At 63.0% G+C, this 57,136-nt stretch carries 50 protein-coding genes and 3 pseudogenes (1 of these 53 running past the window's edge); 32 read left to right on the forward strand and 21 right to left on the reverse strand.

Annotated elements, in window-relative coordinates:
* Positions 1-553: pseudogene (locus tag GSQ92_RS15065) on the forward strand (hypothetical protein); the annotation flags it as partial.
* Between the two features lie 156 nt (positions 554-709).
* Here GSQ92_RS15065 and GSQ92_RS15070 read toward each other — a convergent pair.
* Both GSQ92_RS15070 and GSQ92_RS15075 read right to left on the reverse strand, forming a co-directional pair.
* Positions 710-1,815 (reverse strand): annotated as a pseudogene (locus GSQ92_RS15070) (IS630 family transposase); the annotation flags it as partial.
* A 480-nt stretch (positions 1,816-2,295) separates the two neighbouring features.
* Positions 2,296-5,187, reverse strand: a complete 2,892-nt coding sequence (locus GSQ92_RS15075; RefSeq protein ID WP_158802760.1) for a hypothetical protein — start codon at positions 5,185-5,187, stop codon at positions 2,296-2,298.
* Between the two features lie 446 nt (positions 5,188-5,633).
* Between GSQ92_RS15075 and GSQ92_RS30970 the strand changes: the two are divergent.
* Positions 5,634-5,822, forward strand: a pseudogene (locus tag GSQ92_RS30970) (IS481 family transposase); the annotation flags it as partial.
* A gap of 327 nt (positions 5,823-6,149) precedes the next feature.
* Here the strand turns inward: GSQ92_RS30970 and GSQ92_RS31725 are convergent.
* Entirely contained in the window at positions 6,150-6,341 is a 192-nt protein-coding gene (locus tag GSQ92_RS31725; RefSeq protein WP_158802790.1) for a 5-methylcytosine restriction system specificity protein McrC, read from the reverse strand.
* 759 nt (positions 6,342-7,100) lie between these two features.
* Between GSQ92_RS31725 and GSQ92_RS15085 the strand changes: the two genes are divergently transcribed.
* Positions 7,101-7,673: a type 1 glutamine amidotransferase domain-containing protein gene (locus GSQ92_RS15085; RefSeq protein ID WP_254065601.1), complete on the forward strand. Its 573-nt coding sequence runs from the start codon at positions 7,101-7,103 to the stop codon at positions 7,671-7,673.
* A 230-nt stretch (positions 7,674-7,903) separates the two neighbouring features.
* On the opposite strand, the gene GSQ92_RS15090 is transcribed toward GSQ92_RS15085, so the two are convergent.
* Complete coding sequence (locus GSQ92_RS15090) at positions 7,904-9,184, reverse strand: CinA family nicotinamide mononucleotide deamidase-related protein (protein ID WP_158802759.1); 1,281 nt, start codon at positions 9,182-9,184, stop codon at positions 7,904-7,906.
* 197 nt (positions 9,185-9,381) lie between these two features.
* Here GSQ92_RS15090 and GSQ92_RS15095 point away from each other — a divergent pair, with 197 nt between their 5' ends.
* Complete coding sequence (locus GSQ92_RS15095) at positions 9,382-10,632, forward strand: MFS transporter (RefSeq protein ID WP_159013652.1); 1,251 nt, start codon at positions 9,382-9,384, stop codon at positions 10,630-10,632.
* Positions 10,633-10,816: 184 nt separating this feature from the next.
* On the opposite strand, the gene GSQ92_RS15100 is transcribed toward GSQ92_RS15095, so the two are convergent.
* Together GSQ92_RS15100 and GSQ92_RS15105 are read right to left on the reverse strand one after the other, a co-directional pair.
* Positions 10,817-11,047: a hypothetical protein gene (locus tag GSQ92_RS15100; RefSeq protein ID WP_159013653.1), complete on the reverse strand. Its 231-nt coding sequence runs from the start codon at positions 11,045-11,047 to the stop codon at positions 10,817-10,819.
* Positions 11,048-11,065: 18 nt separating this feature from the next.
* Positions 11,066-11,305, reverse strand: a complete 240-nt coding sequence (locus GSQ92_RS15105) for a hypothetical protein (RefSeq protein WP_158802756.1) — start codon at positions 11,303-11,305, stop codon at positions 11,066-11,068.
* 164 nt (positions 11,306-11,469) lie between these two features.
* On the opposite strand from GSQ92_RS15105, the gene GSQ92_RS15110 reads away from it, so the two are divergent.
* From GSQ92_RS15110 to GSQ92_RS15120, 3 genes are all read left to right on the forward strand, one after another.
* On the forward strand, positions 11,470-12,237 hold the full coding sequence (locus GSQ92_RS15110) for a class I SAM-dependent methyltransferase (protein WP_254065600.1): 768 nt from the start codon (positions 11,470-11,472) through the stop codon (positions 12,235-12,237).
* 41 nt (positions 12,238-12,278) lie between these two features.
* Positions 12,279-12,605 (forward strand): TfoX/Sxy family protein, encoded by a 327-nt coding sequence (locus GSQ92_RS15115; protein WP_158802755.1) that lies wholly within the window; start codon positions 12,279-12,281, stop codon positions 12,603-12,605.
* 152 nt (positions 12,606-12,757) lie between these two features.
* Positions 12,758-13,813: a sugar phosphate isomerase/epimerase gene (locus GSQ92_RS15120; protein ID WP_158802754.1), complete on the forward strand. Its 1,056-nt coding sequence runs from the start codon at positions 12,758-12,760 to the stop codon at positions 13,811-13,813.
* Positions 13,814-13,989: 176 nt separating this feature from the next.
* Here GSQ92_RS15120 and GSQ92_RS15125 read toward each other — a convergent pair whose 3' ends face one another.
* Entirely contained in the window at positions 13,990-14,712 is a 723-nt protein-coding gene (locus GSQ92_RS15125; protein WP_158802753.1) for a pyridoxamine 5'-phosphate oxidase family protein, read from the reverse strand.
* A 204-nt stretch (positions 14,713-14,916) separates the two neighbouring features.
* Here GSQ92_RS15125 and GSQ92_RS15130 point away from each other — a divergent pair, with 204 nt between their 5' ends.
* A complete protein-coding gene (locus GSQ92_RS15130; protein WP_254065599.1) occupies positions 14,917-15,762 on the forward strand; it encodes a dienelactone hydrolase family protein in 846 nt (281 codons plus the stop codon).
* Between the two features lie 19 nt (positions 15,763-15,781).
* Here GSQ92_RS15130 and GSQ92_RS15135 read toward each other — a convergent pair whose 3' ends face one another.
* A complete protein-coding gene (locus GSQ92_RS15135; protein ID WP_371417987.1) occupies positions 15,782-16,114 on the reverse strand; it encodes a MarR family winged helix-turn-helix transcriptional regulator in 333 nt (110 codons plus the stop codon).
* 180 nt (positions 16,115-16,294) lie between these two features.
* On the opposite strand from GSQ92_RS15135, the gene GSQ92_RS15140 reads away from it, so the two are divergent.
* The 7 genes from GSQ92_RS15140 to GSQ92_RS15170 all read left to right on the forward strand — a co-directional run bounded on the left by GSQ92_RS15140 (position 16,295) and on the right by GSQ92_RS15170 (position 22,903).
* The gene (locus GSQ92_RS15140; protein ID WP_158802752.1) at positions 16,295-17,059 is read left to right on the forward strand and encodes a VOC family protein; all 765 of its coding nucleotides are present in this window, start codon (positions 16,295-16,297) and stop codon (positions 17,057-17,059) included.
* 14 nt (positions 17,060-17,073) lie between these two features.
* Positions 17,074-17,832: a DUF899 family protein gene (locus GSQ92_RS15145; protein ID WP_254065598.1), complete on the forward strand. Its 759-nt coding sequence runs from the start codon at positions 17,074-17,076 to the stop codon at positions 17,830-17,832.
* Between the two features lie 215 nt (positions 17,833-18,047).
* Positions 18,048-18,833 (forward strand): DUF4239 domain-containing protein, encoded by a 786-nt coding sequence (locus tag GSQ92_RS15150; RefSeq protein ID WP_159013654.1) that lies wholly within the window; start codon positions 18,048-18,050, stop codon positions 18,831-18,833.
* Positions 18,834-18,923: 90 nt separating this feature from the next.
* Positions 18,924-19,934 carry a phosphatidylserine/phosphatidylglycerophosphate/cardiolipin synthase family protein gene (locus GSQ92_RS15155; protein ID WP_158802749.1) on the forward strand — a complete coding sequence of 337 codons (1,011 nt, stop codon included), beginning with the start codon at positions 18,924-18,926 and terminating at the stop codon, positions 19,932-19,934.
* Positions 19,935-20,123: 189 nt separating this feature from the next.
* Positions 20,124-20,669: a hypothetical protein gene (locus tag GSQ92_RS15160; protein WP_158802747.1), complete on the forward strand. Its 546-nt coding sequence runs from the start codon at positions 20,124-20,126 to the stop codon at positions 20,667-20,669.
* A 404-nt stretch (positions 20,670-21,073) separates the two neighbouring features.
* Entirely contained in the window at positions 21,074-22,210 is a 1,137-nt protein-coding gene (locus tag GSQ92_RS15165; RefSeq protein WP_159013655.1) for an alpha-D-ribose 1-methylphosphonate 5-triphosphate diphosphatase, read from the forward strand.
* A gap of 3 nt (positions 22,211-22,213) precedes the next feature.
* Positions 22,214-22,903, forward strand: a complete 690-nt coding sequence (locus GSQ92_RS15170; protein ID WP_158802744.1) for a DUF1045 domain-containing protein — start codon at positions 22,214-22,216, stop codon at positions 22,901-22,903.
* Positions 22,904-22,924: 21 nt separating this feature from the next.
* Here GSQ92_RS15170 and GSQ92_RS15175 read toward each other — a convergent pair whose 3' ends face one another.
* A complete protein-coding gene (locus GSQ92_RS15175; protein WP_158802743.1) occupies positions 22,925-23,725 on the reverse strand; it encodes a DsbA family protein in 801 nt (266 codons plus the stop codon).
* Between the two features lie 143 nt (positions 23,726-23,868).
* Between GSQ92_RS15175 and GSQ92_RS15180 the strand changes: the two genes are divergently transcribed.
* Positions 23,869-25,359: a gamma-glutamyltransferase gene (locus GSQ92_RS15180; RefSeq protein WP_254066626.1), complete on the forward strand. Its 1,491-nt coding sequence runs from the start codon at positions 23,869-23,871 to the stop codon at positions 25,357-25,359.
* A gap of 244 nt (positions 25,360-25,603) precedes the next feature.
* On the opposite strand, the gene GSQ92_RS15185 is transcribed toward GSQ92_RS15180, so the two are convergent.
* The 3 genes from GSQ92_RS15185 to GSQ92_RS15195 all read right to left on the reverse strand — a co-directional run bounded on the left by GSQ92_RS15185 (position 25,604) and on the right by GSQ92_RS15195 (position 28,205).
* On the reverse strand, positions 25,604-25,858 hold the full coding sequence (locus tag GSQ92_RS15185; protein WP_158802742.1) for a hypothetical protein: 255 nt from the start codon (positions 25,856-25,858) through the stop codon (positions 25,604-25,606).
* A 254-nt stretch (positions 25,859-26,112) separates the two neighbouring features.
* Positions 26,113-27,141: a histone deacetylase family protein gene (locus GSQ92_RS15190; RefSeq protein WP_158802740.1), complete on the reverse strand. Its 1,029-nt coding sequence runs from the start codon at positions 27,139-27,141 to the stop codon at positions 26,113-26,115.
* Between the two features lie 14 nt (positions 27,142-27,155).
* Complete coding sequence (locus tag GSQ92_RS15195; RefSeq protein WP_159013656.1) at positions 27,156-28,205, reverse strand: extracellular solute-binding protein; 1,050 nt, start codon at positions 28,203-28,205, stop codon at positions 27,156-27,158.
* A gap of 74 nt (positions 28,206-28,279) precedes the next feature.
* Between GSQ92_RS15195 and GSQ92_RS15200 the strand changes: the two genes are divergently transcribed.
* Positions 28,280-29,953, forward strand: coding sequence for an amidohydrolase (locus tag GSQ92_RS15200; protein ID WP_216856828.1), 1,674 nt, complete (start codon positions 28,280-28,282; stop codon positions 29,951-29,953).
* A gap of 197 nt (positions 29,954-30,150) precedes the next feature.
* On the opposite strand, the gene GSQ92_RS15205 is transcribed toward GSQ92_RS15200, so the two are convergent.
* The 5 genes from GSQ92_RS15205 to purD all read right to left on the reverse strand — a co-directional run bounded on the left by GSQ92_RS15205 (position 30,151) and on the right by purD (position 35,621).
* Entirely contained in the window at positions 30,151-31,203 is a 1,053-nt protein-coding gene (locus tag GSQ92_RS15205) for an extracellular solute-binding protein (protein ID WP_159013658.1), read from the reverse strand.
* A 24-nt stretch (positions 31,204-31,227) separates the two neighbouring features.
* Complete coding sequence (locus GSQ92_RS15210; RefSeq protein WP_158802734.1) at positions 31,228-32,130, reverse strand: ABC transporter permease; 903 nt, start codon at positions 32,128-32,130, stop codon at positions 31,228-31,230.
* Positions 32,127-33,002 (reverse strand): ABC transporter permease, encoded by an 876-nt coding sequence (locus GSQ92_RS15215; RefSeq protein WP_158802732.1) that lies wholly within the window; start codon positions 33,000-33,002, stop codon positions 32,127-32,129. Before GSQ92_RS15215 ends, GSQ92_RS15210 begins: the two co-directional genes overlap by 4 nt.
* Positions 33,003-33,016: 14 nt before the next feature.
* Complete coding sequence (locus GSQ92_RS15220) at positions 33,017-34,099, reverse strand: ABC transporter ATP-binding protein (RefSeq protein WP_254065596.1); 1,083 nt, start codon at positions 34,097-34,099, stop codon at positions 33,017-33,019.
* 247 nt (positions 34,100-34,346) lie between these two features.
* The gene (gene purD / locus GSQ92_RS15225; RefSeq protein WP_158802731.1) at positions 34,347-35,621 is read right to left on the reverse strand and encodes a phosphoribosylamine--glycine ligase; all 1,275 of its coding nucleotides are present in this window, start codon (positions 35,619-35,621) and stop codon (positions 34,347-34,349) included.
* A 61-nt stretch (positions 35,622-35,682) separates the two neighbouring features.
* Here purD and xseA point away from each other — a divergent pair, with 61 nt between their 5' ends.
* The 3 genes from xseA to GSQ92_RS15240 all read left to right on the forward strand — a co-directional run bounded on the left by xseA (position 35,683) and on the right by GSQ92_RS15240 (position 38,582).
* Entirely contained in the window at positions 35,683-37,233 is a 1,551-nt protein-coding gene (xseA, locus tag GSQ92_RS15230; RefSeq protein WP_158802730.1) for an exodeoxyribonuclease VII large subunit, read from the forward strand.
* A 66-nt stretch (positions 37,234-37,299) separates the two neighbouring features.
* Positions 37,300-37,848 (forward strand): hypothetical protein, encoded by a 549-nt coding sequence (locus tag GSQ92_RS15235; protein WP_158802729.1) that lies wholly within the window; start codon positions 37,300-37,302, stop codon positions 37,846-37,848.
* A 146-nt stretch (positions 37,849-37,994) separates the two neighbouring features.
* Positions 37,995-38,582 carry a hypothetical protein gene (locus GSQ92_RS15240; protein WP_158802727.1) on the forward strand — a complete coding sequence of 196 codons (588 nt, stop codon included), beginning with the start codon at positions 37,995-37,997 and terminating at the stop codon, positions 38,580-38,582.
* Positions 38,583-38,647: 65 nt separating this feature from the next.
* Here GSQ92_RS15240 and GSQ92_RS15245 read toward each other — a convergent pair whose 3' ends face one another.
* A complete protein-coding gene (locus GSQ92_RS15245; RefSeq protein WP_158802726.1) occupies positions 38,648-39,160 on the reverse strand; it encodes a phosphoribosyl-ATP diphosphatase in 513 nt (170 codons plus the stop codon).
* Between the two features lie 20 nt (positions 39,161-39,180).
* A complete protein-coding gene (hisF, locus tag GSQ92_RS15250) occupies positions 39,181-39,942 on the reverse strand; it encodes an imidazole glycerol phosphate synthase subunit HisF (RefSeq protein ID WP_158802725.1) in 762 nt (253 codons plus the stop codon).
* A 93-nt stretch (positions 39,943-40,035) separates the two neighbouring features.
* Here hisF and GSQ92_RS15255 point away from each other — a divergent pair, with 93 nt between their 5' ends.
* From GSQ92_RS15255 to GSQ92_RS15275, 5 genes are all read left to right on the forward strand, one after another.
* Positions 40,036-41,073, forward strand: coding sequence for a cation diffusion facilitator family transporter (locus GSQ92_RS15255; RefSeq protein ID WP_158802723.1), 1,038 nt, complete (start codon positions 40,036-40,038; stop codon positions 41,071-41,073).
* An 88-nt stretch (positions 41,074-41,161) separates the two neighbouring features.
* A complete protein-coding gene (locus GSQ92_RS15260) occupies positions 41,162-41,797 on the forward strand; it encodes a GbsR/MarR family transcriptional regulator (RefSeq protein WP_158802722.1) in 636 nt (211 codons plus the stop codon).
* Positions 41,794-43,251: a cytochrome ubiquinol oxidase subunit I gene (locus GSQ92_RS15265; protein WP_158802720.1), complete on the forward strand. Its 1,458-nt coding sequence runs from the start codon at positions 41,794-41,796 to the stop codon at positions 43,249-43,251. The genes GSQ92_RS15260 and GSQ92_RS15265 overlap by 4 nt, the downstream gene beginning before the upstream one ends.
* Positions 43,248-44,285: a cytochrome d ubiquinol oxidase subunit II gene (gene cydB / locus GSQ92_RS15270; protein ID WP_158802719.1), complete on the forward strand. Its 1,038-nt coding sequence runs from the start codon at positions 43,248-43,250 to the stop codon at positions 44,283-44,285. Before GSQ92_RS15265 ends, cydB begins: the two co-directional genes overlap by 4 nt.
* On the forward strand, positions 44,269-44,472 hold the full coding sequence (locus GSQ92_RS15275) for a hypothetical protein (RefSeq protein WP_158802718.1): 204 nt from the start codon (positions 44,269-44,271) through the stop codon (positions 44,470-44,472). The genes cydB and GSQ92_RS15275 overlap by 17 nt, the downstream gene beginning before the upstream one ends.
* 38 nt (positions 44,473-44,510) lie before the next feature.
* Here the strand turns inward: GSQ92_RS15275 and GSQ92_RS15280 are convergent, their stop codons facing one another.
* Positions 44,511-44,741, reverse strand: coding sequence for a DUF2171 domain-containing protein (locus tag GSQ92_RS15280; RefSeq protein WP_158802717.1), 231 nt, complete (start codon positions 44,739-44,741; stop codon positions 44,511-44,513).
* Between the two features lie 288 nt (positions 44,742-45,029).
* On the opposite strand from GSQ92_RS15280, the gene GSQ92_RS15285 reads away from it, so the two are divergent.
* The 3 genes from GSQ92_RS15285 to GSQ92_RS15295 are packed head-to-tail and all read left to right on the forward strand — an operon-like array spanning position 45,030 to position 50,227.
* On the forward strand, positions 45,030-46,262 hold the full coding sequence (locus GSQ92_RS15285; RefSeq protein ID WP_254065595.1) for an efflux RND transporter periplasmic adaptor subunit: 1,233 nt from the start codon (positions 45,030-45,032) through the stop codon (positions 46,260-46,262).
* Between the two features lie 6 nt (positions 46,263-46,268).
* On the forward strand, positions 46,269-49,439 hold the full coding sequence (locus GSQ92_RS15290) for an efflux RND transporter permease subunit (RefSeq protein WP_158802716.1): 3,171 nt from the start codon (positions 46,269-46,271) through the stop codon (positions 49,437-49,439).
* Positions 49,436-50,227 carry a DUF4239 domain-containing protein gene (locus tag GSQ92_RS15295; RefSeq protein WP_158802715.1) on the forward strand — a complete coding sequence of 264 codons (792 nt, stop codon included), beginning with the start codon at positions 49,436-49,438 and terminating at the stop codon, positions 50,225-50,227. The genes GSQ92_RS15290 and GSQ92_RS15295 overlap by 4 nt, the downstream gene beginning before the upstream one ends.
* Positions 50,228-50,272: 45 nt before the next feature.
* Here the strand turns inward: GSQ92_RS15295 and secA are convergent, their stop codons facing one another.
* Entirely contained in the window at positions 50,273-52,993 is a 2,721-nt protein-coding gene (secA, locus tag GSQ92_RS15300; RefSeq protein ID WP_158802714.1) for a preprotein translocase subunit SecA, read from the reverse strand.
* A gap of 238 nt (positions 52,994-53,231) precedes the next feature.
* Between secA and GSQ92_RS15305 the strand changes: the two genes are divergently transcribed.
* The 4 genes in view from GSQ92_RS15305 to GSQ92_RS15320 are tightly spaced (at most 34 nt apart) and all read left to right on the forward strand, a layout consistent with a single transcriptional unit that may run on beyond the window.
* Complete coding sequence (locus GSQ92_RS15305) at positions 53,232-54,251, forward strand: peptidylprolyl isomerase (RefSeq protein WP_254065594.1); 1,020 nt, start codon at positions 53,232-53,234, stop codon at positions 54,249-54,251.
* Between the two features lie 13 nt (positions 54,252-54,264).
* Entirely contained in the window at positions 54,265-55,500 is a 1,236-nt protein-coding gene (gene argJ, locus GSQ92_RS15310; RefSeq protein ID WP_159013659.1) for a bifunctional glutamate N-acetyltransferase/amino-acid acetyltransferase ArgJ, read from the forward strand.
* 13 nt (positions 55,501-55,513) lie between these two features.
* Positions 55,514-56,542: a bifunctional GNAT family N-acetyltransferase/(deoxy)nucleoside triphosphate pyrophosphohydrolase gene (locus GSQ92_RS15315; RefSeq protein WP_254065593.1), complete on the forward strand. Its 1,029-nt coding sequence runs from the start codon at positions 55,514-55,516 to the stop codon at positions 56,540-56,542.
* A gap of 34 nt (positions 56,543-56,576) precedes the next feature.
* Positions 56,577-57,136: the 5' portion of a molybdopterin-binding protein gene (locus GSQ92_RS15320; protein ID WP_158802711.1), read on the forward strand. Its footprint extends 193 nt past the window's final position; 560 of the gene's 753 nt are visible here — the first part of the coding sequence; its start codon is at positions 56,577-56,579; its stop codon lies beyond the right edge, outside the window.

A 57,136-nucleotide genomic window follows, 5' to 3' on the forward strand; every position in this document is an offset into this window, starting at 1 on the left:
AGCGGCTGAGAGCTGGCTCGATACGGGCAATCGGGGAATGTTCGCCAATGCTCCGGGCGCGGTCGATCTCCATGCGGATCTGGAGCCCGATCTCGCTTCCGAGGCGTGGCAGACGCAGGCTTGGGCGCCCCTGGTGGAAGGCGGCCCTAACCTCGCCGTCATTCGGGCGCGGCTGGAAGGCCGCGCGATCACCCTCGGTCACGGTGCGGCGGCCGCGTGGACTTTGTGGCTCGAAACCGAGGGTAAGCACTCCGCCGTGCTGCGGGCAGGCGGCGGTCTCCTCCGCCTGGCTTCGGTCGCCGCCAAGGCGCCCGGCGACCAGCGCCGATTGGGGGCGGTCGTCGCGGAGGTGACGCTCGACGGGGTGGCGCTGGATCTCGAGGATCATCGCCTGGCCTTGGGTTTCCACGCGATCGAGCGGCAGGGCGAGGCCTGCTGGCGCTGGACGGATGGGCAGGCGCTGCTCGACTTCGGACCGAGCGAGGTCGAGCGCGTGGTGACAGTAACGGTCACCGTCATCGCGGCTGCACAGGACTGGTGCGTCGCGGCTTGAGGCTTGGGGAGCGGCGATGCTCCTCACCTTGTTCGGACACCTCGAAAGAGGACAAGGGTGTCCAGCCGATCGAGCGCCATTTTGCGTCAGCGAATCTTAAATCTTATCACGCCTGAAGTGGAAATCCAGAAGTCTGATACCAAGGCTCGTTGATCGGAACCGCTGTGCCCAGTCGCGAGAACCGATTGAGATGATCGTCCAGGGCTGATCGGCGAGCCTATTCCAGACGTAGCAGCAATGGTCGACGATGTTCTCGTATGAGGAGAACACGCAATTGGATAGGCAATTGTCGCGCATGAATTGCCAAACGTTCTCCTGAGGGTTCAACTCAGGGCATTTCGGCGGCAGCGGCACGATCGTGGTGTTTTCCGGGACATGCAACCTGGGCGACATATGCCAACCGGCCTGATCAAGCAGAAGGGCGGCATGTCGACCGGGTGTGACGCGCCGAAATAACCTTCAAATGCAGGTCCATTGCTTCGGTATCGTACCAAGGTAGAACCAATGCCGCCGCAGTACCCTTCTTCGGACAAATGGCGCCGAAAATTTAGGTCCAGGCCGTCCGTTGGTCGTGCGGAGCGGAGGGTCGAGTGCCTCGTCTTCCCTCGTCTTGCCTTCCATCCGGCATAGCCGGATGGAACCTTGGGCAAGCCTCGCCCATCGCCTAGTGATCTTGTTCTTCTGCCCGATTCTAGCTTCATCAGCGAACCAAACCTCTACGTCGCTACGTTCAATTCCCTTTTCTCGCGCGATTTCGTCCAGACGGATTGGGAAACTTTTTTAAAAGCGTCAATCGCGCCCTCCGCCTGGGCATGGTGGCGTGGTCGCGCGGACAGCTTGCGGTATCCCATCTTGCGCAGTTCAAAGCTGAGCGTCTGCTTGGAGATGCTCACTTTGTGTTCCTCGAACAGCCACTGACATAGGTCGATGATACGCCAACGCACAACACCATGGATCGCTGGATTAGGGCCACCCTTGACCTGAGCAGCAAGGGCAGTGCGCTGTGCCGCTATGAGCCTGGCGGGCTGGCCAGGCGCCTTGCGATCGAGCAGGCCCATGGCGCCCTCCGCGTTAAACCTCAGCACCCAATCCCGCACGATCTGCAAGGTCACGCCGCCGATCTTGGCGGCGTCACTCCGCCTGCCGCTGTCGTAGATCGCCGCCAATGCCAGCAAACGGCGCGCCTGCGGGCCGTCCTTGGTCTTCTTGGCAGCAGCGCGCACCTGCGCCGCGGTGAAATCCGTTCGAAGCGGGATCGGCATGGCGAACTCCGAGGTTCGCCATCGTGAATCAGATCCAAGCCGATTCGGGATCCCCCGCGAGTCACCCTTCACGAGACTCGGTATCAGCCATCGGCCTTTCGCCGTGCTCCTTCCCGCCGACTTTTTGCAATACCGTCTTCCACCAACGCGACGGCAATGACTGACAGGTAGAGTCCTTTGCAGTTGCGGTCCATCCAGGCGGCTAGGTCAGGCACAACGACGACTTTCGTCGTGCACCAGTTGTGAGGACATTCGTATCGACCAGGTACACCGCCCAGAACTCAGTCTCCCGAAGCCCATCGTGGCGTGCTGGTAAGTCGCCCGCCTCGAAGGGCGATTCCCCCAGGAGACGGCCAAAGGATGGCACCTGGGACAGCCGCTCCCAATCTTCGAAGCGCCACGGCCCCGTCCGACAACTCCATTCCTACCGAACCGCTGCGCCAATCAGCGATTCGCCGAGTATTGGGCTGCGAACCAGTCCTAAACATTGTGCCACGTTCCAGCACCAGATTTATAAGTAACGGGGAATTCTTCGATCACGTAATCGAAATTCTCTTGGTCAAGAACCATGGCTGACGGCACTAAACCTGCGCCAGTGAAGGCGTTATAGTAAGCACGATTAAGCGCGCGGGCAAAGATTCCTGGGCCGGTCTTGAACGGAATGTAAAGGCCCGGGTGAAGGAAACAGTTTCGGTAAAGAGATAGGAGACAATCCGAGAGAATTTTTGAGCCTCTTACCGCGCCAAAAAAGTCGTTATGCACGACGTTGCCGGCCGTCAGCAGGAAAACATGCTCGACGTTCTTAGGTAGGAATTTTTCAAATCTATCTACAGAATGAAGACGAATATCGGCGTCGAGCCAGTAGCCCCCGTATTGATAAATGACATGTACACGGAGAATATCAGCCGCTTCCGCAGGATGTCGTGCGTTCAGAAATACAGCACGAGCCTCAAAGCCAAACGTCTCATACAGCCAGTGCTCGGCCGTTGCCTTGTTGAAAACTCTTATATTAAAGTAGTTTAGAGCTGAGTGATACTCGAAGTTTTGCTGAATCTCTACTGGAGGTGCCTGATCCCAGTAGAAGAACAGATTACGAGGAATGATATCGCTCTGCACCCCCGCGGATCGTCGATAATTTTCTATCCGCCTGCGGCTCGCAGAGAACACCTTGAGTATTCCTGCCACGTAGATCAAATCAGACTCTTCGCCTGTGTGGAATTCCTCGTAGCAATTCTCCATGAGAGCGATGGCACTATGAGGATTTGCGTCGTTCATGAGCAGTTGAGCGCCACAGACCAGCTTGTAAAATTGCGTATTGAGCATACGCAGACTAACCAGCTCGTTATCCTCTAGCGCCTGGCGGTCTTTAATCAAGCAGAGCAGGCGTGCGTAAAGCAGAGATTGGGCGAGCGGATAGATTCCGGGCGCCTTGGGATGCAAATCATAGGCTCGTTTGTATAGGGCTGAAGCTTGCGCAAAATGCCCATGTAAGTGAAGAATGTTGGCTAATTCAAAGCAAGAGGGAACGCTTTCCGCTCCCCTCTGCCGGAAGATTTCGATCACAGCTGGATCGATCGCCAGCGTGGCTTCGATGTCCTCTTCCTCTACCGGCAACGACTGTGTGTTAACCGGCTGTATGACACTGGAAGTAGACAGGCTTGCTGCCGGAAACTCTTTGATTATGGCGCTCGCAAGCCGCTGGTACACGATGCGATGAAAATGAGTTGGACCGGTAATTTCGGCACGATCATGAATGTGCGGGTCGATACTGACGGTCGTTATGTTCGGCCGCAGCCGTGTTGCCTCTATCATCCATTGATTGAACACCTTGTGCCGCACCAGCAGACCAGGAATCGTCTCGCAGGCTCGTTCACTAAGTAGCAATAGGACCACAGACGACGAATCCTGAAACCGAGAGACAATGAGCTCAAGATTACGCTTGAAGGTTGTCTCGTCAATCAACCCAATGCAGATTGCGTTAGCCTTCAGATAGTGGAACACCAACATCGCTTCTGGTGAGGCTTGCCGCGCCAACAAGCTACCTTCATCTAGGGCTAGTACATCATGATGCCCGAGAGCAGCAGGCGAGAACGGCGCGACATGGCCGAGCCGCCGATGTTGGAAGAGCAGATAATAAGCATCCGCCCAGAGGCTCAGGAGGACAAGGCCAGGCGTTGCCGTTAGGTTCGGGAGATTGAAATCACCGTACTGATATCCGGCGAGGCGAAGGAAGTACAACTCCTCTTTCGTCGGAGGGATGCCGGATCGGGCCAGCATCGTAGTATGATCGGTGCGAATCTCCATTCCATGTCGGACGCTGATGAAGTGGCTGTGCAAGGTTCGCGCGTGTGGCTGCAAATAGTGTGATAAGGCTTGTATGTCGCAACCACCGATTAGAAGCACATCATCCCAATGAGCATTGACCAGGCCCTGATGCTCCGTACCAGCGTAATAACTGATCCAGTCAACGGGGATTTGTTCGTCGTGTAGATCCGTCAGCACCTCGCCTGTCATGGCCACGGCTGGCCGACCGAGTTCGCGGTAGAACCAAAGCTCTGCAAACATGCCGAGCGTGCGACACGAGAAACAGTAGTGCAGGAGATCATGGTAACCCGCGCCTTTGCGCTGGGCATAGAACCCGACAAGACCATAGTCGCCAAAATTGTCGCGGACACGGAGCAGACCTGCTTGAACGTTGAACAAACTGAGTTGTTCGCGCAGAGTGGCTCTGGCAAGGTCGGGGTTCTCGGGCAGCCTATGTTTAGTGAAATTCAGCTGATTGGTTCGGTTTATTAACTCCACCGCGCGATCAATGTTGGCTTCGATGTCGTAGACGATTTCGACCGTTATTCCACTTTCTCGCAAGAAGCCATAAACCTCGCCCCCTGCCTTGATCTGTGCCTGTTGTTTTTCTTCAAGGAGCTTGTAAGTTGCCAGCCGCGTCAGCGCCTGATCATCTTTGCCTCTTAGGCGAACGTCCGCCAACATCTCTTGCACGAAGTTCTGTCCAGCCACCTGTAAAGTCGGCGTAAAATATTTCGCCTCCTGAAGGTTCATTGGATTGTCGTCGAGGAACAAAACGGTCTCCGGCCGAAGCTGAACAGCTTCAATGATGCTGGCAACGCGGGCACCCTTTGAACTCCAGTCGATGCTCGGGAAGATAAAGTAACGCCAGACTCCCCAACGCTCCATCAAGTCCTGCACCGAAACATAGTCGTTGCGGGAACAGATTGAACTCATAATCCCACGCTGTGCTAACTTTATAACGATGTCGCCTGCATGTTCCGCTTCAGTAAGACCGCCTTCCGTTAACGTACCTTTCCAAAAGGTTTCGTCCAGGTCCCAGATCACCAAGCGCACAGGCTCCGACATTTCACACCTCTAGATTCAAGCGTTGTGTAAGCCGTTAAATCGAAGGATTCTAGTTATGCTCGTTAAAAAACTTTGACGGAATTTTCTCATAGGCGATGTCGATATGCGGCATATGGGTATCTGAACAGTGCGGCTGCACGATTTTCTGAACAGTGGATATAGGGCTGACCGGCTCAAAGAGGCGTGACACGTGGGTGCGAAAAGGAAGCAGTACAGCGCGGACCTTAAGCGCGGGTGTAGATATCATAGCACTGTTGATGAAAAGACCCGGAGAAGCTATCGCCCTCCGGGTGCACGCCTAACTTCATGTCTGTCAGGAATTCCATATTGGGGTCGAAATAAGATGAAAGGACTCCTCGATTTGTAATGCGCCGCCAGGGGGTGGACAGGATCAAGCGGCGGCTTCGACTGTCTGCTGGGCGGCGTGTTGAACCTCGAACTGCACCAGCCCGAGGTCTCCGGCGAAGCGCTACGGGATCAACACGGAGACAGTCGCCAAATAAAAGAGGCGAGCGTTATCGCCGACCGGCGAACCGGTCCCAAAGAACCCGGCTTGACAGTGCTTTCGCTTGAGGATGAAGCAGTCATCCTGGTCTTCCGGCGGTATATTGCTGCCCCTCGACGACTGCCTCTACGAGCCCACCAATGACGGCTTCGCGACCTCACCCCCTGGTGAATTCTTCTGTCAAATATGGGAAAAAGAGCCATCAAAATCCAAATAAAACCCGCACCACCAAACCCTGGGACCAAACATCTAGGCCCTCATCATAAGATAGTTGACGACCAACTTGCGCAGCACCATCGGCATGATATCGTGTTGGGCAAGATCCACGGTCGTCCAACCCAATCGCGACTCCGTATTAGTAATGCGGTGCATCACTGCCGCTTCATTCGTGTTGCAAAACTCAGGATGGTGCGGTAGGTCAGCAGCGTATCGCAGCCGTACAACTGTCCATAGGCCATCATTGATAGATATCTGACTGCGCGACTCCTTGCTTCCGATCTGCGCTTCCTGGCAGAAGCTTTTTCCATTTTTTGTCTGCGATCAACACCGTCTTCTCGCCACGTTTGATCAGTAGATCAGGGCGAGTCTGGAATAGCCCATCGCCGCCGTCAGCTACCGTGGTGCAGGGCCGACGGCCATCCTGCGCGATTACACGAAGGCCATTCTAGTAGCCTCATACTCATGCCGCTCGGCCGCGTCGGTCTTGGGCAAAATAGATGGGCCAGGACAACAGGATGTGTGCCGCGTCTCTCTATGGCGGGTAAGGCGTCAGTAGAGTCCCAACTGCTAAGTGTCAGGCGATTTTCGACCGCGGGGCTTCGGTCTTAGGCACTGCTGGGGGGAGGGTGCAGGACGATGCCTTCTTTCTCCACGCGGACGCCAGCCTCCAAATAAATTGCCAGGGCAGGTTTCAAGGCTCCTGTAGAGGTTGGCTTAATCTGACGCACAAGACGGAAACCAGCAACAAACTGAGCATGAATGGCAGTCCAGGTAGTGGGTGTTTCTGGACTCGTCTGCACACTGCTGCTTCGGTGTGTCCTTGGCTACGCACCGCAGGCGAAAATTCATATATTTCAACTCTAACGGACTTCATCACGCAGCGATTTGAACCCGATGATTTTGCTTAGGATTAGAAAATGCCAAACCACCATCGTTGGCAAAATGTGCCGCCTGTGAAAACGACACCCAATGATCTTGCGTTCGAGGCACTCCTTCCGTCCCGCGAAATTCTCTGGCACGCTGCTATTCTCCCTGGCAGTATCAAGCCTTTTCCGCTATCGTTTGACGTCCAGAGAAGGGACAATATCGTGACCCAGCATGTTCTGTTTATTGTCACCAACGCAGCCATCATCGGGCCGCAGAATCGCAAGACTGGTTTTTTTTTGCCGAGGTCGCTCACCCGTTTGAGGTGCTTGACACGGCGGGTATCGCGGTTGAGTTCGCGTCCATCGCGGGTGGATGGGCACCCTACGATGCTTACGACGAAAAGGATCAGGCTCAGAAGGCGTTTTTCGAGAGCAAGGCGTTCCGCAGGCTGAATCGGAGCCGGAAGTTGTCCGAGGTCGATGCCGCGGACTATGATGCCATTCTGATTCCCGGTGGTCTCGGACCGATGGTTGACCTCGCGCGCAATGCGGAGGTGCAGAAAGCCGTCGTTCGTTCTTGGAGCACGGGCAAGTTCGTGACGGCCGTCTGTCATGGTCCCTGCTCGCTACTCGGAGTGGATCTCGGCGACGGAGTGCCATTCGTGCGTGGCAAGAAACTCACCGCATTTTCGAAGAAGGAAGAGTACGACTATGCCCGCGACGACGTCCCGTTCGAACTCGAGGATGCACTTCGGGCGGAAGGCGCCGAGTACTCCTCAACCGAAAATTGGATGCCGAAGGTGGTTGTCGACGGCCGACTCATAACCGGCCAGAACCCCGCTTCCGCAGGCCCGATGGCGAAGGAACTGCTCGCGGCGCTCAAGAGACCCGTCTGAGGCGGCATCCGGAGGCTGTCGAGATCGAGTAAGCCTCTCGGATACCCCATCGGCGTCGAGGTTCTCTGAATCGAACGTGGACCGGCGGCGAGATGTTGCCGGCTTTCATAAGATTCGCGACCTCAAGGAGGTGGAGAGCGCTGGCTAGGACTAGTGAAAGTGTTTTACCACAAATCAGGCGACACCAAAGTGTTATCCTCAGGCACCACCGCAAAGTAACAATTAAAACCCTACACCCTCTCGAAATCCGTCCGCTCAGTAACCGGCAGGTGTTGCAGGTGGCGCCGCAAGCAATCCAGCGCCAGTTCCACCGCACCCAACCGCACCCAGTCGCGGCCGCCCACTATGCGGGACTCGCGGGACACCACCCCCTCGCCATCGGCGATCGCCAGGCAGATCGTGCCGCCCAAATCCGTCTGGTCCGGATCCGTGTCGAGGTCGATCAGCACCGCCAGCGCATGCGTCGCCCTGGATTGCGACCGCACCGCGCGTGCGACAGCCTCCGCCATCGCCACAGTGAGCGCCCCCGACAGCGACCCACTCGCCAATCCGACCGCCCCGGCGATCTCGCCCAAATCACGCGCGATCACCCCACGGCGAAACACCGCCTCCGCCCCGGGCAGCGGCGCAATGCGGGCGGCGATGCCGCCGCCGGTAAAGGTCTCCACCACCGCCAACGAACTGCCCCGGCCGGATAGCTCCGCCAGCACCACGCCTTCCAGCGTCTGGTCATCCTCGCCCAGGATGAAATTGCCCAGCCGCTTGCGGACCTCCGCCTGCACCGGCGCCAACTTGCGGTCGATCTCCGCGCGGTCCGCGCCGCGCACCGTCAGCTTGGTCTCCAACTGCGGATAATGCGCCCGAAACCCAAGCTTCAAGCTCCCGTCGGGCACGAGGCTCTCCAGCCCGGCCAGCAGCGCGTCGACGTGGGATTCGCCCAGACCATAGGAGTGGAATCGCTTCAGATGGATCGCCGTCGGCGAACCGCCGCGCGTCAGTAAGCGCGGAACGATCTGCTCCTCGACCATGCGGCGCAGCTCCCGAGGCACGCCGGGCGTGAAGAAGAAGCGCGCCTTGCCGATATCCAGCGCGAAGCCGCAGGCGGTGCCGATCGGGTTGTCCAGGACCTCGGCGGTGGCCGGCAACATCGCCTGCTTGCGATTATTGGGTGGCATCACCCGGCTGCGGCGGGTGAAGAAGCCCTCCATAGTGGCGAGCCAAGCCTCGTTCAGCACCAGCTCGACACCAGCCGCCTTTGCCGCGACCTCCTGCGACAGATCGTCCACCGTAGGGCCGAGGCCGCCATTGACGATCACCGCGTCCGCGCGGCCGGCGGCATGGCGGAAGGCCGCCAGCAGATCCTCGCGATCATCGCCGACAGTGGTTTCCCAGCGCACGGAAAGACCAAAATCCTCAAGCTTCTGAGTGATGTAGCTGAAATTCGTATTGACGATCTTGCCGGTGAGAACCTCGTCCCCGGTGCAGATAACCTCGACGTGCATGCTGGTCATAGTCCTGGACAACTCCTGCCGACGCTCACCGGGGCATGTTAGAGCGGGTTCCGCGCAGTTCCCAAGTCGGGCCTTCCACGCACCAGCGCCGCTCCGCCCCCAAAGGGATGCAGCCCAGACCGGGCCACCGAAGACGGCACCCGGAACCTGTGTTCAAACAAGATGGAACAGGGCATCGCCCCGCGCAGGAAGCATGGATGTCAGCGCCAGACGAACAGTCACCAGACCAGTGGGAAGACAAGCATTGGCGCAGGAACCTCGCCGTCTGCCTTGTCGGTTCCTTCACCACCATCGTCGCGATGACCCTGCTGCTGCCGTTCCTGCCACTCTACGTGGAGCAGCTCGGCGTCTCGGGTCACGCGGCCATCGCGCAGTGGTCCGGCATCGCCTATGGCGCGACCTTCTTCGCGGCGGCGCTGGTGGCACCCATCTGGGGACGCCTCGCCGACCGCTACGGCCGCAAACTCATGCTGATCCGGGCGAGCCTGGGCATGGCGGTGGTCATGTCCCTGATCGGCATGGCGCATAATGTCTGGGAGCTGGTGGCGCTGCGGCTGCTGGCCGGCTTCGCGGGTGGCTACGCGTCTGGCTCGACGATCCTTGTCGCGACCCAAACCCCGAGGGCGCGCTCCGGCTGGGCGCTGGGCACCTTGTCCTCGGGCATCATGGCGGGAAATCTGGTCGGGCCGCTGATCGGCGGCGTGCTGCCCCCGCTCATCGGTATCCGCGGCACCTTCTGGCTGGCCGGCGGCGTCATCTTCCTGACCTTCATCGCGACCACCACCCTCATAAAGGAGGAACCGCGCCCTGCCCGGGCCCGGCACAACATCTCGCGCGGCGGCTGGAAAGCGCTCCCCAACAAGCGGCCGATCATCGCCATGCTGGTGACCGGGCTGCTGCTGATGCTGGCCACCATGTCGATCGAGCCGATCATCACGCTCTACGTCGCCCATCTCGTCGAAAATTCGTCGCGCGTGACGCTGGTGTCGGGTGTCGTCATGGCCGCCGCCGCCTTGGGGAGCATCCTGTCCGCGTCACGGCTCGGGAAGCTGGCGGATCGCATCGGGCATTGGAACGTGATCATCGGCGCGCTTCTCGTCTCCGGGCTGTTGCTGATCCCGCAAGCCTTCGTGACGGCGGCGTGGCAACTCATCGGGCTCCGTTTCCTGATGGGGCTGGCGCTGGGCGGTCTCTTGCCCTGCGTCACGAGCGTCATTCGCCATAGTGTGGTGGATGGCATGGCCGGCCGCATTCTCGGCTATTCGACCTCGGCGCAATTTGTCGGGCAGGTGGCCGGGCCGCTACTCGGAGGCTTGGTTGGCGGCCGCATCGGCATGCGCGCGGTATTTCTCGGCACTTCCGCCTTGATGGTGCTCGGTGCGGCCGGCGTTTATCTGAGTCGAACGAAGCCCATACGCCACTTCACGCCGGAGGAGTCGTCGCGCTAGGAAGAGGCGTGGCTTCTTCTTACGGCGTTATGATCTGATACTGAACCGTGAGGCAAAGATGCGTCATGGCATGCGAAGGCATGCCATCCACGCCTTGCCTGCGTGACGAAAGCAGGCGTGGATGCTCGGCCTTCGCCGAGCATGACGTGGTGGGATAGCGAGGGTTTCAACAGAAGACATCCCCCTAGGCTTCCACTCCAAAAGGACGCGGATCATTGACCGCCTTCTGCGCGGCCTCCGCGAAACTACGGCCAACCGGCATCTTCTGAATGTCGTTCCAGAGATCCTCCCCCTCCGGGGAGCCGAAGCAAATGCGCCAGTTCGTGGTGAATTTCAGGATCGTCAGATGGCCGCCGAATTTCTGATCCGCGATCGTTTGCAGCCGGTCCATCAGCTCATTCTCGAACTCGGTCACGGTTCACTCCCGCATTGGTTATTGGCTGGGCACGCAGTTCGTCCGCCCCTGCATGACACAATCCTGCAACTTGCCGGTATCTCGCAATGCGCGACTGATCCAGAGCCCGAACAAGCCCAGCAGCACAAGGAACACGAGCGCGATGACGGCGCCTCGCCGGCTGGGCGGCTCGTTGTCGAACCCGCCATCTTCAGGGTGGTCCGGCCCCGCGAGAAGCCTCGCGACGAACCATAGGACCGTTCGAAACTCCGGATGCATCGCTTTCTCTGCTCCGCCCCCAATGGGGACAAGCGGTAGCCCGAAATTCGCAACCCGGGACGCTACAAAGCGTAACCCCGGCTGTGCCAGGCGCAAGGCGCCTATCACGCCCCGTAATCGTGGCGCCCCTGGATCCCCGCGACCGAGAGGTAGATAACCAATCCATGACCTCTATTGCACGACTGCTCGCCGGCACGGCGGCACTGATGTCCGTGGCGACAGCTGCCCTGGCGCAAAGCGACGACAACGCCCTCCAGCAGGCCATCGCTTCGCCGGCACGCAGCGCCGCCTTCATCGCGCGTGACCCGGTGCGTCATCCGGCGGAGGAACTCCGCTTCTTCGGCGTGAAGCCGGACGCAAAGCTGGTCGAGATATGGCCCGGCGGCGGCTATTGGACGGAAATCCTGATGCCTTACCTGCGGGGCCACGGACACTACGTCGCCGCCCTGCCGCCCGGCAAGCAGGCAGCGTCGTTTCGCACCCGCTTTCCAAAAGCCGAAACCACCGAGCTAGGGGACAGCCATTACACCATCGCCCCGCGGGGCTCGGCCGATGTCGTCGTCACGTTCCGCAATCTGCATGATTGGATGGCGACGAATGAGGCGAGCCAGATGCTCGCGGCCTTCTTCGTCGCACTGAAGCCTGGCGGGGTTTTGGGCGTCGAGGACCATCGCGCTCGCCCCGACCGGCCGCAGGATCCGCATGCGGTCAGCGGCTATGTACGCCAGGATTACGCCATCGCCCTGGTGCAACAGGCCGGTTTCGTCTTCGTCGGCAGCTCCGAGATCAACGCCAATCCGAAAGACACGACGGATTGGCCGAAAGGCGTCTGGACACTGCCGCCGACTTTCGCCTTGGGCGAGAAAGACCACGCCCGCTATGCAGCGGTCGGCGAGGCTGACAACTTCGTGCTGCTGTTTCGTAAGCCCTGAAGCGAAAGGCCCACCAGGTCCGCGCCCTATGAGAAAGCCAGATGGACAACGCTGAAATAGAGGAGATGTTCTCTTCCCTAGGCCCGATCACCATCCGGCGCATGTTTGGTGGCAAAGGCATCTATCACAGGGGCCATATCCTGGCGCTCGAAGTCAGTGACGAGATCCTGCTGAAGGCAGACGCCCTCAGCGCGCCGAAGTTCGAGGCCGCCGGCGCGACGCAATGGGCGTACGAGAACAAGACCAGGAAGGCGGTCAAAATGCCTTACTGGTCGATCCCAGAAGACGCCTTCGACAACCCCGATATCATGGCGAAGTGGGTGCGGATGGCATATGAGGCGGCTTTGCGGGCAGCGTCCTTGCCGTAACTTCGCTGACGTGCCGCTGCCACCGAACCGCTGCACAGGTTTCATTGAGTGGCCGCGCGCGTGGCCGTGTTCTGGTTCGCCCCCGGAAAACCGGTCTACATTGCTTTGCAAATAGCCGGCGTATGCGGCAACCTCGCCCGGGGGAGAAAAAAATGAAGACGATCAAGGGACCTGCGATCTATTTGGCTCAATTCGCCGGCGATGAAGCGCCGTTCAATAGTTTCGCTGAAATCTGTGGCTGGGCCGCGTCACTTGGCTACAAGGGCGTCCAAATTCCCGCTTGGGATACGCGCCTCATCGACCTGCAAAAAGCCGCCGAGAGCGTGGCCTATTGCGACGACCTCAAGGCTACCGCGGATAAAAGCGGCGTGGTGATCACCGAACTCGCCTCCCATCTGCAAGGGCAGCTCGTGGCGGTCAATCCAGCCTTCGACGAACCCTTTGATGCGTTTGCGGCTCCTCATGTGCGAGGCAATCCCGCGGCGCGTCAGCAATGGGCGGTGGAACAGGTGAAGTTCGGTGCCCGAGCGAGCCGCAATCTGGGTCTCAAGTCGCACGTCACCTTCTCGGGTGGTCTCGCCTGGCCCTATGTCTACCCTTGGCCGCCTCGCCCCCCTGGCCTGATCAAGGAGGCATTCGAGGAACTCGCGCGCCGGTGGCGCCCAATCCTGGACGAGCACGAGGAGCATGGCGTGGATGCCTGTTTCGAGCTCCATCCCGGCGAGGATCTTTTCGATGGCACAACCTTCGAGCGGTTCCTGGATCTGCTCGATGGTCATAAGCGTTGCTGCATCGCCTATGACCCGTCGCATTTCCGCCTGCAGAACCTGGACTATGTCGGCTTCATCGACGTCTATCACGAGCGAATCAAAGCCTTTCACGTTAAGGACGCCGAGTTGCGCTCAACGGCGAAGCAAGGCGTCTATTCCGGCTTCTCGGATTGGCCGGATCGCGCCGGACGGTTCCGCTCGCTTGGCGATGGTGACATCGACTTCCGTTCGATCTTCTCGCAGCTCTCAGTTCATGGTTTCGACGGATGGGCGGTTCTAGAATGGGAATGCGCCATCAAGGACCGCATGGACGGCGCGCGGGAAGGGGCCAAGTTTATCGCCGATCATCTGATCAAAGTGAGTACCTCGACCTTTGAGGACTTCATTGATCAGGAGGCTGGCCGTTCCGGGGTGAAGCGCATGCTGGGTCTTTCCTAGCCGGATATCTCTGGTCTGAACCTTTCATTCCTCCACGTCCTGCTCGGCGCAGGCCGAGCATCCACGCCTTTGCTTTGCGTGACGAAGGCAAGGCGTGGATGGCATGCGGGGGGCCGCCCCGCCTCGCATGCCATGACGGATCTTTGGTTCGCCGTTCAGTATCAGGTCATCCTGTCCTAGCCGCGCGCGTAAGCCTCGGCATAGGCCTCCGCGAGTGCCTCCTCGAGCGGCCGTTCGGCCAGATAGCCCGCAAGGTTCGCCGGCCGCTCGACACCCAATAGCAACCGGGGGCACGCCTCAGGCTCGCCAATGACGGTGTGGACCGGAAGGCGCTCCGCGTAGATCGGGAGCGCGTAATCTTCATCGTCATCCGCAACGCCCTTGGCGCGGATTTTCGCTGACGCCCGCTCGATTTCCATCGTCACAACTGACGTCGCCTTGATTTCCTGGTCCGTGCTCGCGCGCAACTGTGCCGTGCGGCCAGGAAAGAAACGATCCACCATCATCACAAGGGCGCGGCGTTTTTCCTCGGGCTCGGTGACGAGCCGAGCCCGCCCAAAAGCCATCACCGAGCGGTAGTCGGCCGAGTGGTTGAAACCGCAGCGCGCGAGAACGAGGCTGTCGAGATGCGTCACCGTGAGGCAGGCCGGCTGTCCGTCCGAAAGGTTTCGCAACATGCGGCTCGCGCTGCTGCCGTGCCAGTAGAGCCGCGTTTCCTCGCGCCAGAAGAGGGTGGGCGTGCAGTAGGGCAGACCATCGACGACATAGGAGACGTGGCAGAGTGCCGCGGCATCGAGCAGCCGGTGGACCGTCTCGTGATCGTAGGACCCACGGTCATGCCGGCGCTTCACGCGGTTGCGTTCGTCGACGACGTAAGTCGGGGCCTCGGTGGCGGACATGGTCTAACCTTTCGCTGACGGGACGGCGTATCATGCACCCTGAACCCGCTCGCTGCGAAGGCTATGCTTTCATGTGCCAAGATCGTAAAGCGTAACTATTCGTTCTCCAGCTGCGACATTGACAAGCATGAGGGCCGCATGACTTGCATGCCGCCGCATGACCGTCGCGGCTATGGTTTCACAATGCTATCGAAAGGACACCCTGTGACACCAGACGATCTCTCAATCCTGACCCGCCGTGGTTTTGTAATGACCAGCCTGATCAGTGGCCTCACTTTGGCGACGCCGCGCGCCGAAGCACAGCAGATCCACACGGATGCGACGGGTCTGACGGTTGGTGAGACTAAGATTCCGGTGTCGGACGGTCTGCTTCCCGCTTATTTCGCACGCCCAGAAGGATCGGGACCGTTTCCGATCGTGGTGGTGGTGGAGGAGATCTTCGGTGTTCACGACTACATCAAGGATGTTTGCCGCCGCCTCGCTAAGCTTGGCTATCTCGCCGTAGCGCCGGAGCTCTATGCGCGACTGGCCGACCTCTCGAAAATGACCGACGGGGAGAAGATTTTCCGAGATGTGATCCTCAAGGCGCCGGACGCGACTGTAATGACGGACCTGGGAGCCGCCATCGATTGGGCCACGGCCCATCAGGGGGACGCCGCTCGGATTGGAACAATCGGATTCTGCCGTGGCGGCCGGGAGGTTTGGCTGTTCGCGGAACACGACAAGCGGCTGCGCGCGGCGGTCGCCTTCTATGGGCCGGTTGCGGGTCCCACGAGCACCATCCAACCACGCAACCCGATCGACATGGCGGCGGAACTGAACTGCCCGCTATTGGGTCTTTACGGAGGCGAGGATCCGAGCATCGCCCAGGCTGACGTCTTCACAACCGAAGCGCGCGCTCAAGCCGCCGGCAAGACAGTCGAGATCGTTTATTTCCCAGATGCCGGCCACGGTTTCCACGCCGACTATCGGCCCAGCTACAACCACGCCGATGCCGAAGCCGCCTGGGGCCGCGCCATCGCCTGGCTCAGGCAGTACGGCGTTCGCTAGGGTTCGATGCGCCGATCGCTCACCGACGCTCGATGCTGCTCAAGATTGCCAAATCGCGCCTAAGAGCGTCAGGCGCGGTCAAGTGTTTTTCGATTTCGCGGTGATGGTGTTTCCATATCGGCACCGCCTCCGCGAGGCGCCTCTGGCCTTCGGTCGTCAGCGTCAAAAGGCGACCGCGGCGATCCTTGGGGTCAACCGTCACTTCTACCAACCCTCGGCGCTCGAGCGGTTTCAGCGCGGCCGTCAGTGTGGTGCGGTCCATCGCCAATAACTCGGCGACGGGCCCCATTGCTGCCGGCTTCGGCCGATTGAGCGACATTAGGAGCGAGAACTGTCCGTTCGTCAGTTCCAAAGGACGCAGCGCTTCATCGAACCGCCGCGCCAGAGCCCGCGCGGCCCGCTGGGCGGCGAGGCACAGGCAGGTATCACGGACCTGCAGTGTAATCTCGAAGGGGACATCATCCACAAAACTAATATGTTGACATCAACCCATAATGTCAATTGAGTTGGGGGAACGAAAGGGAGAAGCGAAATGCACGGGAAGTTCTTCTGGTACGATATCATGACCACCGATACGGAGGCGGCAGCGAGATTCTACTCGGATGTCGTTGGGTGGGACACACAGGATGCCAGCAGCGGCGGCAAGAACTACACGCTGTTCACTGTCGACGGTCAGGGCGTCGCGGGTCTCATGGCGACTCCGGAAGAAGTGGCCCAGCGCGGGGTAAAGCCCGCTTGGCTTGGCTACGTCGCCGTTGATGATGTCGACGCGGCTGTCGCCAAGCTGAAGCAGGAAGGCGGCAATGTGAAGCACGAGCCGGAAACCGTTCCCGGCATCATCCGCTTCGCGGTCGTCGCGGATCCGCAAGGCGCCGTCTTCTATGTCGCCAAGGGTCTTATCGACAAAGCACCGCCTGCCTTGCCCCTAGGGACGCCCGGCACGATCGGCTGGCGCGAACTCTATGCCGGCGAATGGAAATCGGCCTTCGCCTTCTATGAAAAGATGTTCGGCTGGACCAAGGCGGACAGCTTCGATATGGGCCCGATGGGCACCTACCAGCTATTTGCGACCGGCGAGGAGCCAGCCGGCGGCATGATGACAAAGCCCGAAGCAGTCCCGTATCCGAATTGGGGCTACTACTTCAACGTCCCGGCAATCGATGCCGCGGTCGAGCGCGTGAAGACCGCCGCGGGCACCCTTTTGATGGGTCCGACGGAAGTTCCCGGTGGTCAGTGGATCGTGCAATGCATTGATCCGCAGGGTGCGCATTTCGCCCTGGTCGCCCCGAAGCGCTGAAACAACGGAAGCGGATGGGCGCGTTCGTCGCCATCCGCTTCAAAACCTGGGAGTTTCAGATGGACGTTAAAACGGAGACCCTCACTCCGGCGAGCGAACTGGCGCGCAACAACCGGGTTCGAATTCTCAACGAGGGCGCCGAATACCGTGCTGCCCGCACCGCGCTCCTGGCCGAGGAAATCGAACTGCGGCGCCATATCGAGCGTGTCGCCGCGCAGCGCCGCGCCTTGCCACCCGGCGGCGAAGTCATCGGCAAGTACAGCTTCCAGGGCGAGAATGGTGCTATGGATTTCGCTGCGCTATTCGGCGACAAATCGACGCTCGCGCTTTACAGCTACATGTTCGGCCCTCAGCGTGATCGCCCCTGTCCGATGTGCACCAATATGCTGGACGCCTGGGAGGGAAATGCCACCGACATCGGCCAGCACATCGCCTTCGCCGTTGTTGCCCGCTCACCCATAGACCGTCTTGTCGGCTGGAAGCGCGAACGCGGCTGGAAAGACCTCCGCTTATTGAGCGACCTCAACGACAACTACTCGCGCGACTATTTCGGCCTATTGTCGGACGGTGAGGAAATTCCCGCGTTCAACGTGTTCACGCGTCGCGACGGCAAAATCCGCCATTTTTGGTCCGCCGAAATGACGGACACCACGGCGGACCCCGGCCAGGATCCGCGGGGCGCCCCGGATGCCGCGCCGCTGTGGATGGTATTGGATTCGACGCCGGACGGGCGGGGCGGGGATTGGTATCCGAAGTTGGACTACGACAGGTAACCAGGGAACGGCAATGACGTATCGTGCGGCGGCTTCCGGCGGCTTCTCGGAACCGCCGCCGGTCCCCGAAACGGACCATCTCCGAATTAAATAGCCTCCGGGGAACCCGGTTGCTAGCCTCCTTCGGGCACTCGGCGCCCCAGGCCGCGCGTGCGGGGAATTCGTGGCGAGACGTGGCCGCACCTGGCGATCGCGGGATAAGAAGGGACCGCCTCGTGATTCTCTGGCTAGCGAGCCAACCGATCTGGACATGCGCCTTGCTTGTGGTGGGTATACCCACGGTCATAGCGATGATTCTCACCGTTTTCGTCCGGAGCAATGTCGGATTCGAGCGGCTCGTCAGCAACAATGAGGTCGCCGGGTTTAAATTCGCGGTAGTCGGCGTGGTCTACGCGGTTCTCCTCGGATTCGCGATCATCACCGTTTGGGAGAAATTCAAGGACGCGGAGGATGCGGTGACCGCGGAAGCCGCCTCCACTGCGGGGATTTATCGCCTGGCGGATGAATTCGAGAGCACGTATCGCCCAGCTCTACAGGCGGGCGTCCGGCATTACTTGACTTCCGTGCTGGGGCGCGAGGCGGACACCATGGAGACCGGCCAAGCTGACGTCTCCACCACTATCGCCTTGAATAACTTGTATACATCGGTGCTGGCGGCAAAGCCGACCAACGCTAAGGAATCCGATATGTTCTCGGCAACGCTCGACGACCTGCGCTTGCTGGCGGAGGCCCGGCGCGAGCGGCTGGAACTAAGCCGCGGCGCTGCTCCGCCCATCCTGTGGTCTGTCCTGGTGGGGGGCGCGATCCTCAACATCGCCTTCGCTCTCTTCTTTGGCACCAAGCACGTGATGTCCCAGGTCATCATGACGGGGATGCTCGCTGCCGTTATATTCATGTCGCTGTTCGTCGTGATCAATATCAACTATCCATTCACGGGGGGACTCAAGGTCTCAGTGGAGCCGCTGAAATACACACTCGAAAACCTCTCCTCGCAAGATTAGTGAGGATGATCCGCGTAGGAAGCCCTAGGCGCCCGTTGGCTCATCCGTTTCTTGCGGGCTCAACCAAAATAAAAGTGAAGGGCCGAACGTATGGAAATTAACCAAGAGATTAGCTGGATTTCGAGCGGGCACGCGATCGTTCAGCCTCAGGACGGCAGCAAGCCGGTGCTCGACCTGATCGATGGCGCGAAAAAGACTATCGACCTGAAGATGTTCACCTTCACGTCGGATGACATCGCCGAAGCGCTCATCAGGGCACAGAAAAGGGGCGTCAAGGTGCGGGTCATGCTCAATCCCGCTCGCTCCTCTGGTAGCCGGGCGAATGACGATATGCGACAGAGGCTGGAAGCCGGCGGGATAGAACTGAACTGGAGCAGCCCGGATTTCGCTGTCACCCACGAGAAATCCATGGTGATCGACAGCCGTCTCGCGCTGATCGCCACCTTCAACTACGGCGTGAAGTATTTCACGCTCACGCGCGACTACGGGGTCGTCACGGAAGACGCGGCGGTGGTCGCGGAGATCGCGCAATGCTTCGAGCATGATTGGCAGCGCCAGCCGTATAGTCGTCCCAGTCACAGCGCCCTGCTGTGGAGCAATAGCGGTTCACGCGTCCTCATGTGCTCCTTCATCGATCAGGCCAAGCATACGCTCGATGTGCAGCACCCGAAATTCGTCGATGCCGTGGTGCTGGACCGGCTGATCGAGGCGCATGGCCGGGGCGTTCGTGTGCGCGTGATCTGTGGCGGCAAGCATGGCATCAGCACCTGGGACATCCTCGACACATTTGCCTCCCTCAGGCTCATGACGCGAAATGGCATCAAGGTCCGCAAGCAAAAGCATTTGCGCCTTCACGCGAAGCTCCTGCTGGCGGACGAGAAGCGAGCCCTCGTCGGCTCCATGAATATCGACCGCAGCGCCTTCGACCTCAGACGTGAGCTCGGCTGCTTTGTCGCGGATCCGAAGGCGGTTGCCGCGCTTCAGAAAGTCTTCGACACTGACTGGCATGAGGCCGGCGAATATGACCCCCCGGATCCTTTGGGCGTGCATCTCGTCGTGGAGGATGACCACCCGCATGATGAGGAACTCGTGCACGAATAGGCCGGCTCGATCATGGGCGAGGCAACGGCCGCGATCGAGCCGGCAGGTTGCCGGTACCGAGGCGGCCGTTTAAGCTTGCCGCGAGGCTGCAGGCGCTGAAAGACGATGCGGTAGACCGGGCAGCAGAACCGGACACCGCTTGCAAGACAGCCTGATAGCGAAAGCGGCACAACACGGCAGGAGATACTCGTGGCAACCGAGACCCACGCGAAAGCGACGCTGAATCAGCGGGCCGTGCACGAGTTACGAGAGTTCGTGATCCTGACGGCCTATCTCTACGTGACGCTCGGCGCGGTTATCCTGATGAAAGCGGCGGTGCTGCACACGCATGGCATTCACTCCGCTCTCTGGGGCATCGCCATCGTCAAGGCCCTGCTTCTTGCGAAATTCATGTTGATCGGCAATGGGTTGAAACTCGGCGAACGCTACAAGGACCGTCCGTTGATCTGGCCGACCCTGCACAAGGCAGCCGCCTTCCTGGTGCTGCTCGTGATCCTCACCAGCCTCGAGGAGGTGGTCGTCGGGCTGTTCCACGGTCTGTCGATCTCCGCTTCGCTCGGTGATCTCTTCGGCCGAAGGTTAGAGGAAACCCTTGCCGGTTTCCTCATCATGCTTCTGATTCTGATTCCGTTCTTCGGTTTCCGCGTCCTGAACGAAGCGATCGGCGGAGACCGGCTGCGGAGAGTTTTCTTTGTCGATGGCGCGGAGCTTGCGGGGAATAAATCAACGAACTAGCGCGGGATGTCTTTGATTCGAACCGCGCTCATTCCACCACGTCATGCTCGGCGAAGGCCGGGCATCGCCTTTGCTTGCTTCACGAAGGCAGGCGTGGATGGCACGCCTTCGTGCCACGACGGCTCTTTGGGTCGCGGCTCACTATTAGATCATCACGGTCTAGCACCCTAAGAATGCCATCGGGGCCTAGTTTCGCCAGGGCGGATCCCCGCATGCAACGTCCAAGGCCAGCCGGGTTGTGTTTTCTGAGAGCGCTGGATAGCCTGCGGTCAGCAAGAAGCCCTTCTGGCCCGACCGGGTCACGCAGAGCGCCAACCCTGGAATGAGCGCGCCGAAATGGTCATCACGGCAACCGGCCGCGGACTCCTGTGTCCGGACATGCGACCGTTTGAAATCAAGCCTTCATGAAGCCGGAAATTCGGCTATCGAATGCCCGCCTCGTTCTGCCTGACCGCATCCTCGACGGCGGCCTATCCATACGAGGAGAACTGATCGCCGCCCTCGACGAAGGCGGCTCGCGCGCGGGCGGCATCGACCTCGAGGGTGACTTCCTCATCCCGGGCGTCATCGATCTCCATACCGACAACCTCGAGCGTCAGGTTCAGCCAAGGCCCAGCGCGCGCTGGCCCTCGCGCTCCGCCTTCCTGGCGCATGACGCACAATGCGCTGTGGCGGGCGTCACCACCGTCTTCGACTCCTTCTGCGTCGGTGACCTCGGCTTCGAGGAAGACCGCCAGCGCACCCTGGCCGACGGCGTCGCCGATCTCGACATCCTCGCTTCCGCCGGCCTCCTGAAAGCCGAACACCTCCTGCATCTGCGCTGCGAGCTTCCGGCCGCCGACATGCAGGACGAGTTCCGCCGCTATATCGACCACCCGAAGCTTCACCTGGTCAGCGTGATGGATCATTCCCCGAGCGTCGGCCAATGGGGCGATGTCGCGCAGTATCGCGCCAACCGGCGGCGAGAAGGCGCCACCGAGCCGGAGATCGACCGCAAGCTCGAACACCACCGCGCGTTACGCGCGCTTTGGCGCGGCCCCAACCGGTCCGCCGTTCTCACCGGGATTGCCGGGCGCGCTATTCCCATTGCGAGCCACGACGATCGCACGGCCGAAGAGATCGCCGAAAACGACGCCGACGGCATCCGCATCTCGGAGTTTCCCGTCACATTGGAAGCGGCAAAGGCGGCGCGCGCGCATGGCATGACGGTCATCGCGGGCGCCCCCAATATCGTCCGTGGAGGTTCACATTCCGGCAATGTCGCCGCCATCGACCTGCTGCGGGCAGGAACGGTCGATGCCTTTGCCTCGGATTACGTGCCCGGCAGCCTCATCGAGGCCGCCTTCATGGCGACGCGGCTTGCAGGCATCCCTTTGCCCCAGGCGGTTGGCCTGATCACCGCAAGTCCCGCGCGTATGGCGAATCTGGCTGATCGCGGCCGCCTCGCCGTCGGTCTCGCCGCGGACCTCGTGCAGCTGCGCGTCTATGAGGGCCTTCCCGCCGTCCGAGCCGTCTGGCGGCGCGGCGTCCGAGTGGGCTGACGGATGAGCGGATCGAGCCTCGCCCGCGCAGCAGTCTACTACGTCCCTGAACCAGCGGATCCGCTATGGCACGCCGGTACGACCTGGCTAGGCCGCGACCCCGAGACCGGCGCGACGCGCGACCGACCGCCCGGCTTGAAAGAAGCGGATCTCACGCGTGAGCCCGCCGCCTACGGCTTCCATGCCACGCTCAAACCGCCCTTCCGTCTCTCGTCTGTCTCAACCTGGGGCTCGCTTCAGGAAGCAGTGGCAACCCTCGCCGCCGGAATCGCGCCTTTCGCCTTGCCGGCCTTCGCGGTCGCCGACCTCGCGGGCTTCCTGGCGCTGCGCGAAACCTCACCCAGCCCAGCGCTCCAAGCCTTGGCCGATCTGAGTGTGGCGGCGCTCGATCCCTTTCGCATGCCGCCTGATGCGGCGGAACTCCAGAAGCGGCGCGGTGCAGGGCTACCGAGGGCGGAGGAGGCGATGCTCCTCCGCTGGGGTTATCCGCATGTCTTCGGCGCCTGGCGTTTCCACATGACGCTGACCCGACGCCTAGACTCGGAGGAACACGCCCGAATAGCACCTCTCGCCGAGGCCCATTTCGCCACCGCGCTGGCCCATCCGCGCCGCGTCGAAAGTCTTGCGCTTTTCACCCAGAGCGGCCCAGGCAAATCTTTCCTGCTCGTCGAACGCTTTCCACTTCTCGGCTAACCCGGTCGAGACCGATCCGGCTTAACTCGCGCGGGCCATGCCCACGAGCTTGTGCAGGTCGGCGAGGCCAACAGCGCCCGGCACGAGCTGGTCGCCGATCACGAAAGCCGGCGTGCCGCTGATGCCGAGCGTCTGGGCGAGGCTTGCATTGGCGGCAAGCTTTTCCGTCACGGCCGGACTGTTCATGTCCCGCAATAGCATCTTGGCGTTAAGCCCCAGGCGAGTCGCATCGGCGCTGATGCTGTCCTCCGTCGCCGGCGCGCTTTCGGACATCAAAGCCTCCTGCATCTTGGCATAGCCGCCCTGGCGCTGCGCCGCGAGCAAGGCCCGGGCGCCGATAACGCTCGCCGGCCCCAGGATGGGGATATCCTTGAACACCACCCGGACCTTGGGATCCTCGCGGGCGAGAGTTTCGATCAAGGGCCGCACCTGGCGGCAATAGGGGCAGCGCACATCGTAGAATTCGACAACCGCCACGTCGCCGCGCGGGTTACCGATAGTCGGATCCGACGCGTCGGCCACTAAAGCGTCGCGCTGTGCCGCGATCGCTTGGCCCTGGGCATTGGCCTGCGCTCGCTGGTCATCGGCCTGCAGCGCCGCGACCGCCTGGCGCAGGATCGAGGGATCGCGGATCATCGCCTGTCGCATGATCGACACGATCTCCGCCCGCTGGGCCGCTGAGAAGCTGTTGCCGCCGAGCGTCGGCGTGGCTGGCGCCATCATGCCGGGCGCGGTGCTCTGCTGCGCGCTTGCACGCCCAGGTGCCAGGCCAACGAGCAGCGCCACGGCGGAAAGCGCGACGAGAAGCGGCCGTAAGGTCATGAGCATTTGTCCTTCGAGCACGGCATTGGGTCGCCGAAAGGCTCCCAGGTTTTTAGGGGCCGTGGTTGCCGGGTTACCTGAAGGCGGTTATGGCAGATTCTCAAAATGCAAACCACCGATGGCGCCGGAGGACCGGCGAAGGGATGAAGATGTCACAGTCGCAGGGCCTGCCGCGGTCGCGCGCCCGCGCGGCGAGCCACCTCTTCCGCTCGACCGCCACGCTCGTCGCCCTCTCCATGACCCTGAGCGGCTGCGGCTTCTTCCACAATCGCCTCATTGGCGCCGGACCGGAGCAGCCGCCGCCGGCCTCGGCGGAAGGCGGACCGCCGGCGGTCTGGGCAGGAGCAGCCGCGGCTGATGAGCCGACGGCGGCGCTGGTCGCCCGGTCGATTCTCGCCGCCGGCGGCAATGCCGCCGATGCCGCGACCGCGCTCGCCTTCACCCTGATGGTCACCCTGCCGTCCCGCGCCTCCTTGGGCGGCGGCGGCGCCTGCCTCGCCTTCTCGCCGTCGGTGAAGCCGGGGAAGAAGGAGGGTCCGACGGCGTTCCTCTTCCTGCCGCCCGCCGCCGCCGGAGGTGGCAGCCGTCCGGCCGCCGTGCCGATGACGGCGCGCGGCCTGCTACTCATGCAGGCGGTCTATGGCCTCAAGCCGATCGACCAGCTCATTGGCCCGGCACAGCGCCTGGCCGCCCTCGGCACCCCGGTGTCCCAGGCCTTCGAGAGCGACCTTGCCGTGGTTTCGGGTCCGCTCTTCGGTGACCCGATCGCCCGCGCGGCCTTCGGTGATGCGGCGGGCGCCCCGCTCGGCGTGGGCGCGACGATGACCCAGCCTGACCTGGCCGCCACGCTCGACCAGCTCCGCCTTCGGGGCGTCACGGATCTCTACCAGGGCCGGCTCGCCGAGCGTCTCGTCGATGGCTCGTCCCAGGCGGGCGGCCCCATCAGCGCCGCCGACCTCGCCGCCGCTGTGCCGACGCAGACAATGCCGCTCGAACGTCCGCTCGGCGGCACCAAGGTCGCCTTTCTGCCGCCGCCCGCCGACGGCGGTCTCGCCGCCGAGGGCGCCTTCAACATATTGCGGGCGAATCAGAACGATCTCGGCGGCGCCCAGGCGACAGCCCTCGGCATCGCCACCGCCTGGCGTCACGGCATGAGCGCCGAAAATCCCGAGGCGCTGCTCAAGGACGCCAACTTGCCGCAGGGCAATCTGCCGCAACTCGCGGCCTCGACCAGCTTCGTGACGGCGGATCAATATGGCGGCGCCGTCGCCTGCACGCTGACGATGAACAATCTCTTTGGCACTGGCCGCATCGCTCCCGGCACCGGCATTCTTCTCGCCGCTTCCCCGGCGCATGCCCAGGTGCCGCTGCTGAGCGCTGCGCTGGTATGGAACCGCCCGCTGAACGCCTTCCGCGCCGCGGTGGCCGCTTCGGGCCAGGAGGGCGCCCCGCTCGCCGTCGCCGTCGCCACCGACAACGCGCTACGCCATGGCGGGCGAGACATCGGCCAGCCGGTGCCGGAACCTGGCCGCGCCAATGCCATCGGCTGCCCCGACTTCATCCCAGGCAGCTTCAAGACCTGCCTTTGGGTCACCGACCCCCGAGGCGCCGGCATCGCGACAGGCCGAAACTGAGTGGGAGGTGGTTTCGCCGAAGCCGATGTGTCAAGACTGCTCGGCCGCCGTGGCGTATCGATACGCCCTTAATAAGGGATAACCGCGAGACGGTGCGGCACCATCGTGAAGCTTGTTTCACAACGGTGGCCGACCCGTATCGATAAATCTCTTGGCAAGATTCTGAGCGTACCACCGGGGGAGGGAAACGTCCCTGAACCAACTTCGGTAAGGATTGAAAATGTCAGGATCAGGGGGCGTAGGCTCAGCAGGCCGCGCGGGGCAGCAGGCTCGCCATAACGAGACGCCGGTCGAGAAATTCGAGCCAAAGCGTAAGGTAGAGGGTCTGCCGGTAACGAACCGTCGCGTCGCAGTCATCAGCCCCACTGGTAAGTTCACGTCGGAACAGGCTGCAAAGATCGCGGCCGAGCTTCCTCGTGGTGCGAAGAATCCCAACGGCGACCCAAACGTCCTGAACCTCGAGTTGCCAATTGTGGTGCCAAAACGGAAGCCCCTTCAAGGGCAGGTCCAACGGGTTGCTGCCGACCGCAAAGCATAGTCGGCTGGCGGGTGCCTCCAGTTGCTGACCTAAGCAGGTGATAAACCTTGCCGCATTTCAGCGACTAGCCACCGGCGCACGTCAAATCGCATAGTCATGTGCCTGAGGCTATCTGCACGTAGAACTTGCTGGAGACTGCTGTTGTTGGTTCCCCGTCAAGCGCAGAATCGCGTCAATCGGGGAACCAGCAGCGCGCATATGTCGGACGTCCGTCTCTAGCCCTCGAATCCCGTCAACACATTCACCGCATTGATGCCGATCTCCACCACCGCATAGCCGCCCTCCATCACGAACAATGTCGGGCGTCGCAGCTTCGCGACTCGCTCGCCGATCCGGATGAAGTCATCGTGGTCGAGTTTGAAATGCGAGATCGGATCCTTCTTGTAGGTATCGACACCAAGCGACACGAGCACGACATCCGGCCCGTATTCCTCCACCCTCCGGCACCCCGTCTCCAAAGCCGCGCCCCATTCTTCCCAGCCACTTCCCCAAGGCAATGGCAGGTTAAGGTTGAAGCCTTCGCCTGCGCCGCGTCCGGGCTCGTCATCGAAGCCCAGCAGATAGGGAAATTCCTGATCCGGCGTGGCGTGGATATTCACCACCAGCACGTCGGAGCGGTCGTAGAAGATATGCTGCGTGCCATTGCCGTGATGGTAATCGACATCCAGGATAGCAACGCGTTTCGCCCCGCCATCCAACAAAGCCTGCGCCGCGATCGCGGCATTGTTGAGGAAACAATAGCCGCCATAATGGTTCGACCCCGCATGATGGCCGGGCGGCCGGCAAAGCGAGAAGATCGCCGGCGCCCCCTCCGTGATCGCCTTCGCACCCGTCAGCGCGACATCGGCCGAGCTGCGGATCGCCTGCCAGCTCGTCTTCGTGATGGGCGTCCCGGCGTCGAAGCAATACCGCGCAAGCCGGCCTTCCACATTCTTAGATAAACGGTCCGCACGCATGCCGTCAGCTGCGAAGGTGTATGGAAAAGCCCCATCCTTACGTCCCAGCGCCGCCCAATCCGCCGCCGCCGTCTCCAGCAGATCGACCATGCGCGCATCGTGAATCCGCGTGATCGCCTCACGCGGAAAGCGATCCGGCGCGCGTACCGCGCCAAGCCTGACTTCCTTGACCCGCGCCAGAATGATCTCCGCTCTCTCCGGTTTCTCGAAAGCCGGAGAGAACTCGCCCGAGATCAACTCACCCGGGCTCGCATGCAGCGCGTGGTCCGCGCTGAAGATCGTTTCCATCCCCTGTCTCCCGATTACTTGCGCAGCAGGGTCCAGATCCGATCGTAATCCTTCGTCGCCTTGGCGGGGCAGGACGGCGTGAAGCTGAGCTTCTCATCCTTCGGCGTATTGTATTCAGGCGCGTTGACGATCTCCGGCTTGACGAAAGCATTGCTGCCATCAACGCCATTCTGATAGCCAGCGAAATTGGTCTCGATGGCGGCGTTCTGCGGATCCATCAGGAAGTTGAGGAACTTTTTCGCGTTCTCGGCATCGGGCGCGCCGACCGGCACAGCGAGATTATCCATCCAGCCGACAATGCCTTCTTTCGGATAAACGTAACGCACTGTCGGCTTCGCGGCACGGATGCGGGCGGCGCCGCCTGACCACTCCATGCTCATCGTTGTCTCGCCGGATGTCATGCGGTCGAGAATTCCATCCGAATTATAGACCTTCACAAACGGCTTCTGCGCCTCCAGCATCGCCATCACCGCCTTCAAGGTCGTGGGATCCTCATTGCAGGGCGGCTTGCCGAGATAAACCAGCGCCATGCCGATCACCTCGCTCGGCGAGCCGAACATGCCGATCTGGCCCTTGAACACGGCAGGCGGGGTAAACAGCGTCGCCATGCTGTCAACCGGGTCGGGATAGCCCTTGGTGTCATACACGAACGAGGTCGTGCCCCACTGCCACGGCACCGTGTATTCCGCCTTCGGATCCCAGGTCCGTGCCTTCCACTGCGGCGCCAGATGGCTGAAATTGCTCATGCTCGCGGCATCGACAGGCTGGATGAGCTTCTGGTCGATCAGAATGGGCACGAAATCGCTCGATGCGATCACCACGTCATAGCCCGTTGCCCCCGCCTTCAGCTTGGCAAGCAGCGTCTCGTTCGAATCATAGGTATCGAGCGAGACCTTGATTCCGGTTTCCTTGGTGAATTTCGTGAGGAGATCGGGCGCCGTATAATCGGTCCAGTTGTAGATATGCAGCACCCCGGCATCCGCCGCCCGCGCGGCCTGAAACGCCGGCACGGCGAAGGCTGCTGCGGCGATTGTCAGACCTAGCCAGGATTTCCAACTGGTCATGGCGGGGCACCTCATCTCTTAAAAATTCCTGAACCATGCTATCTGCGCCGCGCCAGGTTTCAAAGGGGATGGCGGTGAGCGATACGGCGGACATCATCATCCAGGGCGGTCAAATACTGACGATGGACCCCCAACGCCCCACGGCCCAAGCGATCGCCATCATCGCCAACCGCATCGCCGCCGTTGGCACCGCGGAGGAGATCGGCGCCCTGCGCGGCCCGCGAACCCGCGTGATCGAGGCGGGGGGCGGCACCGTGCTCCCCGGCTTCAACGAAGGCCATATGCACCTCTTCCTCGGCGCGGCAGCGCTGTCCCATCTCCAGCTTCGCGGCGTCCAAGGCTTCGGCGACCTACAACGCGCGATCCAGGATTTCGACCGCGCCAATCCCGGGGACGGCCTCATCATCGGCCAATCCGCCGACTACACCATCCTGTCAGCGACCGAGCCACTCAGCCGCCATCACCTCGACCGCATCCTGCCCAACCGCCCGCTGATGCTTCTGGCACCCGACTCTCACACCGCCTGGGCCAATACGATCGCGCTCGACCAGGCCGGCATCCTGCACGACCGCAAGCTCGGTCCGGGCAATGAAATCGTGATGGAAGCGGGCGGTCTCGCCCAGGGCGAGCTGCGGGAGCGCGAAGCCTTCGATCCGGTCTATGGGCTCGACCGCGCCGGCGCACGCGCCAGGCTCGGTATCGCCGGCCTTGAACCCGATGCGAGCCTGACCGAGGCCGAACGCGCTGCTGACCGCGCGACGTTAAAGCGCGGCCTCGATTACTGCGCGCAACATGGCATCACCTCGATCCAAAACATGGACGGCAATCGCTACACCCTCGACCTGCTGCGCGAGATCGACGCCACTGGCGACCTCACCGCCCGGGTGCGCGTGCCTTTCCACATGAAGGAGTTCATGCCGCTCGACGCATTGGCCCGAGCCTCCCGGATGAACGAGGACTACCGCGATGACCGGCTGCAATCCGGCTTCGTGAAGGTCTTCGTCGATGGGGTTCTCGACTCATGGACCGCCGTGATGCTGAACGATTACGCCGACCGCCCCGGCTGGCGCGGCGAGCCCCTGTTCACCGCCGAACACTTCCGGGATGTCGCGATCGAGGCCGATCGTCGCGGATTGCAGATCGCTGTCCATGCGATCGGCGATGGCGCCGTCCGCATCGTGCTCGACGGCTACGCGGCGGCGCGCGAGGCGAATGGCGCGCGAGACAGCCGCCACCGCATCGAGCATATCGAAGTGGTGAGCCCGGACGACGTGCCGCGCTTCGCCGCCCTCGGAGTTGTTGCCTCGATGCAGCCGCCGCATCCGCCCGGCTCGGCCGGTCTGCCGCTCCAGCCCACGATCTCCCGCATCGGGGAGGCGAAGTGGCCCTACGCCTACGCCTGGAAGACGCTGCGCGACGCCGGCGCCAAGCTGGTCTTCGCGACCGACTGGCCGGTTTCCCCGCTCGACCCGCTCGCCTCGATCGGCGACGCCCTGACACGCAAGCCGTGGCGCGCGGACCTGCCCGACCACCGCCCAAGCCTGGATCAGGCACTCGCCGCTTATACGCGAGACAGCGCATGGGTGGAGTTCATGGAGGACCGCAAGGGCCAGCTCACGCCAGGCTATCTCGCGGATATCGTGATCCTGTCAGGCGACATCGTGAAGACGGCGCCCGAGGCGGTGAGAGAGTTGCGTCCTGTGATGACGATATGCGATGGGGTTGTGGCTTACCGGACGGGCGCGTGATGATCTATTCTCGAACCGTAATTCAAGATCCGTCATGGCACGCGAAGGCGTGCCATCCACGTCCTTCCTTGGCGCCGTAAGCAAGACCTGGATGCTCTGCCTTCGCCGAGCATGACGGAATGGTGTGAGAACGGTTCGAACAATAGATGTCCTGCAGCCTGCCCGCCTCACACATGAGGCGGGCAGGCCTGAACCACCTACTTCCGCAGCAGCGTCCAGATCCGGTCGTAATCCTTCGTCGCGGCCGGCGGGCAGCCCGGCGCGAAGGTGATCTTATAATCGGCGGGCGGATTGAACTCCGGGGCCGAGGCAAGCTGCGGCTTGAGGAACTTGTTCGAACCAACCACAGCATTCTGGTATCCCGCGAAATCGCTCTCAAGCGCCGCGTTTTCCGGGTCCATCATGAAGTTCATGAACTTCTTCGCGTTCTCGACATCCGGCGCGCCGACCGGAATCGCGAGGTTGTCCATCCAGCCGATGCCGCCTTCCTTGGCATAGACATACTTCAGCGTCGGCCGCTGCACGCGCGCACGCTCGCCATCGCCGGACCAAACCTCATGCATCGTGGTCTCGCCCGATGCCATACGATCCTCGATGCCGTCCGAGTTATAAACCTTCACGAAAGGCTTCTGCGCCTCCAGCAGCGCATTCACTTCCTTCAGGTCGGGCGGGTTCGAGTTGCAGACCGGCTTGCCGAGATAGATCAGCGCGAGGTTGATGACCTCGCTCGGAGAGCCGAACATGCCGACCTGACCTTTGAACACCGCCGGCGGCTTGAACAGCGTCTCGAGGCTATCGACCGGCCCCGGATAGACCTTGGTGTCATAGATGAAGGACGTCGTGCCCCATTGCCATGGCACGGTGTATTCGGCCTGCGGATCCCACGCGCGGGTCTTCCAGCGCTCTTCCAAATTCTTGAAGTTCGCCATACTGGCGACATCGGCGTTCTGCAGCAGCCCCTGGCTCACGAAGATCTTCACGAAGTCGCTGCTGGGCACCACGATATCGTAGCCCGTCGTGCCGGCCTTGAGCTTGGCGAGCAAAGTCTCGTTCGAATCATAGGTATCGAGCGTGACCTTGATGCCCGTCTCCTTGGTGAACTTCTTCAGCATGTCCGGAGACGTGTAGTCGGTCCAGTTGAAGATATGCAGCACGCCGGGATCGGCGGCCTGGGCGGGCCGTGCGGCGGGCAGCGCCGCCAAAGCGGTGGCGCTCAGACAGAGCGCGAGGAGCGAACGGAACGGCGTCATGGAAGTCTCCGGTTGGTGAGTGTTCTAGAGCGTGGCGGCCGTCTGCGGTGTTCCCGCAGCGGCGGCCGTCGCGGCCTCGCTTGGGCGGCTGATGATGAACGCGACCAAGGCAAGCGCCGCCGAGATCACGAGCAGGACAGCCGAGATCGCATTGACCTCGGGCGTCACGCCCAGTCGCATCATGCCGTAGACATAGACGGGCAGGGTGGTGGAGCCCGCGCTGCTGACCATGAAGCTGATCAGGAAGTCGTCGAGCGACGTGACGAAGGCAAGGATCGCCCCCGCCATGATGCCCGGCGACATCAGTGGCAGCGTGATGCGCAGAAAGATGCGCCATTCGCTGCCGTAGAGATCACGCGCGGCTTCCTCATATCCAGCGCCCAAGGTGTTGAGACGCGCCTGGATCGGCAGCATCGCGAAGGGAATGCAGAACACCGTATGCGCGATGACCAGGTTCAGCACGCCGCTGTGAAAGCCGATCGCGGAAAAGAAAATCAGCGTGGTGATGGCGGTGACGATCTCGGGCACCACCAGCGGCATGGTGACCAGGCCGATGGCGCTGCCGCGTCCGCGAAACCAGCCGCCGCGCTCGAAACCCAAGGCGGCGGCGATGGCGATCGCGGTTGAGCAGATCGTCGCGAGAACACCGACTAGCACGCTGATATAGGCGGCGTGCCGGATATCTCCGTTATTGGCTACGGAGACGAACCATTTGAAGCTGAAGCCGCTCCAGATCGTCACCAGCCGGTTGGCATTGAAGGCAAAGATCACCAGCACAACCAGCGGCGTGTAGAGGAACAGCATCACCAGCAGCGTGAAGGGACCGAACCCCGGATTATGCCGCCAGTCGAAAGGCCGCCGCCGGCGCCGCTTCGCTTCGGCGGACTTCGCATGGATCGCGTGGCTGGCATTGGTGGCGGCGCTCATGCTTGCGCCTCCACGGATTTGCCGCGTCGGTTCTGCCACACCAGTGCCGCGACCACGGCCAGCGTCACCAGTGTCGCCAGTGCCGCGCCGAAGGGCCAGTTGCGGGAGGAGGTGAATTGCATCTCGATGAGGCTGCCGATGAGCAATTGCTTGCCGCCGCCAAGCAGATCGGGCTGCAGGAAGGCGCCGAGCGCGGGCGCGAAGACCAGCACGGTTCCGGCTGCCACACCGGGCTTAGTCAGCGGCCAAACGACACGGCGGAACAACTGCACCCGGTTCGCGTAAAGGTCGTAGGCGGCTTCGATGAGCCGAGGATCCAGCCGCTCTAGCGTCGCGTAGATCGGCAGCACCATGAACGGCAGGAAGGTGTAGACCAGCCCGAGCAGGATCGCGCCCTGATTGTACAGCAAGGGTAGCGGGTGCGTGATCAGCCCGGTCCATTTTAGGAAATTGTTGATCAGGCCTTCGTCGCGCAGGATCAGGATCCAGCAATAGGTGCGGATCAGCGTATTGATCCAGAACGGCAGGGTCACCAGCGTCAACAGGACTTTTCGCCGGTTCGCCGACTGGCAGACGATATACCAGGCGACAGGAAAACCCACGGCCAGGCTCAATATCGTCGTGAAGACCGCGAGATAGACCGATCGCAGGATGATCCAGATGTAATCCGGCATAAACACCAGGCTGCCGTCGAAATCCTGGTCATACAGCAATTGAATATAGGCGCCGACGCTGAGCGGTCCGGTGACGCCCCCATAGGTATTGGCGGTCAGGAATGAATAGGTCAGCGAGATCAGCATCGGGATCGCCATGAAGATAAAGATCACGGCGACCGCCGGCAAAAGCAGGAAACCAGTGGTGCGGAAGCGCATGCCCAGTCTCCCGCTCAATCCGCCAACAGGCGCTCGGCATCGTCGGGCCAGCTCAGCCCGACATTGGTTCCCGGTTCCAGCCTCACCGCGCCGCGGATCCGGGCGCGCAGCCGATCCTCCCCGGCGCGAATCTCGAGCAACGTGTCGGAGCCAAGAAAGGTCGCGGCTTCCACCACACCCCGGATACGTGGCTGAAAACCAGGCATCGTGAGTTCGATCCGCTCCGGCCGCACCGCCACCATCACATCCGCATTGCGGCCGAGGGTCGCGCCGTGGATGAGATTGGCCTCGCCGATGAAATCTGCCACGAAACGATTGCGCGGCTGATCGTAAACCTCTTCCGGTGTGCCGACCTGCTGCACCCGGCCGGTATTCATCACCGCCAGCCGATCCGACATCGCCAGCGCTTCCTCCTGGTCATGCGTCACCAGCACGAAGGTAATGCCGGTCTCGCGCTGCAGGCGTTTGAGTTCGAACTGCATTTCCTTGCGCAGCTTCAGATCCAGGGCCGAAAGCGGCTCGTCCAGCAGCAGCACCTGGGGGCGAGGAGCGAGGGCACGGGCCAAAGCCACGCGCTGTTGCTGTCCGCCGGAAAGCTGCGTCGGCTTGCGGCCGCGAAACTGCGAAAGTTTCACCAGCGAAAGCATCTCGTCAACCCGGGCCGTGATATCGGCCTTCTTCCAGTTCAGCATCTCAAGTCCGAAAGCGACGTTCTGATAAACCGTCAGATGCGGAAACAATGCGTAGTTCTGGAACACCATATTCACCGGCCGCTCGCGCGGCGGCAGTGCTGCGACATCCTTTCCGTGCAGCCGGATTTCGCCGGTCGTCGGATTCTCGAAGCCCGCGATCATGCGCAGCAGCGTCGTTTTGCCGCAGCCCGAGGGGCCGAGCAGCGTGAAGAATTCCTTCTCCATGATGGAAATATTGATCGCTTCGAGCGCGCGGTGGCCGGTGTTGGGATCACCGAAGACCTTTTCGACTCCAGCGATCTCAATCAGCCGGTCGCCCTGGGTGCCGGGCGCCGTTACCGGAAATGCGCTCGGCATGACGATCGCGGCGGTGGGGGCCGTGGCGCCGGACGGCGAGGAAACCATACTGGCCATTCTCCGAGGGTCTGGAATGCGGTGGACGCTTACCGAGCTACACTAGCCTCTCGGTCGTTTCTGTCCATGCACGGCGCGTGCCATCTCTCGGCGCATTGGGCATACCGCTCTCGCTACTTAGATGGACCCCAAATGCGCCCTCGGGTGAATAAACGAGCCGCCGCGGCTGTCGTCGCTGGTGGCAAAGGCGGGATTTGGGGTAGATGACAGCTTGCCGGATGACGCTGGCTGACCTCAGTCAAACCCGCAGGGCCAACGCATCCCCAATGTCGCGCCGGCAAAAACCGCCCGGCCAATGCACCGCATCGACCGCCGCATAGGCCCGAGCCCGCGCGGCAGCGAGGCTCGGCGCGGTCGCCGTCACCACCAGCACCCGCCCCCCGTCGGAAACCACACCGCCCGCCTCGGCCCGCGTTCCGGCCTGGCAGACGGTGACATCGGACAGCGCCGCCAGCCCATCCAGCCCGCCGATCGCCTCGCCGCGCGCATAGGCGCCCGGATAACCCCGCGCCGCCATGACGACCGAGACCGAAGCCTCAGGCCGCCAGCGCAGCTCGATCTCCGCCACCCGGCCATCGCAGGCGGCCAGCAGCGCTTCCAGCAAATCGCTTTCCAGCAGCGGCAGCAGCGTCTCGCATTCCGGATCGCCGAAACGGACATTGAACTCGATGAGCTTGGGACCCGCTGCGGTCAGCATGATGCCGGCAAACAGGATGCCCCGAAACGGCGCTCCCCGCGCCGTCATCTCCTCCAGCGTCGGGCGGATGATGCTCTCCATCACCTGAAGCTGGGTCGCATGGGTGAAGCTCGGCGGCGGCGCGATGGCGCCCATGCCGCCCGTATTTGGCCCCGTATCCCCGTCGCCCACCCTCTTATGATCCCGCGCCGCGCCCAGGAAGATGGCATCGGTGCCGTCGCACAGGGCGAAGACCGAAACCTCCGGGCCCTCCAGCAACTCCTCGATCACCACCGTCGCCCCCGCAGCGCCGAAGCTGCCCTCGCGGATGCAGGCGATCACCGCGGCCTCGGCCTCCTCGACGGTCTGCGCCACCACGACACCCTTGCCGGCCGCCAGACCATCAGCCTTCACCACCAGCGGCGCGCCACGCCGCCGCACGAATTCGAGCGCGTGATGGGTATCGGTGAAAGCCTCCCACCGCGCCGTCGGGATGCCCGCCGCGTCGGCGACCTCCTTGGCGAATTGCTTGCTGCCCTCCAGCCGCGCCGCCTCGGCGGTCGGCCCGCAGCAGCGTATGCCCTGCTCCTGCAAGGCATCGGCGAGACCGAACACCAGCGGCGCCTCCGGTCCCGGCACGACCAGATCGATGGCATTCGTGGCGGCGAAAGCGGTCAGCGCCTCCACGTCATCGGCGGGGATGGGCACCAGCGTCGCAAGCTCCGCGATTCCGGCATTGCCCGGGGCGCACCAGAGGCCCGTCACCAGGGGGCTGCGCGCAATCGCCCGCACCAGCGCGTGTTCCCGGCCGCCGGAGCCTACCACCAGAACGCGCATCCGCCCCTCCTGCCCATCGGGCAATCTTCATGTCGGGGCGCCTCTAGCATATCCTGCCGCCATGCCCGAAACCGACGACTCCGCCACGCTCCTCACCGGCAATATCCCCGAATATTCGGTCGGCGAGATTTCCGCCGCCGTGAAACGCACGCTGGAGGGCGCCTTCGGCCGTGTCCGCGTGCGCGGCGAGATCACCGAATTCAAGCGCTACGCTTCCGGCCACATGTATTTCTCGCTCAAGGACGAGAACGGCAAGCTCGCCGGCATCGTCTGGAAAGGCTCCGTCTCCCGTCTCGGGCTGGTGCCGGAAAACGGTGTCGAGGTGATCGCCACCGGCCGCATCACCGCCTATGGCGAGCGTTCGAGCTACCAGCTCATCGTCGAGCGGATGGACTATGCCGGTGCCGGCGCGCTGCTCGCCCGGATCGAGCTTTTGCGCCAGCGCCTCACCGCCGAGGGTCTGTTCGACATCGCCGGCAAGCGGCCTTTGCCCATGTTGCCAACGGTAATCGGCGTCGTGACTTCGGAGCAGGGCGCGGTGCTGCAGGACATCCGCACCACCATCGCGCGCCGCTTCCCCCGCCCGATCCTGCTCTGGCCGGTGGCGGTGCAGGGCGAGGGCGCCGCCGCGCGCATCGCCGCCGCCATCGCCGGTTTCTCCGCTTTGCCGTATGGCGGCCCGATTCCCCGACCCGACGTGCTGATCGTCGCGCGCGGTGGTGGCAGTCTGGAAGACCTCATGGCCTTCAACGACGAGGCAGTGGTCCGCGCCGCGGCGGCCTGCACCATTCCGCTGATCTCCGCCGTGGGCCATGAGACGGACACCACGCTCATCGATTTTGCCTCTGACCGCCGGGCGCCCACGCCCACGGCGGCGGCCGAGATGGCAATACCCGCGCGGATGGAGCTAATCGCCGATGTCGCCCAGCGTGGCGGACGCATCTCGGCCGCCCTCGCGCGCTTCATGAGCGAGAACCGTCTGCACCTGGCGGCGGGGGCGCGCGGCTTGCCGGATATGGCGACCGCGCTCGGCCATGCGCGCCAGCGGCTGGACGACCGGGCCGAGCGTCAGCGCCTCGCCTTGCCGAACTTGCTGGAACGCCGGCGGTCCGAACTGCGTCAGGTGGTCGGGCGTCTGCCCGATTCGGGCCATTGGCTCGACGGCCTCGCACGGCATCTGCGCGAGGAGGAGACACGGCTGCGCATCGGTCTGCCGCAGCTTCTGGGGCTGCGTCAGCATGGGCTCGGCCTCGCGGCGCAAGGCTTGATCGCCTGCGGGCGCCATCGCATCGGCGAGGCCCGGCAGTTGGAGGGCCGCATCAGCGCGCGGCTGCATCCGGGACCTGTTCTCGCGCAAAGGCGAGAGGCTTCGGCACAGCTTGCCGGTCTCGCGGCTCGCCTCGATTCGGTCTCCTACATGGCGGTGCTCGCGCGCGGCTTCGCGCTGGTGACGGACGAGGGCGGCCACGCGGTGACGGCGGCGGCCGGCATATCCCCCGGCGCCCGCCTCAACCTGCGCTTCGAGGATGGCGCGGTGGCCGCAACGGCCGGAGGCGCGCCGACCCGGCGCGGGGCTGGGCGCGGCGTTCCGGCACAGGAGTCTCTGCTCTGATATTGGAGCGCTGAGAGTGCGTTAAGGAATTCTCTGCTTTGATGGGCTGATTGGCGGAGGGCTGTTATGACCGTGAACCTACCTGTTCGACAGCTTTCCGCCTACTGGAAGCCCGATGAATTTGGCTTGTATCTGACTGCCGCTAGCAGCCACTCCTCTGGCGGATCCGGCGCGGAGTTTTCTCTTCTTTCACCGGCACAACGCGCTGCTGAAACGCGGAAACCGCAAAAGCCGAGGCTGCCATGGGCAGGTAGAAACTCGTTTGCAAATCTTGATGATGCGAAGCTTCGTTTTTTCGACCTATCGTCGGAGGCGTGGCAGAAATTGGTCGAGTCAGTTCCCAAGGAGCTACGCGAAAAGGAGCTGACAAACGGCAAAAGCTCTGTCGGCAACAAATACTACAGAATCAATTTATTATTTTCGAACAAAGTTACTGTGTCCAAGCTGGGCATCGAACACATCATTGCGGCACGCAAGGCGCGCGGCGAAGAGCCTATGCTGGTGGGCGACGATGCCGATGTGGTCTGGCGTCATAGTCAAGCTGCGAAGAAGGAAAATGAGAAACTCTATGCTACCTTCCGACGGATCGTTTCTCCGCCCTATCCGCTAAAGTAAATGCCGACAGCGGCGGCACCCGCCGGAGCCACTCCGACCGGCCCATCGCGTGGCGCCTAGGCACACGAGTCACTCCTCTAACGACCGCGATGCTTAAGAGATGTTAACGATTGTGCGGATAATGCGCTGATCGAAGGAGCGCAGTCATGTCCCTGAGTGTTAATGGTCCAAGTCGTCTCGAAGTCCAGGCGCAGCAGGACGTTCCCGTGTTTCGCCCGCCCGCTGGAGCTCGCCTGCCCGCCCGATACACAGGCGTTCCACTGGCGTCCCCGCACGGCGGCCGGCCACCGCGGTCACCTTTCAAGCAATACAATTTCACCATTCGTGAGGCATTGGACGAATGGCCGTCGTTGACGCCATTGCAGCCGAGAGCGACGTATTACTCCGTTCCGGAAGAGCTGCGAAACGAACAGCTAAACTGTTGGGTAAAGAGCTCCGCTCCAGGCAAATACTACAGCCTCTCCCATTTGGGAGTAAACAAGCTCATAAATTACACCGACTTCGACGGTGTCACCCGGGTCGTCGAAATCCCCATGATCACCATCAACGAGGCAGGTCTGAAGCGGATCATGGAGATTCGCAACCGAAACGGCGAATCTCTCATTCGGCCGGGCGACGAGGGAGATTATGTCTGGTGCCATTTTCGAGATCTAGAGGAGAAGCGCCAAGCTGCATTGGCGCGACGGCAAGCTCCACCGGCACCACCAAGAGTGAGCGCATCTTACGACAAATAGGCAATAGGCTGAGGCGCTGAATGGCCGAGCGCGGAACTCGGCCAAACGCTCGTACCGCCCAACCCTCAAGGAATCTTCGTACTCGCGATCTGCTCCCTGCTCCGCAAATTGTTCAGCCGAGACGCCTTCTCGGCCACGCCGCTGATACCTTCGCGGCGCATCAGCTCCGCCCAAACCTCCTCCGGCGCCACTTCCGCATCCACCCACAGCACAAGCAGATGGTAGAGCACGTCAGCACTTTCTCCGACGAGTGCCGAGCGGCTGGCGCCCGACACCGCCTCGATCACACATTCCACCGCCTCCTCGCCGAATTTCTGCGCGATCTTCGCGGTCCCGCGCGATAGCAGGCGCGCGGAATGGCTGATCGCCGGATCGACCTCGCGGCGGCTGACAATCGTCTCCCAGAGCCGGTCGAGCACCGTCGCGTCCGCCGATGCCAAGGAAGAAACCGCCGGCGTCTTCGGCATGGCTTTCTTGGCAGTAACGCGCGACGCCTTGGCCTTTGCAGCAACGCGTTTCGATGTCGTTGCCTTCTTCGTCGTCTTGAGCTTGGGCTTGGTCTTGGTCGCTTTGGCCATAAGGTCCCGGTATCCTCGATCTACTGAGCCAGGCGCACGGCCAAGCCTGCTTCATTCAATGCCATCTTAACCGCCGAAATCGTAAATTGTCCGAAATGGAAAACACTTGCGGCCAAAAGGCCGGTAGCGCCGGCGCGCGCGCCTTCCACGAAATGCCGCAGCTCACCCACACCGCCGGACGCTACCACCGGAACCGTTACGGTGCCGCAAACTTGAGCTAACAAATCGAGGTCGAACCCGCGGCCCGTGCCATCCCGGTCCATGCTCGTGAGCAGGATCTCGCCCGCACCCGTCGCCGCCATCCGCTGGCACCACTGCACGGCATCGAGCCCTGTCGCGACCCTGCCGCCGTGGCTGAAAACCTCCCAGCCGCCGCCTGGCACGGCCCGCGCATCGACAGCCACGGTCACGCATTGGCTGCCGAACTTCTCGGCCGCCTCGGCGACAAGCTCCGGCCGGGCGATGGCGGCCGAGTTGATGCTGCATTTGTCAGCCCCGGCCAGCAGCAGGCGGCGCATGTCGGCGGTCGAGCGGATGCCGCCCCCCACCGTCAGCGGCAGGAAGATGCGTGCGGATGTCTTGGCAACGACATCGAGGATCGTGTCGCGATTCTCGTGACTTGCGGTAATGTCGAGGAAAGTTAGCTCGTCGGCGCCGGCCGCGTCATACAGCGCGGCCTGCTCGACCGGATCGCCGGCATCGCGGAGAGAGACGAAATTGACGCCCTTCACCACCCGGCCGTCCTTGACGTCCAGACAGGGAATTACGCGAAGCTTTAGCATGGGCGAGGGGCTTTCATTACGGCGCCCTTGTGGCCACGGATTACTGCCGCCGCAAGAGGAAGGACCGGGCGCCGCCCCGGGAGGTCTCGGCCGATGAACTCACATGGGCACGGATCAGGCGAAGACCACGATCACGAAGACCATGAGCACGAAGACCATGAGCACGAAGACCATGAGCACGAAGGCCACGCCCACGACGAGCATTCGCATGAGGGCCATTCCCATGCGGGGCATTCCCATGCGGGGCACGTCCACGCGCCGGCGAGTTTCGGGCGGGCTTTCCTCATCGGCATCCTGCTCAACATCGGCTTCGTGGTGCTGGAGGTCGTCTATGGCTTCCTGGGTGGCTCGGTCGCGTTGGTGGCGGACGGTGCCCATAACCTGACCGATGTCCTCGGCCTCGCCGCCGCCTGGCTGGCGACGGTGCTGGGGCGGCGGCGGCCCACCGCGCGCTTCACCTATGGCATGGGCCGCAGCACCATCCTGGCGGCACTCTTCAACGCTGGCCTGTTGCTCCTCGCCACGGGGGCGATCCTGCTGGAGGCGATCCGGCGGCTGGTCACGCCGGAAGCGGTGGCGCCACGCGTCGTCATCATCGTCGCCGCCGTCGGCATCGCGATCAACGCCATCAGCGCGTGGCTCTTCGCCTCCGGGAGCAAGAATGACATCAACCTGCGCGGCGCCTTTCTGCACATGGCCTACGACGCCCTTGTCTCGGCCGGGGTCGTGGTAGCGGCGATCGTCATCGCCTTCACCGGCTGGAACCGGCTTGACCCGGCGATCAGCATCGTGATTGCCGTCGTCATCGTCTGGGGCACCTGGGGTCTGCTGCGGCAATCGCTCGGCATGTCGCTCGATGCGGTTCCCGAGGCGATCGAGCCGGCCGCCGTGCGCCGCTACCTCGAAAGCCTCCCAGGGGTCGAGCGCATCCACGACCTGCATATCTGGGCCATGAGCACGACCGAAACCGCGCTGACGAGCCATCTCGTCATTCCCGGCCCGCATCCCGGCGACGTGTTCCTGCAACGCACCTGCCAGGAACTTCGCCAACGCTTCCGCATCGGCCACGCCACGCTGCAGATCGAGATCGACGACGCGGTCTGCCGCCTGACCCCCGACAACGTGGTCTGACCGCGATGACAGACCGCTCCAAACCGTCATTTGACGAGCGAATCTACTGTAGATATCTTAATTTCAGAATTTACTGAAAGTTCTGGCCGTGGAGCTGTCTCCGCTCTCCGAGGCTTTCGTCCTGCATTTTGGCGAGATGGGCAGCCGCTGGGGCATCAACCGCACGGTCGGCCAGATCTGCGCCTTGCTCTACGTCTCGCCCCGTCCGCTACCCGCCGATGAGATCGCCGAGGTGCTGCGCTTCTCCCGCTCGAACGTTTCAATGGGTTTAAAGGAGCTGCAATCGTGGCGCCTCGTCCGCCTGCAGCATCTGCCCGGCGACCGGCGCGAGCATTTCTCCACGCCGGACGACGTGTGGCAGATCGTCCGGACCTTGGCGGAGGAGCGGCGGCGGCGGGAAATCGATCCCACCCTTTCCGTGCTGCGCGATCTCCTTATGGAGAAGGCGGCGACCGCCAGTGATCGCCATGCCCAATCCCGTATGCGGGAGATGCACGACCTGATCGAATTGATAACGAGGTGGTCCGAGGATGTGCAAAAGCTCGAAACCGATCAGCTTACCCAGCTTCTCCAACTCGGGGGCAAGGTCGTGCGGCTGCTTGAACTGAAGAACCGGCTTCCGCTGCTCGGTTCCGAACAGCGGCGTCGGCGTGCTGGCGCGGGGGGTACCTTGGCCACCAGCGAAAATCAGGAACAGGACGAGGATCAGGAGATGCTGCCATGATCGCCCATGCGCCCGCCCTAGCGGTGGTGCTGGCTCGGGGCCAATTCGGCTTCACCATCGCCTTTCACATCCTGTTCCCCGCCTTCTCGATCGGCCTCGCCAGCTACCTCGCGGTGCTGGAAATCCTGTGGTCGATCACCGGGCGGGAAGCCTATATGGCGGCCTACCGCTACTGGCTGAAGATCTTCTCGGTGGGCTTCGCCATGGGCGTCGTCTCCGGCCTCGTCATGGCCTACGAGATCGGCACGAACTGGAGCGGCTATTCCCTGAAAGTCGGCCCCATCCTGGGCCCGCTGCTCGCCTGGGAAACGCTCACCGCGTTCTTCCTGGAGGCCGGCTTCCTCGGCATCATGATCTTCGGGCTGAAGCGGGTGGGACCCAAGCTGCATCTGCTCGCGACCTGCATGGTGGCGATCGGCACGCTGATCTCGGCCACCTGGATCCTGATGGCCAATTCCTGGATGCAGACGCCGGTCGGCTACGCGATCGGTCAGCATGGCGAGTTTGTGCCCAAGGATTGGCTGGCGATTTGCTTCAATCCGAGCTTCCCCTTCCGCTGGGTCCACATGGTCATCGCGGCCTATATGTCGGTCGCCTTCGTGGTCGGCGGGGTCGGCGCATTCCACCTGCTGCGCGATCGCCGCAACGAGGTGGCGCGGCTGATGTTCTCCATGGCGATGTGGATGGCCGCCCTCGGCATGCCGGTCCAGCTATTCGCCGGAGACGCGCAGGGCCGGAACACCCTGCAATATCAGCCGGCTAAAATCGCGGCGATGGAGGGTGACTTCACCACGCTGGCCGGCCAGCCTTTGGTGCTCTTCGGCCTGCCCAACGTGGACACCGCCCGCAACGACTACGCGATTTCGCTGCCCCACCTCGGCTCCCTCATCCTGACCCATACCTGGGACGGCACCGTCAAAGGGCTAGACGCCTTCCCCAAGAATGACTGGCCGGTCGTCTTCGTGACCTTCTGGGCTTTCCGCGTGATGGTCGGTCTCGGCGTGCTGATGATGCTGGCTGGCTTCCTCAGCCTATGGCTCCGCTTCCGAGGAAGACTTTACGATACGCCGCTATTCCACCGCTTGATCACGGCCATGGGTCCGGCCGGCTTCATCTGCATCCTAGCAGGCTGGACGGTGACAGAGACCGGGCGGCAGCCCTGGACGGTCTATGGCCTGCTGCGAACCGTGGACAGCGCGTCGCCCGTCACGCTCCCGATGGTGATCTTCTCCTGCACCCTCATCCTGATCATCTACTTCGTCGTCTTCGGTGTCGGCATCCGTTACTTGCTGGCGATGATGGCCAATCCGCCGAGTCTCGACGAAGCGCCGCCGTCGAATGATCCGCCGCAGCGCACCCAGGGCATCACCCCCGGTCCGGCAGGCGGCACGGGAAAGCGAACCGAACCCCACCCCGGAGCGGGTGACCGCTCACAAGGAGTGCCCGCGGAATGATCGCCGATCTGGCTGGGCATCCCATTCTGCCCGTCATCTGGGCCTGCATCCTGGCCTTCGTCATCCTCGCCTATGTCACGCTCGACGGCTTCGACCTCGGCGTCGGCATGCTCTTCGCGGTCGAGCCCGAGCCGCATGACCGCGACGTGATGGTCAATACCATCGCGCCGGTATGGGACGGCAACGAGACGTGGTTGGTGCTGGGCGGCAGCGGCCTCTACGGCGCCTTCCCGGCGGCCTATAGCGTGATCCTGCCATCGGTCTATCCGCTGGTGATCCTCATGCTGCTGGGGCTCATCTTTCGCGGTGTCGCCTTCGAGTTCCGCTTTCGGGCGATCGAGAGCCAGCGCCGCCGCTGGGACTGGAGCTTCTTCGGCGGTTCCGTGCTCGCCGCGTTTTGCCAGGGCGCCATTCTGGGCGCGCTGATCCAGGGCACGAAGTCGTCGGCCGACCTTCAGTTCTCCGGCGGTCCCTTCGATTGGCTGACCGGCTTCACGGTGTTCTGCGGCATCGCGGTAGTTTTCGGCTACGCGCTGTTGGGGTCGAGCTGGTTGCTGTGGCGCACCTCGGGCAAGCTGCATACCAATATGCGGCGGCACACGCAGGTGCTGGGCATCGTCATGCTTGCGATGCTGCTCGTCGTCAGCCTGTGGACACCCACCCTCAACCCCAGCTTCTCCCATCGCTGGTTTGCCTGGCCGGGCATCCTCGCGACCGCCGTCGCCCCGATTCTCTCCGTTGTCCTGGCTTTCGTCTTCTTCGCCAGTTTGAAGAAAGAGGAGGGACAGCACGACCGCAGGCCGTTCTTCTGCGCGCTCGGCTGGTTTGTTTTGGGCTTCCTCGGCCTCGGCTACTCGATCTTCCCCATGATCGTGCCGCCGTCGCTCGATATCTGGCAGGCGGCCTCCGTGCCTTCCAGCCAGATCTTCCTGCTGGTCGGGGCGGCGGTGATGATCCCGCTCATCCTCGGCTACAACGCGCTCTCGTATTATATTTTCCGTGGCAAGGTGGAACCCGGTGCGCATTACCACTGACAGGCGTGATGCCTTCGACCGTCTAGCCGCCGCCACCTCGCGGCTACCGGGGGCGCGTGCGCGCACCGAGTGGTTCGTGGCGCGGCCTCGTCTGCGGCGTTGGGCGTGGTTCGTGGCGATCTACGGGGTGAGCGTCGTGGTCTTCGCCGCGGTGGCGTTCTTCCTCAACGCCATTGTGCCGAAATAACCCAGGATGGGACGCCCAGCTTAGGGCGCCCCATTGGTTCAGGCGGTCGCGGCTTTCTTCTGGGCTTCGGCGGCGGAGACGTTCAGCGTCACCTTGTCGCCGACGGAGGCGATCAGGCTGAGATCGATATAGTGATGCTCGCCATGCGCGGCCGGGTCCTTCTTGGTCAACTTGAGGCGGCTGCCGTCCAGATGGTCGACGGTTCCGACATGTTGGCCGTCGGACCCGACGACCTCCGAATGTTCTATGATCTTCGATGTATCGACCATTGCCGTTCCTCCAAAATGAGTCGCCTGAAGCCAGGCGGCTGAAGCCGATGTGCGGTTGCGAGCGTCCGGATCAACCCTGCCTTACGCGCCCGTGCCATTCCCCGCTGCCGACAGCTTGGTGCATCGCGATTTTGTGACCAATTGGCGTGCGAAGCCGAAACCATCGGAAATTCTCTTGCAGATTCAGCGTCAAGGCACCTAGGGTGCCTCCGGCCTCGGCGCCGAGTCTTGCTGCGTTTGGCATTTCATCCCTGTGATTTCGCGCGTTTCGGCGCGGGAAGGCTTCGTTTGGCCATTTTCCTCCGCGTTTCGCCCGCCCATCACATCTCCGCCAGTCCGAGCACAGTGTGTCGCGGCGTATTCCTGGCGCTGGCCTTTGCCGGGCTGCTGGCGGGATGCAAAAAGTCCAACGAATACGTGGCGCCGCCGCCGCCGCAGGTCAGTGTGGCCGTGCCGCTGAAGCAGGAAGTCACGCGCTACCTGGAAACCACCGGCAACATTGCCGCGATCAACACGGTGCCGCTCGTCGCCCGCGTCAACGGCTTCCTCTACAGCCAGAATTACGTCGATGGCACCGAGATGAAGAAGGGCGACACGCTCTTCACCATCGAGCCGCCGCCCTATTATGCCCAGTTGCAGCAGGCCCAGGCGCAGCAGGCCGCGCAGCAGGCGGCGCTTATCCAGGCGCAGCAGCAATATGCCCGCCAATCGACCTTGCGGAACCAGGGCGTCAACTCGGTCGCCGATCTCGACACAGCCCAGGCCAAGATGGACGGCGCCCAAGCCGATCTCGATCAGGCGAAATCCAGCGTCCAGCTCGCCGCAATCAACTACTCCTATACCCAGGTGAAGGCGCCGTTCGACGGCCTGGTTTCAGCGCACCTTGTCTCTGTCGGTGACATGGTGACCTCCTCGCCCACCACGACCTTATCGACCATCGTGCAACTCAGCCCGATCTACGTGAACTTCTCGGTCAGCGAGACGGACGTGCAGCGGATCCGGGCCAATCTGCGCGCCCGCGGCATCTCGCTCGCTGAGATCAAGAACGTGCCGGTCGATGTCGGGCTGCAAACCGAAACCGGCTTCCCGCATGCCGGCCTCCTCGACTACACCGCGCCGACAGTGGACCCGACCGCGGGCACCCTTTCCGCACGCGGCCAATTGTCCAATACAGACCACGTTCTGCTGCCCGGCATGTTCGTCCGGGTGCGCGTGCCGCTCGGCAAACAACCTAACGCCATGCTGGTGCCCGACACGGCGCTCGGCTCCGATCAGGCGGGCTCCTATCTCATGGTCGTCGATGGCACCAATACGGTGCAGCAGCGCACTGTCACCACAGGGCCGCTGGTCGGCACCTTGCGGGTGATCGATAACGGCCTCGCGCCAGACGACCATGTCGTCGTGGATGGTTTGCAGCGCGCGATACCTGGCGAGAAGGTGACGCCGACGCTGACCACGCTTGCGGCGCCACCTGATACCCCTGCGCCGGCCGCCGCACCCGCCAAGCCCGCGGCCCAGTAGCCCCGCATGTTCTCGAAATTCTTCATCGAGCGGCCCGTTCTCTCGAACGTCATCGCCATTGTCTTCGTGGTGATCGGCCTCGTCGCTTTGCTCGGTCTGCCGATCGCGCAGTATCCGAATGTCGTGCCGCCGACCGTGCAGGTCTCCACCAGTTACCCCGGCGCCAGCTCCCGCACCCTGATCGATACTGTTGCCTTGCCGATCGAGCAGCAGGTCAACGGCGTGCAGGACATGCTGTACATGCAGTCCACCAGCGCCAGTGACGGCACGTACAACCTCATCGTCACCTTCAAGATCGGCACCGACCTCAACTTCGCCCAGGTGCTGGTGCAGAACCGCGTCTCCGCGGCGCTCGCCCAGCTGCCGCCCGCCGTGCAGGCGCAGGGCGTCGTCGTCCAGCAGAAATCGACCGCGATCCTGCAGATCATCACGCTGAGTTCGCCGAATAATCGCTACAGCGGCCTCTATCTGAGCAATTACGCCACCATCAACCTGGTCAATCCGCTGGCACGTCTGCCCGGTGTCGGCAATGTCGCGGTCTTCGGCGCCGGCAATTACGCGATGCGCCTGTGGCTCGACCCAAATGCGCTCAAGGCGCGCAACCTGACGCCGAGTGACGTAATCAACGCGGTGTCGCAGCAGAGCCAGGCCGTGACGGCTGGTCAGATCGGTGCGCCCCCGGCACCGGCCGGGCAGGCTTTCCAATACACGATCAATATCCAGGGGCGCCTGACCGACGTCGACCAATTCAAAGACATCATAGTCAAGACCGCGCCCGGCGCGAACGGGCTCGTAACACGGGTGCGCGACGTCGCGCGGGTCGAGCTCGGCGCCCAAACGTACGGCCAGGCTTTCACGCTCAACGGTCAGCCGGCCACGGGTATCGGCATCTACCAGACGCCCGGTGCCAATGCGCTCCAGGTCGCGACCGAAGTGCGGAAGGCGATGGCGGGGCTGTCCAAAACCTTCCCGCAGGACCTCACCTACGGGATTCCCTTCGACACCACGCTCTTCGTCTCCGCCTCGGTTGAGGAGGTCTACAAGACCCTCATCGAGGCCGGCATTCTGGTGCTGGTCGTCATCCTGGTCTTCCTGCAGGATTGGCGCGCGACCCTGGTGCCGGCCACGACGGTGCCGATCACCGTCATCGGCGCCTTTGCGGCGATGTCGGCGCTCGGCTTCACCATCAATATGTCGACGCTCTTCGCCATCGTGCTGTCGATCGGCATCGTGGTGGATGATGCGATCGTGGTGGTGGAAGGTGCCGCCCAGTACCTCGAGAAGGGGCTGAACGGCCACGATTCGGCGATCAGCGCCATGCGGGATCTGTTCGGCCCGATCGTCGGCATCACGCTGGTGCTCATGTCGGTGTTCATCCCGGCCTCGATGACACCGGGCCTCACCGGCCAGATGTATGCGCAGTTCGCCTTGGTGATCGCGGCGACGGCGCTCATCAGCGCCATCAACGCCGCGACGCTCACGCCCACGCAATGCGCGCTTTGGCTGCGCGTCCCGAAGGCACCCGAGAAGCGCAACATCCTCGCCCGCGGCTTCAACCACGGCTACGACGGCCTCGCCAGATGGTATGCCGGCCTGATCGCCCATATGACCAATCATGCCGGCCCGATGGCGCTGATCGCCCTTGTGCTGATGGGCTTCGCCGTCTGGGGCATCGCGCGGCTGCCGACCGGCTTCCTGCCGACCGAGGATCAGGGCTATCTCCTGATCGGCGCGCAATTGCCTGATGGTGCCTCGCTCGGCCGGACGACGCAGACGCTCGCCAAGATCCAGCAGATCGCGCAAGCCACGCCGGGCGTCGCCACCGTCATCAACATCAACGGCATCTCGATTCTCGACAACAGCGCGACGCTCGCCAATGCCGGCGTCGCCTATGTGATTCTGAAGGACTGGAGCAAGCGCGGTAAGGGCGAGGATCTTCGCTCGATCTACATGAACCTCACGCGCCAGTTGCAGGCGGTGCAGTCGGCCGCGACTTTCGTCCTGGTGCCGCCGGCGATCCAGGGCATCGGCAATTCCAACGGCTTCGACATGGTCGTGGAACTACGGGACGGCAGCGCCGACTACGCCAAGCTGCAGACCATCGCGCGAACCATGGTGAGTGCCGCGGCGGGCCAGAGCGGCATTGCCCATCCCAGTACCTCATTCCGCGCCGGGGTGCCGCAGTATCAGGTCGTGGTCGATCGCGTGAAGGCGGAGACCCTGCACGTCAATATCGGAGAGATTTTCGCGACCATCTCCTCCTATCTCGGCTCGACCTACATCAACCAGTTCAACAAATTCGGCATGACCTTCCAGGTCTATGCCCAGGCCGATGCACCCGATCGCCTGCGCCCGGATCAGCTAGAGCAGCTGCAGGTACGGGCCGAGGACGGCACGACGATGATCCCGCTCGGCACCCTGGTCCGCATCAAGCCGATGGTGGGGCCGTCGCTGATCAGCCTGTACAATCTCTACCCCTCCGCGACGATCGTCGGTGGCGCGGCGGCGGGCTTCAGCTCGGGCCAGTCGCTCGATCTCATGCAGCAGGTGGCGGCGCATAACCTGCCGCGCGGCTCGGCCTTCGACTGGACCGCGATGTCCTATCAGGAGAAAGCCGCCGGCGGCCAAATCATCTACGCCTTCGGCTTCGCGCTGCTGCTGGTCTATCTCGTGCTCGCCGGCCAATACGAAAGCTGGATCACGCCCATCGCCGTCTTGCTCGCCGTCCCGCTCGCGCTGCTGGGTCCCGCGCTGGTACTGGGGCTGCTCGGTCTCGACAACAATCTCTACACGCAGGTGGGCTTGCTTCTGCTCATCGCGCTCGCCGCGAAGAACGCCATCCTCATCGTCGAGGTCGCGCGTGAGCAGCGAGCGATCCATGGGCTGTCGATCTTGGAAGCGGCCCGCGCCGCCTCGCATGCCCGTCTGCGGCCGATCCTGATGACCTCCTTCGCCTTCATGCTCGGCGTCGTGCCGCTCATCCTCGCGACCGGCGCGGGCGCCAACTCGCGCAAGACCATCGGCATCACGGTGTTCAGCGGCATGGCCGCCTCGACCCTGCTCGCGGTGCTGTTCGTGCCGTCCTTCTTCGTCGTGCTGCAGCGCTTCGATGAGTGGCGCAGCGGCGCCCGCAAGCCGGTGACACCTCCGGCGCCCACGCCCGCTGCCACGGCATGACGCTTTGGCTATCCCAGCTGCCGCTTTGGCTTTCGGCGCTGCTGATTGTCGTCGTGATGACCGGGCTCACCATGGTCGGCCCGTATCTCGTCCGAAAGATTTTCGGACTGGACCGGCTGATCACCAACAACGAGGTCGCCGGCTTCAAATTCGCCGTGCTCGGCGTGATCTACGCGGTGCTGCTCGGCTTCGCCGTCATCGTGGTCTGGGAGAGGTTTCGCGATGCGGGAGCGGCGGTGACGGAGGAAGCCGCCGCCGCTGCCTCGATCTACCGCTTGTCGCCCGGTGTCGACGCCGCCCATCGCCCTGCGATCGACCGCGCGCTGTCGCACTATCTGGAGAGCGCCGGGAAAGATGACTGGCCCGCAATGGATCGCGGCAAAATCAGTCCCGTCGCGACGCAGGCACTTACCGACATCTACACTGCCGTGCTTGCCGTCTCCCCGAATAATACACGAGACGAAGTCGTCATGCAGGCGATGCTCAACCAGCTCACGGCCATGACCGAAGGCCGACGCGCGAGGTTCGAGCTTTCCGGCGGTATCGTGCCCGGTGTTTTGTGGCTCGTGCTGTTTTTCGGCGCGCTGCTGACGCTGTCCTTCACTTTTTTCTTCGGCGCCAAGAATCTATTCGCGCAAACCCTGATGGCGGGCATGCTGGCTGCTGTCATCTTCATGGCGCTCTTCATGGTCGTCGCCCTCGACCACCCCTTCTCGGGCGGCATCCGGGTCTCGGCTGAACCACTGGAGTATGTGTTGCGCACGCTTGCGCCAGCTGAGCCGCCCTAACCAGCTGATTGAGGAGCCGCCGCGCCTAATTCGGCTTCAGCGGCTTTAAAGTTTCCCGTGGCAGTATTTGAACTTCTTCCCTGACCCGCAGGGGCAGGCGGCGTTGCGCGGCGTTGCGCGCCACTCGGCGGGCAATTCCGCCAGCGTCGTGCCGCTCTCCGCCACCGCGACGGCGAGGCCCGTGGGTGAGCCCGTCGCCAAATCCGGATCGCCCATCATCGACATCAGCGACGGCTCAGGATGGCTCTCGATCATCGGGGGCAAAGCGGGCTCGGCTTCCACCGGCCGCCCAAGCTCGACCCGCGACACGATCGACGTAACCCTCTCCTTGAGATCCTCCAGCAGTGCCCCGAACAGCGAGAACGCCTCGGACTTGTATTCGCGCAGCGGATCGAGCTGACCATAGGCGCGCAGCCCGATGCCCTGCCGCAAGTGATCCAGGTTCAGCAGATGCTCCTTCCAAACCTGGTCGAGCGTTTGCAACAGCAGTGACTTCTCGACCATCCGCATCAGGTCGGGGCCGAAATTGGCCGTCTTCGCCGCCATCATCGAATCAGCCGTCGACTCTATGCGCTCGCGGATACCGGTCTCGTCGATGCCCTCCTCGCGGCCCCAATCGACGATCGGCAGTGACAGGTTCAGCAACCGCTCGACATCCTCGGCAAGCTCCGCGGTTTCCCACTGCTCGGCGAAAGCCTTCTCGGGAATGCGGCGGGAGACCACCGCGGAGATGACCTCGTTGCGCATCTGCGAAAGCATCTCCGAGACATCCTCGGACTTCATGAATTCGCGGCGCTGGGCATAGACCTCCTTGCGCTGGTCATTCATCACGTCGTCGTATTTGAGCAGCGTCTTGCGGGTATCGAAGTTGCGCGCCTCGACCTTCTTCTGCGCCTTTTCCAGCGCGCGGTTGATCCAAGGATGGGTGATCGCCTCACCCGGCTTGAGGCCGAGGCGCTGCAGCATCCCGCCCATCCGGTCCGAACCGAAGATGCGCATGAGGTCGTCTTCGAGCGACAGGAAGAATCGGCTGTGCCCAGGGTCGCCCTGACGGCCCGATCGCCCGCGCAACTGATTGTCGATACGCCGGCTCTCATGCCGCTCCGTGCCGATGACATACAACCCGCCGGCCGCGACCACCGCATCGTGGTTGCGCGCGATCTCGGCCACCAGCTCGACATTACGGCGGTCGTATTCCTCAGGGTCGGTGATCTCCGCGAGTTCGAGCTTGCGGCGCATCTCGACATTGCCGCCGAGTTTGATGTCGGTGCCGCGCCCGGCCATGTTGGTCGCGATGGTGATGGCGCCCGGCGCGCCCGCCTGGGCGATGATCGCCGCTTCCTGCTCATGGAAGCGCGCGTTCAGCACCGCATGCGGCACATTCTGTTGCGTCAGGATTTCGCTGAGCAGCTCGCTCTTTTCGATGCTCGTCGTGCCGACCAGAACCGGCTGGCCGCGTTTCCGCGTCTCGGCGATCAGCGTGCCGACGGCGGCGTATTTCTCCTCCGCCGTGCGATAGACCTCGTCGTCCTCATCCTTGCGCGCCACGCCTACGTTGGTGGGGATATCGACCACCGAGAGCTTGTAGATTTCCTCGAACTCGTCGGCCTCGGTCATCGCCGTGCCGGTCATCCCGGCGAGCTTGGGATAGAGCCGGAAGTAATTCTGGAAGGTGATGGAGGCGAGTGTCTGGTTCTCGGGCTGGACCGTGACGTGCTCCTTGGCCTCGAGCGCTTGATGCAGCCCTTCGGAATAGCGGCGGCCTTCCATCATGCGGCCGGTGAACTCGTCGATGATCACCACCTTGTCGTCGCGCGTGATGTAATCGACGTCGCGGGTGAACAGCACATGCGCGCGCAGGCTCTGCTGCACGTGATGCAGCATGGAAATATTGTGGACGTCGTAGAGATTGCCTTCGAGCAGGATGCCGTGGGCGCGGAGTATTTCCTCCGCGCGCTCGTTGCCCGCTTCGGTCAGGGTCACGCTGCGGGCCTTCTCGTCCTTCTCGAAGGTTTCCGGCTCTTTTGCCATCTGCAGCACGATGAGATCGACCTGGCGGTACAGGTCGGAACTATCCTCGGCCGGGCCGGAGATGATGAGCGGCGTGCGCGCCTCGTCGATCAGGATGCTATCGACCTCATCGACGATCGCGTAGTTGAAGTCGCGCTGGACCATGTCCTCCAGCCGGTACTTCATGTTGTCGCGCAAGTAGTCAAAGCCGAATTCGTTGTTGGTGCCGTAGGTGATATCGCAGGCGTAGCTCGCCTGGCGCTGCCCGTCCTCCAGCCCGTGCACGATGATGCCGGTGGAAAGGCCGAGGAAGCCGTACAGCCGGCCCATATCCTCCGCGTCGCGTCGCGCCAGATAGTCGTTCACCGTCACGACATGGACGCCCTTGCCGGGCAGCGCATTGAGGTAGACGGGCAGAGTGGCGACCAGGGTCTTGCCCTCGCCGGTCTTCATCTCGGCGATGCGCCCGGAATGCAGTACGACGCCGCCCACCAGCTGCACGTCGAAGTGGCGCAGCCCGAGCACGCGCTTGGACGCCTCCCGCACCACCGCGAAGGCTTCGGGCATCAGCTCGTCCAGCGTGGCGCCGCCGGCCAGGCGCTGGCGGAACTCAGCCGTTTTGCCGCGCAAAGCCTCATCGGTCAGCGCCGAGATCTGGGGCTCCAAGGCATTGACCTCGGGCACGATCCGGCGATAGCCCTTGAGGACGCGTTCGTTGCTGGTTCCGAAAATGGCGCGAGCGAGAGATCCGAACATGTGAACCTTGGGTCAGATAGGGCCGGGAGGCGATCCCGCCGGCATCCGCGGAGCCGCCCGGTCTGTGGCACGGCCCGGGCTCATCCGGTGCGGAGGGGCGCAGTGATAGGATCCTGGCCCGCACCGGTCAACGCGAGCGTTATGAACAAGCGTTAACGCCCGCCGCCTTGTGATGCCATGGCTCTTCCGCCATTGTCCCGCCCCATCCTGCCCCAGCCATCGCCCCGCGAGGTCTCTCATGCGTTCCGACCGCCTTTTTTCGCGTGCCTGCCTAGCCGCATTGGTGACCAGCGGCCTCTCGCTGGCCCTCCCATCCCTTGCCAGCGCGCAGTCACCACCGGCCGCCGGCGCCCCGCCGGGCACCATGGCACCCGCCCCGGCCGGTGCCCAGGCGCAGGCGCCCGTCGATCCGAACACCGTCGTCGCGACTGTGAACGGCCAGGATATCCACCTCGCGGATGTCTCCGAACTCACGCGCAACCTGCCGCAGCAGCTCCAGGGCATGCCGCCCGATCAGCTCTACCCGATCCTGCTCGAGCAGCTCGTCGATCAGAAGGCCATGGCGATCGCCGCCCGCAAGGATGGTCTGCAGAACGACCCGCTGGTGCAGAAGCGCATCGCCGTCGGGATCGACCAGGTGCTCCAAGGCGCCCTCGTCTCGAAGGTTGTCGGCCCGGCCATCACCGAGGATGCCGTGAAGGCCGTCTATGCCAAGGACTACGCCGATAAGCCGGGGATCGAGGAGGTGCATGCGCGCCATATCCTCGTGTCGAACGAGCAGCAGGCCAAGGACATCATCAAGCAGCTCGACCATGGCGCGGATTTCGCCAAGCTCGCGAAGAAATATAGCAAGGATCCCGGTGCGGCGAACGGTGGCGATCTCGGCTACTTCAAGAAGACCGATATGGTGCCCGAATTCGCTGAGGCGGCCTTCTCGTTGAAGGACGGCCAGATCACCCAGACCCCCGTTCACACCCAGTTCGGCTATCATGTGATCCAGGTGCTCGGCCACAAGACCGATCCGGCGCCCAGCCTCGCCGATGTGCATGACAAAATCCGCAATGATCTGATCCAGGAGAATGTCCACAAGCTGCTGACCCAGGTGCGCAGCCAGGTGACGATCAAGGAATTCGGCCCGGACGGCACGCCGATGGCGGGACCCAACGGCCCAGCCCCCGGCGCACCGGCTGCCGCGGCACCCTCCGCCACGCCAGCGCCAGCCGCCGCACCGGCTCCCGCGAAGCCCGCGGCTCAGTAGCCGCGCCGGCGCCATGGCCAAGATCACCGAGGTCTCGCCCCTCGCGGTTCCCTTGCCCTTGCTCGGCCCCGTGCCGGGCGTCCGGCTTGGGGCCGCGGAGGCCGGCATTCGCTATCGCGGGCGCCGCGACCTCATGATGATGGCCTTCGCGCCCGGCACCACTGTCGCTGGCGTCTTCACCCGCAACCTCTGCCCCGGCGCGCCGATCGACTGGTGCCGGGAGGTGCTGCCCGCCGGCGCCGCCCGCGCGCTGGTGGTCAATGCCGGCAACGCCAATGTCTTTACGGGCCGCGCCGGCGCCGAAACCGTGCGCGCCACCGCCGAGGCCGCTGCCGCACTCGCCGGTTGCGCGCCCGCCGCGGTCTTCGTCGCCTCGACCGGGGTGATCGGCGAGGTTCTGCCGCATGAGCGCCTGACCGCGGCACTCCCCGCGCTCCACGCCGCCCTCGGCGAGAACGGGTGGGAAGACGCGGCCCGCGCCATCATGACCACCGACACGTTTCCGAAGGCGAGCACCCGCCGCGCCCGCATCGGCGGCACGGCGGTCACCATCAACGGCATCGCCAAGGGCAGCGGCATGATCGCCCCCGACATGGCGACCATGCTGAGCTTCGTCGCCACCGACGCCGCGATCCCCGCGAGCGTGCTGCAGACGCTATTGGAGCGCGGCGTCGCGCCCAGCTTCAACTGCATCACAGTCGATAGCGACACCTCGACCAGCGACACCCTTCTGCTCTTCGCCACCGGCCAGGCGGCGCATCCGGCGGTCAGCAGCGCAGACGACCCCGCCCTTGCGGGTTTCGCCGAGGCTTTGAACGCCGTGCTCGCCGATCTCGCCCTGCAAGTCGCGCGGGATGGGGAGGGCGCGCAGAAGCTTATCCGCATCGAGGTGACGGGCGCTGTCTCTGCCATCTCGGCCAAGCGCATCGCCTTCGCCATCGCCCATTCGCCCCTGGTCAAAACCGCCGTCGCCGGAGAGGACGCGAACTGGGGACGCATCGTCATGGCCGTCGGCAAAGCCGGGGAACCCGCCGACCGCGACCGTCTGGCGGTCGGCATCGGCGGCACCTGGATGGCCCGCGATGGCACCGTGGTGGCCGGCTATGACGAGGCCCCGGTGGTCGCCCATATGAAGGGGCGGGAGATCCTCATCGCCGTCGATATCGGCCTCGGCGAAGGCGCCGCGACTGTCTGGACCTGCGACCTCACGCACGGCTACATCGACATCAATGGAAGCTATCGGAGCTGAGGCCCCCCTCAGCGTGAAAACCAGCGCGAGTGAAAGCGCGGCGGAGGAGTCGTATCCGACCCTCACCACCGAGCGTCTCCTGCTACGCCCATTCCAACCCGCCGATGCGGAACACCTCCACCGCCTCCTCAATGACTGGGAGGTCTGCCGGATGCTGCAGACCGTCCATTTCCCTTATCCCCTCGAGGACGCGCAGGAGTGGCTCGCCGATGCCGTGAAGAAGCGACGGGAGGGCCGCGCCTTCCACCTCGCGATCACGGGGCGGGAGGACGGAAGCGAACTCCTGATCGGCGCGGTCGGCCTCAAGCTGGTGCAGGGCAAGCGGCGCGCCACGCTCGGCTATTGGATCGGCCGGCGCTACTGGGGCCATGGCGTCGCCACCGAGGCCGCCGGCCGCATGTTGCGCTGGGCCCTCGCCAATCTCGACCTCGACGAGGTCGAGGCGGTGGCGGCGGCCAACAACCCCGCCTCCGCCGCCGTGCTGCGCCGCATCGGCTTCCGCGAGACGGGCGCCGGGCGCGAGATGTTCCGCGCGCGCGGCAGCAAGCAGCCGGTGCTGAGTTTCACCGCGACAAGGGCCGATATCCCGGCTCTCGCCGCCTTGGAGACGCCTGCCCCGAGCCCGCCGGCGCTGGAGAACGGGCTGCCCATGCTGCTCGTCGCCGCCTGTGCCCTGGTCGATGCCGAGACCCGCGTGCTGATCGCCCGCCGTCCCGAGGGCCGCGCCATGGCGGGCCTCTGGGAGTTCCCCGGCGGCAAGATGGAGCCCGGCGAGAGCCCGGAAGCGACGCTGGTCCGCGAACTGCGCGAGGAACTCGGTATCGAACTGTCACGGTCGAGCCTGGCGCCCTTCGCCTTCGCCTCGCACGCCTATGAGCGCTTTCATCTGCTCATGCCTCTATTCCTCTGCCGCCGCTGGCAGGGCATTCCATCGGCAAGGGAAGGGCAAACCTTGCGCTGGGTGCGGGCGGATGAACTCGCCGATTTCCCTATGTTGCCCGCCGATAAACCCTTGCTGCCGATGCTGCGCGATTTCCTGTAAGCACGAAAACGACCCCGAAGGAGGCTCCGGCTCCATGCCTAACCCGACCGCCTGCCTTCTCGTCATCGGCAATGAAATACTCTCCGGCCGCACGCAGGACATCAACATCAAGTTCCTCGCCACACGCCTCGGCGAGATCGGTATTCCGCTGCGCGAGGTGCGGGTCATCCCCGACATCGCCGCGACCATCATCGCCACCGTCAACGAAGTGCGGGCCGCCTTCGACCATGTCTTCACCACCGGCGGCATCGGGCCGACCCATGACGACATCACCAGCGAATGCATCTCGGCGGCTTTCGGCGTGCCCTGGGAAATCCACCCGGAGGCCTTCGCCCTGATGGAGGCGCGCTACGCCAAAGGCGAGTTCAATGCCGCCCGCCGCCGCATGGCGACGATGCCGCGCGGCGCCACGCTGATCAAAAACGCGATCTCCGCGGCGCCTGGCTTCAGCATCGGCAATGTCCATGTCATGGCCGGGGTGCCGCGCATCATGCAGGCGATGTTCGACGCGCTCGCGCCGACCCTGGCTGGCGGCAAGCCGGTCATTTCCCGCGCCGTCTATGCGATGGGACTGATGGAGGGCACCATCGCCGC

Origin of the sequence: Acidisoma sp. S159 (genome assembly GCF_009766125.1) — a bacterium.
Taxonomy (GTDB): Bacteria; Pseudomonadota; Alphaproteobacteria; order Acetobacterales; family Acetobacteraceae; genus Acidisoma.

Coding starts and splice junctions, on each gene's coding strand:
- GSQ92_RS15210 (WP_158802734.1), bottom strand. CDS start 32,130: ATGAGCGCCGCCACCAATGCCAGCCACGCGATCCATGCGAAGTCCGCC.
- GSQ92_RS15180 (WP_254066626.1), top strand. CDS start 23,869: ATGAAGATGTCACAGTCGCAGGGCCTGCCGCGGTCGCGCGCCCGCGCG.
- GSQ92_RS15290 (WP_158802716.1), top strand. CDS start 46,269: ATGTTCTCGAAATTCTTCATCGAGCGGCCCGTTCTCTCGAACGTCATC.
- GSQ92_RS15125 (WP_158802753.1), bottom strand. CDS start 14,712: ATGTCCGCCACCGAGGCCCCGACTTACGTCGTCGACGAACGCAACCGC.
- GSQ92_RS15105 (WP_158802756.1), bottom strand. CDS start 11,305: ATGCATCCGGAGTTTCGAACGGTCCTATGGTTCGTCGCGAGGCTTCTC.
- GSQ92_RS15245 (WP_158802726.1), bottom strand. CDS start 39,160: ATGGCCAAAGCGACCAAGACCAAGCCCAAGCTCAAGACGACGAAGAAG.
- GSQ92_RS15195 (WP_159013656.1), bottom strand. CDS start 28,205: ATGACCAGTTGGAAATCCTGGCTAGGTCTGACAATCGCCGCAGCAGCC.
- secA (WP_158802714.1), bottom strand. CDS start 52,993: ATGTTCGGATCTCTCGCTCGCGCCATTTTCGGAACCAGCAACGAACGC.
- GSQ92_RS15095 (WP_159013652.1), top strand. CDS start 9,382: ATGTCAGCGCCAGACGAACAGTCACCAGACCAGTGGGAAGACAAGCAT.
- GSQ92_RS15165 (WP_159013655.1), top strand. CDS start 21,074: ATGAAGCCGGAAATTCGGCTATCGAATGCCCGCCTCGTTCTGCCTGAC.
- GSQ92_RS15295 (WP_158802715.1), top strand. CDS start 49,436: ATGACGCTTTGGCTATCCCAGCTGCCGCTTTGGCTTTCGGCGCTGCTG.
- GSQ92_RS15145 (WP_254065598.1), top strand. CDS start 17,074: ATGGGCGCGTTCGTCGCCATCCGCTTCAAAACCTGGGAGTTTCAGATG.
- GSQ92_RS15215 (WP_158802732.1), bottom strand. CDS start 33,002: ATGCGCTTCCGCACCACTGGTTTCCTGCTTTTGCCGGCGGTCGCCGTG.
- GSQ92_RS15115 (WP_158802755.1), top strand. CDS start 12,279: ATGGACAACGCTGAAATAGAGGAGATGTTCTCTTCCCTAGGCCCGATC.
- GSQ92_RS15170 (WP_158802744.1), top strand. CDS start 22,214: ATGAGCGGATCGAGCCTCGCCCGCGCAGCAGTCTACTACGTCCCTGAA.
- GSQ92_RS15255 (WP_158802723.1), top strand. CDS start 40,036: ATGAACTCACATGGGCACGGATCAGGCGAAGACCACGATCACGAAGAC.
- GSQ92_RS15205 (WP_159013658.1), bottom strand. CDS start 31,203: ATGACGCCGTTCCGTTCGCTCCTCGCGCTCTGTCTGAGCGCCACCGCT.
- cydB (WP_158802719.1), top strand. CDS start 43,248: ATGATCGCCGATCTGGCTGGGCATCCCATTCTGCCCGTCATCTGGGCC.
- GSQ92_RS15220 (WP_254065596.1), bottom strand. CDS start 34,099: ATGGTTTCCTCGCCGTCCGGCGCCACGGCCCCCACCGCCGCGATCGTC.
- GSQ92_RS15075 (WP_158802760.1), bottom strand. CDS start 5,187: ATGTCGGAGCCTGTGCGCTTGGTGATCTGGGACCTGGACGAAACCTTT.
- GSQ92_RS15175 (WP_158802743.1), bottom strand. CDS start 23,725: ATGACCTTACGGCCGCTTCTCGTCGCGCTTTCCGCCGTGGCGCTGCTC.
- GSQ92_RS15265 (WP_158802720.1), top strand. CDS start 41,794: ATGATCGCCCATGCGCCCGCCCTAGCGGTGGTGCTGGCTCGGGGCCAA.
- GSQ92_RS15280 (WP_158802717.1), bottom strand. CDS start 44,741: ATGGTCGATACATCGAAGATCATAGAACATTCGGAGGTCGTCGGGTCC.
- GSQ92_RS15240 (WP_158802727.1), top strand. CDS start 37,995: ATGTCCCTGAGTGTTAATGGTCCAAGTCGTCTCGAAGTCCAGGCGCAG.
- GSQ92_RS15235 (WP_158802729.1), top strand. CDS start 37,300: ATGACCGTGAACCTACCTGTTCGACAGCTTTCCGCCTACTGGAAGCCC.
- GSQ92_RS15190 (WP_158802740.1), bottom strand. CDS start 27,141: ATGGAAACGATCTTCAGCGCGGACCACGCGCTGCATGCGAGCCCGGGT.
- GSQ92_RS15305 (WP_254065594.1), top strand. CDS start 53,232: ATGCGTTCCGACCGCCTTTTTTCGCGTGCCTGCCTAGCCGCATTGGTG.
- xseA (WP_158802730.1), top strand. CDS start 35,683: ATGCCCGAAACCGACGACTCCGCCACGCTCCTCACCGGCAATATCCCC.
- hisF (WP_158802725.1), bottom strand. CDS start 39,942: ATGCTAAAGCTTCGCGTAATTCCCTGTCTGGACGTCAAGGACGGCCGG.
- GSQ92_RS15140 (WP_158802752.1), top strand. CDS start 16,295: ATGCACGGGAAGTTCTTCTGGTACGATATCATGACCACCGATACGGAG.
- purD (WP_158802731.1), bottom strand. CDS start 35,621: ATGCGCGTTCTGGTGGTAGGCTCCGGCGGCCGGGAACACGCGCTGGTG.
- argJ (WP_159013659.1), top strand. CDS start 54,265: ATGGCCAAGATCACCGAGGTCTCGCCCCTCGCGGTTCCCTTGCCCTTG.
- GSQ92_RS15155 (WP_158802749.1), top strand. CDS start 18,924: ATGGAAATTAACCAAGAGATTAGCTGGATTTCGAGCGGGCACGCGATC.
- GSQ92_RS15110 (WP_254065600.1), top strand. CDS start 11,470: ATGACCTCTATTGCACGACTGCTCGCCGGCACGGCGGCACTGATGTCC.
- GSQ92_RS15120 (WP_158802754.1), top strand. CDS start 12,758: ATGAAGACGATCAAGGGACCTGCGATCTATTTGGCTCAATTCGCCGGC.
- GSQ92_RS15090 (WP_158802759.1), bottom strand. CDS start 9,184: ATGACCAGCATGCACGTCGAGGTTATCTGCACCGGGGACGAGGTTCTC.